Here is a 55,929-nt window from a genome sequence, read left to right as displayed (position 1 = left end):
GATATCTTGATTCGACCACTTTAGCTGGTAATTTCTTTTTAAAAAATCACCTTATTGCCCTGCTGTAGATATCTGTTGTCTAACCCAGGTACGGAAAGCACGAGTTGCTGTTATTTGTCCAACTTTCTTGCTTTCTTGAATAAATCGGGGAATCTCCGTCACCAGAACAGGCGCAAAAGTTGGACTGCGATCGCTTTGCGAGTATTGTCCACTGTTAAGGGCGTAGATTTTCAAGACATTTCCGTTATACCGCCAGAATTCTGGGACTCCCATTGAAGCATAAAGGCTTAACTTGTCTATCTTGGGTCTGGAATATTCCACTTCCAGTACTATGTCTGGAGGTGGGTCTGTATTCAGGTCAATATTTTCTTTGTTGCGAACTAACAATTCATTTTGGATATAGTAACTACTGTCCGGCTCGCCTCCTTGCTCCAAGTCATCCCGCGTCATAGTCAACGAGCCAGCGCTTTTAACTTCTAAACCAAATTCTTCACACAACACAATAACAAAACCTTCGATGAGACGGTTTGAGTTCTCGTGTGGCATTAACGGAGTCATAATTTCTACTATTCCGTTGTCATAAGCTAGCCTTTTATTTCGCTCACATCCCATATCTGCCAGCATAGCTTTGAATGTTTGCCAGCTGATGTTTTGCAGCACATCCCTAGTTTCTGCGAATTTTGCTGTCGTAACCATATTTCAGTTTTCCTATGGATGTGTTACCTAACGGCATTAGGATTTACATAAGATAGACACAGATAAATTTATCTGTGCCTATCTCTAGTTTTATTATCTTAAACTTTTCGGCTTACGAAAGATTCTGGAAGTAAGTCTCTAGCGCTTCAGTAACTAACTGAGTCATGGGTTTACCTTGACTTTCTGCTACTTCTTTCAACTTGCCATAAACCTCTTCTTTCAAATTGACCCGATGACGCGATTTGTTTGCACCATTAGCTGTTTGCGGTTCGTAGCTAGCAGCAAATTCGCGGATGGCATCAAAACCAACGCGATCGCAAAAATCACCAAACTTTTCCTTCGATTTCCGAGATTTCTTAAAGTAAACAAAAATCGGCTCTAAGAAGGTTTCCAAGTCATTATGGTGCAGCTTTTCTATGTAAGGTTGTGCCAGTCGAGTCTGATTTGCCGAACCCCCTAACCATAATTGGTAAGATTCTGGAGCGCTACCGACAAAACCCAATTCTGCTAAGTAGGGACGAGCGCAACCGTTGGGACATCCTGTCATCCTTACTACAAAATGTTCTTTTTGTAAACCAACTTTATTCAAAAGGGCGCGAACTCTTTCCAAAATACCCGGTATTGCCCGTTCTGATTCCGTGATTGCCAAGCCGCAAGTGGGCAAAGCCGGACAAGCCATTGCATACCGCACTAAAGGTTCGATTTTACTGGGGTCGTCTCCGACACCGTGACGGCTGAGAATGTCTTGAATAGCTTGCTTGCTATCTGGTTCGATATCGTAAAAAATCAGGTTGTGGTTGGCTGTCAGACGGATGGGTAAGTTGAACTGCTCGACAATTTCCCGCAAGGCGGTTTTCAGTTGAAACGAACCTTCATCCTTGATTCGACCATTATCAATGGAAATTCCTAAAAATAGCTTGCCATCACCTTGTTCATTCCAACCGAGGAAGTCGTAATATTTAAACTCTGGCAGTGGTTTGAAGGCTTCAATTGATTTACCGAAATATTCTTCAACTTGGGTGCGGAATTTTTCTAGACCCCAATCGTTAATTAAATATTTTAATCTGGCATGACGACGGTCGGTGCGATCGCCATAATCTCTTTGGGTAGCAACAATCGCTTTCACTATGTCGTAAACGTCATCCTTCGCCACATAACCGATGGGGTCTGCTAACCTAGCGAAAGTTTCTTCTTTACCGTGGGTTCTACCTAAACCACCACCAGCAAAAATATTAAATCCTTCTAATTGCTTCTTCTTATTGGTAATCACTACCAACGTTAGGTCTTGAGAATACAAATCAATCGAATTATCCCCTGGCACCGTCACGCAAATTTTAAACTTGCGGGGCATATAGTAAGTGCCATAAATCGGTTCTTCGTTGTCATGGATGATTGTGCCATTCCCATTGCGTTGTCGCGCCGCCTTCACCTCTGGCGCTTCTTCAGCACTAATTGCCTTTTCCCCATCTAACCAAATTTCGTAATAAGCGCCTGTCTGCGCTGTCAGTAAGTCAGCAATATTCTGGGCATACTCCCAAGCATACTGATACTCTGGGCGATTCTTAAAGGGGGCTGGTGGTGCCATCACGTTGCGGTTAATGTCGCCGCAAGCTCCCAAAGTCGAACCCAGGTTCTTGACAATGGTGGCAATTGCTGATTTCAGATTCTTCTTTAAAATTCCGTGCAGTTGGAAACCTTGACGGGTAGTTGCTCGTAACGTGTGGTTGCCATACTCATCAGCGATTTTATCTAAAGCCAGATACAGCTGCGGCGGTACTAAACCACCCGGATTTTTTGTCCGCAGCATAAACTGGTAATCTTTTTCCTGTCCCTTGGTGCGGTTATCGCGGTTATCCTGCTGATAAGAACCGTGATACTTCAAAAGCTGCACCGCATTTTCAGTAAAATGGGTAGTATCTTGAAGGATCTCAGTTGCTACAGGTTCGCGCAAAAAATTACTATTTTCCTTGATCCCTTCTACTTTGGAAGGCTTACGGCTAGCGATGGGGGAAGGAGCAGATTTAACCATTAGACTTGTATAGTATTCTCAATAAAGCATTAGTAGACGCCGAATCAGCACCCTTCGACTACTTGATCCCCGGTAATCTGGTCGGAATAATGAGGAATATTTTAATTTTATCACGGCAAAAGCTGGCTTTGTCAGTGATGTAATACTTAACAAAACCAGCTTTTTGGAGTAGTAAGTGAAGAAGTGCTGAGTCCTAAGTACTAAGTAAAGTATAAACTGACTGAGGACTCAATAATCTTTTATTTGAAGCGATAGCCAAGACCACCGTTGATGGTAACAGCAGAAGCATCACTATTTTGGTAAGCACCAAGTCCTACTTTGGCGTTAGTGTAGACGAGGAAGTTATTAGCAACTTCTGATTCAACACCAGCACCTACCACTACTGAATCTTTGTTACCTATAGGAGTTGGTGAACCATCTTTCTCTACAAAAGAATAACCACCAGTTAAATAGGCATTAGTTCTATTAGCGATAGGCACATCCACAGAAACTTCTGGGATAATGGCACTTGTTTTATCACTCCAGAGGACATTACCGCGTGCAGAAAATGGCGTAGTTCCTAATTTCACGCGACCTGTAACATTACCACCAAATGTGGCATCATCGTTGATACCTTGTCCGCCACTGGTAACGCCAGCTGCAACACCAGCACCAACATAGCTAGCATCAGTACCCTTTTTAGTTTCAGCAGAAGCTTGACCAGCTGATAGAACAAAAGGAGCAACTATTAAAGAAGATAATGCAGAAATTGTCACGAAAGACTTGAGTAAGCGTTTCATAATTTTTACCCAATTTTGTATTTTTTACTTGTATATTCCAGGTCGAAAATAAAGTGATAATGTTCCAAATGATTTCCAACTTTTATAAAAAAATTGTTGTTGTTAATCTATAACGCTTACCGAATAACTATCCCTTAAATTGATAAATAAGCTGTTATAATTACATCTCAATGTCTTTTGATTCTGGCTGTTTGTTCCCTCAACAGCCGCTTTGAAAACTGTCACAATATTTGGAACTAAAACTAAGTCGGGATATGGTAAAGAAAATACCCGATTAATAATTTTTGCCGAGCTTTTCACAGATGATGAAAAAGTAGGCTGTAACATTTGTTGCAACAAGCTATAGAGGGAATCTATAAAGTTAATTTTGAGCAATTTTCGTGGAGATTGAATAATGCTAACCGCTACAAAAACGTTGTCTGGTTTGATGGGTTTATGTGTCGGTGATGCGTTGGGTGTACCAGTGGAGTTTACTAGCCGTGCTGAACGAGTAAAATCTCCAGTGACAACGATGTTGGGTTATGGCACATGGAATCAACCACCAGGAACTTGGTCAGATGACAGTTCCTTAAGCTTTTGCTTGGCTGAATGCCTTTGTAGAGGGTATTCTTTGGATGCGATAGCCAATTCCTTCTGGCGCTGGTACAAGGAGGCTTACTGGACTCCCCGTGGCGATGTCTTTGACATTGGTCAAACTACCCACACAGCAATTATGCGCCTGAAGCAGGGAGTTATTCCCCATCAAGCGGGCGGTAAGGTTGAAAATAGTAATGGCAATGGTTCGTTGATGAGAATCTTGCCGATGGCTTATTGTCACAGAAGTTTAACTTTAGGCGAATTGCTGGCGCGGGTGCATGATGTTTCGGCGATTACCCATGCTCATGCGCGATCGCAAATGGCCTGCGGCATTTATATTAGTATTGCAGTGGCACTCTTAGAAGGGGCTGACCCTCACAGAGCTTATCTACAAGGATTGCAAGATATTCAAACAATTTATTCTGTCCGAGAATTTTTGTTAGAGAAACCGCATTTTGGCAGAGTTTTCAGTGGTGAGATTGCCAAGATACCAGTGGAAGAGATTAATTCTGGTGGCTACGTGATTGATACCTTAGAATCATCCCTGTGGTGTTTGTTAAATAGCTCGTCTTATTCTGAAGCAGTACTGAAAGCTGTCAACTTAGGCGGAGATACCGATACTACTGCTGCTGTCACTGGTGGGTTAGCCGGAATTTACTACGGCGTGGAAAATATTCCCAAACAATGGATAAATCAAATTGCTCGTAGACAGGACATTATTTACTTGGCAGAACGTTTTGCAAGGGCTGTTTACAGCTAGTTTGGAATTAAAAATTATACCAAGCATTTGATAAGCGACTTTTCGCAAGTAAAATCAGTGGTAGAAAAGTTGCGTGCTAGTTGAACAATGCTAACCTCTGCAAAAACGTTGTCTGGTTTGATGGGTTTATGTATTGGTGATGCATTGGGTGTGCCAGTGGAGTTCACCAGTCGCGCTGAACGAGTAAAATCTCCAGTCACAACGATGCAGGGTTATGGAACTTGGGATGTTCCTGCTGGTACGTGGTCAGATGACAGTTCGCTGACCTTTTGCTTGGCAGAATGTCTTTGTGAGGGATTTTCACTGGATGCGATTGCTAATTCCTTCTGGCGCTGGTATCACGAAAGTTACTGGACTGCTCAAGGCGAAGTATTTGATATTGGTAACACTACATTTTTAGCAATTGTGAACTAGAAACAAGGAACTCCACCCTTGAAAGCTGGTGGTAGTAGTGAGAATAGTAATGGCAATGGTTCTTTGATGAGAATTTTGCCAATGGCTTATTGTCACAAAAGTTTAACTTTGGATGAATTGATTGTACGGGTACATCAAGTTTCTTGCATTACCCATGCTCATCTCCGTTCTCAAATGGCCTGCGGCATTTATATTAGTATTGCAGTGGCGCTCTTAGAAGGGGCTGACCTGCAAACCGCTTATTTACAAGGACTGCAAGATATCCAAACAATTTATTCTGTGCGGGAATTTTTGTTAGAGAAGCCCCATTTTGGCAGAGTTTTCAGTGGTGAGATTGCCAAGATACCAGTGGAAGAGATTAATTCTGGTGGCTACGTGATTGATACCTTAGAATCATCCCTGTGGTGTTTGTTAAATAGCTCGTCTTATTCTGAAGCAGTACTGAAAGCTGTCAACTTAGGCGGAGATACCGATACTACTGCTGCTGTCACTGGTGGGTTAGCCGGAATTTACTACGGCGTGGAAAATATTCCCAAACAATGGATAAATCAAATTGCTCGTAGACAGGACATTATTTACTTGGCAGAGCGTTTTGCAAGGGCTGTTTACGCTTAGTGTTAGGAGTTAAAAGTTAAGAGTTAAGAATTATGAAACTCCTAACTCCTAACTTCTAACTCCTAAACCGTAGACAAAGAATAGACCTGACCATCAATCAGCAGTCGTGTGATGCCCTTAGCTTGCAGATGAGTCCGAGCCTTATGGAGCATTTTACTATCAGGAACTTTAATCACGCGATCGCGTTTAGTAGAAAAACGCTTGGCGACGCGATGGTTATCAAACACCGGCAGAGTTCTTTGCTGGGTTTCCAGGCTGGGAATTTGTCCCAAATCACCAAAGTCCTTCAGAGGTCGCGTAATTAATTCTGAGGAACGGTCAATTACCAAATAGCAAGTTTTGGGCAAATTGGCTATCGACAGTGGTAAAACTTCAACTGATGCTTCACCTGGTCTTCTTCTTGTAACTAAAGGTCTTTGCTCATCCAGGTCATCATCATCAAAGTCTTCTTCCTCAAAGTCGTCATCCTCTAAATCATCATCATCTAAATCATCCAAATCTTCGGATTCGTCGAGCAAATCTTCGCCCAGCATGTGCGCGATAACAGCCGCTCCTGGATGTTCATTCTTTAGCGGTGGGATGGGGATGCTGACTATTTCCGGCGGCTTTGGCTCTGGAGTTTCTAATTTATCTGCTGTGACTCGGAGTTTCGGTTTCTCCGCAGCCGAAGGGCGTCGCCGCACTCTTCTACTAGCAGCAATTGACTCCGCCGTTTCCTCTGAGTAAAGTTGCTCCTCTACACGAATTATCTTACGTGGCTGTGGCTCAACCTTTGGCAATTCCAAGGGTTGGCTTTCAGTGGGTGGAACTTCTATCTCCGGCTCTGGTTCTGGTTGACTCAGCAGTGGTAACTGCTCGTAGCTTACCTGTGCCCTTCCTTCAGGAGTTCTCGCAGCCCGCTTTAAGGAGACTAAGTATTCATACTCATCTTCTGGCAAAGTGCTTTTGAGCAGGCGACTAATTGTCGAATTACTCACACCATAGCGGTCTGCCAAAGTTGAGGTTGTTTCAGCAGTCTCTCGATATAACTTCAGAATTTCTTGCTTGTCAGAGTCTGTTAGTTTTCTCACGGTAGATACCAAAAATCCTTACTAAGCTCGTTTACGTCCGCTGGTACGCCGCGTTCGTCTTAGTGATGCGTCATATTCTAAGGCAGCGCCCATACCAAATAACACTCCACTAAACACCCAAAACACTTCTAATATTTCTCCACTTTGATAATTGGGGCCTTGGGCATATTTAAACCACATATCTGCAATGTAGAGCGAAAAGGCCGCCGCTGCAATCATTCGCCAAGACTGGGAAACTCTTCCCCCCCAAAAGGCTAGTAGCAGAGTGGTAGCAATAATTAACAAAACTACATCGCTAACTACGTAAAACCAATTCAAAATAGCGACTAGCAGTTCTGAGGGTGTTTCTTGTTGCATAGAAATCCACCATGCCAACAAACTACCGAACACTGCAATTGCTAATACAATTAACCACTGCCATTTTTCCAGATTGATTCGCCTGGAAGCCACAGCTAAAATCATGCCTGCGCCAAGTAATAGATAAGTCAGTACAAAAAATATATCGCCCACAGACACATCCGGTTCATCTTTTAAAACTATTTCGGTATAGCCGAAAATTATCCCTCCAACGAAATAAGAAAGCATACCTAGCCCAATTAAGAGCCAAACATTCCGGCCACTGACGATTTGCGGACTCAGCCAGTTCTTCAAGCATAAGATACTGGCACCCAAATAAGCTAAAGCTTCAAAAATATTTGTGCCAATCACATACCACTCGGCTCGGCTTTCTATGCCATCGGCTCCAGGAACTTTGGCACTAAATAACAAAAAGTATAGCAGTGCCAGTACGGCCCAGCCAATATTAGCTAAGACAATGTTCTGAGTAGTGAAAATTGATTTAGAAAGGAACGAATTCTCGTAAGAGTTACTCATAGGACTTGACTATGTAGATGCACTCTGGCAGTATTTTGAGTTAAAGGACTGTATATCTAGCAGTGTGTCTATCAGGTAATACACAATCGGACACCAAAAGCAAGTGCCAGTGGCAGGAATTTTGTGAAAAAATTTCCCTGCTACTGCCATAGTTTACCCAGTGGCGATTGATTTAGCCAAGTGATAAACAGCGATCGCTCGGCTTCTGGCATATCTTCTAGCTTATAAATTACTTGTTTGGTAAAATTAGCATTGCCAAAATAGGTCTTTCCTAATCGATGCAGTTCTTGTAACAGGATAACTACATGATTTTCTTGCCAATCAGGTATTTTGGCTGTTGGCAAAGGATTAGTAGATACCAGATATTTCACTGCTTCTAGGGATGATGCTTGGGGAAATTGTTTTTGCTTGAACACCTCCGCAATATCTTTTTCAAATAATGCAGCTTGTCTAGCACCTAAAAACTCTTCAATGTCGATAGAAACACCCTGCAACAGCAAAATACCGGCTTGGATTAAAATCGCCGTTTTGCCATGATTACCTGTGTCACTATCTAGTTGCTCTAAACGGATTTTACCCCAAACACTAAAGCGTTCCGGTTCCTCCAGCAAAACACAGGCTTTACCTCGGTTATCCGTTAATTCTCTCCATAAGGCTCTAGCTTCTTCCTCTTGACTAGCTTTGAATACGCTAATCAAGCGAAAAGCCTGCCCTTGATAACTAAGAATCGGCACCTGCTGATCCTTTTTTGGGTGCTGAATGCTTGATATTTCAACATCCTGCCGTTTGAGAATAAACATGGCACTAGCAAATAACTCCTCACAAGGGCACTCTTAATATGGAATATATAATGGCATTTGGCAGCATCGCCAAGGCTGAAATTACCTAGCATACTGTAGGAATGAGCCTCGCGATCGCCAGATTCTTCCCGAAGGTAGCCGCCCAGAGGACGTTAGCGCTAACGGGCAAATAACCCCTTGACAACACAATATATCTAAACCAATACCCCATCTGTTTCGTTTTCGGTGTAGATTGCACTAACTAGCGACTAGCATCTTAGCCTTGCTAGTGGTAAATCTGCAATTTTCCATTGCTTCTTGTTACGTCGAAACGATATAATAGTTAAGATGACTCTTTTAGGAGCCATAATTTTGTTTTGGGCGCGTAGCTCAGTGGATAGAGCAATTGCCTTCTAAGCAATCGGCCGCAGGTTCGAACCCTGCCGCGCTCGTTTTTACTCAATATGAACCTTCAAGTACCGTGAAGTGATATGATGATTTCCGAGTTTGAGGTTCGTTATTGTTGCATCATACCAAGAACAAAGGCGATATTGCTGCTACGAAAGCGATCGCTGATTTAACCCTAAAAGGGTATTTAGTCCTCACTCCAGTAGTTTGTGAGCATCTACCTTTTGATTTTGTTGCCTACAAAGACGATAAATTTTACAAAATACAAGCTAAATACACAGGAGATAATAGAGTAGTCAATAAAACTATTTGGGTAGATAAAAATGGTACTCACCAAAAGAAGTACAAAGTAAATGACTTTGACTTTTATGCTGTTTATCTGCCTGATATAGATAAAGTTGTTTATCCATCAATTAACTTTAATGGTTGCTACATAACTACCCAGATACCTAATTCAGCTACACCGTTTTACTGGTGGGAGGATTTTACAGATTTAACTGAAGCAGCATCTAAGCGAACCTACAAAGACTTTGGCGTTGATTTAACAACCAGAAAGGTTAACCCAGACTCTAGAATTCATACCAGAAAAGTAGAAAGACCATCGAAAGAAGAACTAGAAAAACTAGTTTGGGAAAAGCCAACTGCACAAATTGGCAGAGATTTTGGCGTGTCTGATAAGGCTGTAGAAAAGTGGTGTAAGGCTTATGGAATAGAAAAGCCACCTAGAGGGTATTGGGTGAAGAAAGCTTATGAAAAAGTGGAAGGACAGTTAACAATGCATGACGAAGATTGAACTCATGGTGAGTTTCTGAACATAGTCAAAAAACAAGCTGATACCCAAAATTATGTCCTGATAGCCAAATCATAGTCAAAATAGTAAAAAACTTAGCTTTTTAACATCTAAATTCCTTTAAAAAGCTAAAACCCCTGATTTTACGTTGATTATTTTGTTAATTCTAGAAAGCCCGTGACGAGGATTGAACTCGTGACCTCACCCTTACCAAGGGTGTGCTCTACCACTGAGCCACACGGGCAAAATATAACTTTGATTTTTCAGTTTTAAGTTACAATGCTGGGAGCTTTGCTCTTAACCCAGTCATTATAACTTATAACTTCGTAAGTGGTGGGCCGGGCTGGATTTGAACCAGCGTAGGCGCTAGCCAACGGATTTACAGTCCGTCTCCATTAACCACTCGGACACCGACCCGATTTGTCTCACGATTTAAAATCTTAGCACCACCTTTTATAAATTGCAAGTAATTAGAAAAAACAACTTGCGGGTAGAGATCGCAACAAAACTGCGTCTCTACCGTCTCTACCATTTGTATAAAAAATACTGGTTACACGCTCATCTCCAGCATTCGTTGCATTGGTCGCAGTGCAGCAAGGCGAATATCTTCTGACATGGTAATTTCGGGAGTGCGATTTTTCATTGCCCAGTAAAGCTTTTCTAGGGTGTTTAACCGCATAAACGGACATTCGTTACAAGCACAGTTATTCATCGGCGGTGCAGGAATAAAATGCTTGTCAGGAGCTAATTTTTGCATTTGGTGAATGATTCCCGGCTCTGTAGCAACGATGAATTCTTTCGTGGGACTGTTTTGACAATACTTGAGTAAGGCGGCTGTGGAGCCAATAAAACTAGCGTGGCGCAATACACTACTTTCACATTCTGGATGTGCGATCGCCTCTGCTTCTGGGTGGGCAATTTTTAACTGAACAATTTTCTTTTCCGAGAAGGTTTCATGGACAACACAGCTACCTTGCCATAGCACCAAATCTCGTCCAGTCTGTTCCATGACGTACCGCCCCAAATTCCGATCTGGGGCAAAAATAATCGGCTGTTCCTTCGGTATCTGCTGCACAATTTTCACAGCGTTGGAACTGGTGCAAATAATATCACTCATCGCCTTGATATCAGCAGAGCAGTTGATGTAAGATACCACCAGATGATCTGGATGCGCTGCTTTAAAAGCTGCAAACGCCTCTGGTGGACAACTGTCTGCTAAAGAACAACCAGCATCCAAATCTGGTAAAAGTACTAATTTATCGGGATTAAGTATCTTTGCTGTTTCTGCCATGAAGTGAACGCCAGCAAAGACAATCGCATCCGCATTGGTTTTTTCGGCGGCTCTTGCTAGTTGTAATGAATCCCCAATAAAGTCTGCAATATCCTGAATATCTGGCTCTTGATAATAATGCGCCAGGATAACGGCGTTGAGTTCTTTTTTGAGACTCTGAATCGCGGCAAACAAATCTAGTGGTAGTTCACCCAGTTGGGTGTTTTCGCGTTGAGCTAGTGCAGTAGTAAACACAGTTTAGGGGTGCTTTATGTTGCAAATGTATGTCCTGTGGATTCAATTATAGTAGTTTTTACCAAAAATAGTGGACGGTTGATATTTTGGGGTTGTGTCCAAATCGGGCTGAGTTTCATATCCTGGAGATAGACGGCAAGGAAAGTGGCATGACCAGTCAGAAAACTCAATCGATAAACCTCAAAATTGCTGTAGTTGGAGATATTCACGACCAATGGGAAGTGGAAGATGGCGTTGCACTCAAGCATTTGGGTGTTGACTTAGTGCTGTTTGTCGGGGATTTTGGCAATGAATCGGTGGAAGTGGTCAGAGCGATCGCATCTCTCGATATTCCCAAAGCAGCCGTAATGGGCAACCACGATGCCTGGTATACCGCCACCGAATGGGGACGCAAAAAGGCTCCTTATGACCGCTCTAAGGAAGACTGGGTACAAGAACAACTCGATTTATTAGGCTCGTCCCATGTCGGTTACGGTAAGTTGGATTTTCCCGCTTGGAATTTAACTGTAGTGGGGGGTCGTCCCTTTACCTGGGGTGGCCCGGAGTGGAAATTCGCGGAAATCTGTAAAGAACGTTATGGTGTGACGAGTTTAGAAGAATCCGCCGATCGCATCGTGAAAGCTGTTAAAAGCGCCGCTTACGAGACAATTATATTTTTGGGTCACAACGGGCCTAGTGGGTTAGGCGATCGCCCCGAAGACCCCTGCGGCAAAGACTGGCACCCAATTGGCGGCGATTTTGGCGATCCAGATTTGGGCGAGGCGATTTCTCAAGCCTTGACTGCTGGTAAAACCATTCCTCTGGTGACATTTGGTCACATGCACCGAGATTTACGCCATACCAAGAAGGTGCAGCGCAAACCCATCTTTAGAAGTCCAGAGGGGACAATTTACTTAAATGCGGCTAGTGTCCCCAGGATTGTGGAAAATGATGGCGAGAAGTTGCGTAATTTTTCCATTGTCACCCTAGAGGCAGGTGTGGTTTCGCAAGTTTCCCTAGTTTGGGTAGGGAATGACTTTCAGGTGGCTAAGGGGGAAATTTTGTACGAGCGATCGCGTATTGTGTCATAGACATTCGCATCCAGTTTCCCTAGTTTGGGTAGGGAATGACTTTCAGGTGGCTAAGGGGGAAATTTTGTACGAGCGATCGCGTATTGTGTCATAGACATTCGCATCCAGTAGTGCAATCTGCGTAGAGAATAGGGTATAGTATGATCTGTCAAGTTTAGTGCTAACCAGCAAAAGCGCCTGAATAGCGTCTGAAACTAGGATCGGCACAAGTTTGACAGATTTACTGGAGAGGTGGCAGAGTGGTCGATTGCGTCCGACTTGAAATCGGATGAGGCTAAAACCTCCGGGAGTTCGAATCTCCCCCTCTCCGTTGGATAAAATTTACGTTTAGTAATGGTTCATAAATGAATTAAGCCATTACGCAGATGCTCTGAAAATGGCTTAACTTTAACTATATTTGGTAGCTTGAATGTCTTTCTTATTATGGAGTAATAATAGAAAGTGCTATCTGAAAAACTATAGTTTATCGAGATGCTTCAATAGATTTATTAGCTTCCTTGTAGAGTGCATTTAAGTAATCACGCTGACGTACACCTTGAATATTAGTGCGCTGTTCTAACAATCGATAAAACACTAACCGAGCATCATTTTCACGTAATAGTACATCATTTCCAGCTTGCAATTTTTGATCTTGTACAGATTTTCTTGCTTCACTTTTGGCAGATTCTAGGTAGAATTGGAATAATTTTACAGCTTCTTCATCATTTCTTATGGGGGAAAGAGGAACTTCATTAGCAAGACGACCTCTAATGGCTGGAAGCATTTCACGGTAACGATTAAGGGCATCTGTAGTTAGAGCAACCATTAAGAACAGATATTTAGGGAGTGCATCAATTAAAGCTCGCAGAGCCGATAAATATCTTAAAACTATAGTTTTTGATAAGCTGAAATCTTGCTTTTCTAATTCATCTAGAAGAATAAAAATACCTTCTAGAGTTTTCATTTGTGAACCTAAATATACAATATCTCTTAATGCTCTGGTTTTTGCTTCTACAGTATCTAGACGAAAATTTACTCCGAGTTCAGTATGATGAGTTTTCCTTACAGGTAATCCTAAAAGCCATTGATATGCTAAAGATATACGCTCGTTTCGTTTTTCTTCTGACTTAACCTCTAATAAAGCCTTAAGCATTGTTTTAATTTCACTCATTCGCACAAATTCTAATAATTTATCAATATCTCCTATCTTTTGTTTTTCCTTAGCAAGTGCATCAATTGAACGACGTAAATATTCTTCTCCTAAATTTTCAAATATAGATCTAATCAGTGGATCAAAAAATGGTTCTGGATCTGGAACGTATCTAATAACGAAAAAACCATGCGGAGAAAGTTTTTCACGCAAAGCATTTTCATACGCATTCAGAAGGTTAGTCTTTCCAATTCCCTGACTAGCAGTTATTGAAATTACATGAGACTTGCGATCTGAATAAAATGTCTTGACCGCAGCATCAACTTGTTTATCTGCTTCTGTTGACATATGCGGATGACCACTGGTTTGTCCAGCACTGGGAAAAGGGTTACTCAATACACCAAACTTTTTGTAGAGCAATTTGGGTTGCTCTTCTGGTGCGTTAGCAGTAGCCTCATCTGTAAATAAATTTTCAAGAGGCATTTTTAACTCCTTCTAGCTTGATACGTACAGCAGATGTACCAGGTATAAGAAAATCTCCATGATACAGATAAACTTTTTCTAACTGGGGAAGTCTGTCACTTGTCTTAATTATCCACAAATCGTGCTGTTCAAAACGAGTATCTGGAGTAGACCCTTCAGCATAGACATTCACTAAGTTTTGTTCTTGCGCTTCTTTCACCAATTTTCTAGCCAATATGGGATGAACAGCATATCTAATAGCTAGTTCTTCTAACCAGCGACCAGTAAGTATCCATTCTGTGTCTTCCTGTGAACGAATTAATTTATAAATATCTACTGCTAAATTAGCAAAATCTAGTGAATTAGGTATGTTATCAGTGGCAACAATTTTTTGATTTTGTATATTCAACCAAGCACAGGCTGCTTCACCAAGCTTGATGTAGGTTGGTTTAGCTTTATTTGAAATTGGTAATGTGCTATATTCAACACTTCTGTTCTGATTTACATAGTTACATATTGCGTCAAATGATGGTATTTTCTTCAAAGAAGATAAAACTTTTATATGATTTTCGTTCAAGATACTTTCCCATAGAAACTTTAGTAATTCTGTACATATAATTTTATTATCATTAAGCTCAACCAATTTTCCACTATGCAGAAAATTTTTATACAAACTATAGCGAGATTGATGTGTTAAACCCAATTTTTCTTGAGCCTCTTGATTAGTTAGTTCTCCTTTGTCTACTAACAATTTCATTAGTAAGAACATCTGATCTGGACTAAATGCATATGCCTTAGCTATTGCTTCTATATTTTGGCTAGAAATTGCATCAGTCTGATCTTGGCTTTCTATGTCAGTTGATAGCGCAATAGAGGTATTATCTGTTGTTGCAGAGGATGTTCCAGAGTTAAAATTTCCCCAAAGAAGATCATCTTTGACGTGAAGTGGTTGCCAAGTATATTCCCCAGGTATGCCCCATAGCTCTAATGACTCGTTAGTGTTGTAATTTTGCAAGCGCAGGCAACCAAAAGATACAGCTAATTCCCAAAGGACATCTGTTAGTGGTACTGTATATATTTTTTGACTGAAAGGATGAAAAAGAGAGCCAGTGAGTTTTCTACCATCAAATTTAGGAAAAGAACGAGATTCAAAAAAGAACACATCCATTCCTTCAGCCATCGTCATTCTGGCTAGACCCTGATCGCTAGTTAGAAGAGCTAGGGCATGATCCGGGCGAACTTGAGTTTGAAAGCGTCGTGCAGTTTCTAAAATCAGACGATCAGCAAAACTCCTAACAATCTCTTGTAGTTTAAGATTACCATCTTCAGGATCGCTACTCGGTGTCACAATACCCCGCAGGGGATCTGCACCTAAGTCACCACGTTCTATTTCTGCATCTGAAAATTCTAGACGAAGTAAAGTTCGTTGACCACCCTGGCTGAGAATATGTTCTCGAAGTGCCGCAGCAACAGGTTTGTTCTTTTTTTGACTGTCTCTGCGAGTTGCAAAGTACCTATCTACCTGATTAATTATTTCCATGTGAACAATAGCTGGTACTTTTATTCTTGCCCAAGGACTAAGAAACCGACATATAAAATCAAGTCCCCCTTGGTGAATAGCTGATGTATCTGTAACAATAGTTATCGGTTTTTGCAAAGGTATTTTGCCAATAGTTTCAACATCAAAAATAGGTAAAAGTAATAATGTCCTCCGTAGTACGTCCTGCAATCCTTCTCTGAAAGCCTTTTTAACTCTATCTTTATCTTTTTGAACTCTGTCTTTATTCTCTACATTATCAAGAGCTTTAGTAATATTCTCATTGAGTTTTTCTAAGGATAGTACTTGCCATTCAAACCCACCAAATTTAGCCGCACAATACTCATCATATCTAGTTTCATTTTCAATATATTGCCCTCCTGGTTGTAATGTAATAGTTCCAACATTGACCCATTTGTCACGTCCAAAACAAATATCTTCACCAAGAAATATTTCAAATGGCTCTCCATTCTTACCTATTTGGGCGATACATTTTAGTGCATCTTCTTTACTAAACAATTTTAATTTCATAAAGTTATTATTTTAATGAAGGGATACATTGACATCTGGAACATTAACAAACGTATCACACACCCACTGAATATGCTGGCGTAATGCCAAAAGTTGATGTTGACGAAGGTTGACACTATCACTATTAGATAAGCGTCCAAGCTCTTCTAAATCACTCCAAGATGATTCGTCATTAGACAATATCTCGTCTATTACTTGGATGACTTGCTTAAACTGTTCTATTCCACGCTTTTCAGGTTTTATTACTAGTGTAAATTTTTCAATTAACTCTTCTCTTAGTCGCTGAGTTTGCTCACTGCTAGTCACTGAGCCAAAGGGATCTCCAAAGGGTTCCCAAGAATAAATTTCTTCTTGATAAAATGTCGGTTCAACTAAAGCATTTGTATTGGTATCTAAGTATTTTTTACCCCAACGACAAGGTTGCCAAAGAACAACCTTTAATGGACTTGAACTATTGCTGCTCACAAGAATTAATTCTCCAAAGTAATTATTTATGAATATCTAGATTAAATGTAACTGTCAAATTACTTTTTATTTATGAATCATAGGTTTTGAGGGTCAAGTCACAAATGAACTGATTTTTTTGGGTATTATAATCATAATTTGAACTTAGTTAAACTTTATCAAAAGCGAGATACGATCGCACTCCCTTATGCTTGCATTATGCTATCATTTTGGTAAATTCTACTTTGAGGTAAAGCGATGGCTACCCTTTATGTAAGAAATTTACCCGATGATTTATATGCCAAGCTGCAAGAGTTAGCGGCATCTGAACACCGTTCTATTAACGCCCAAGTTATAACTCTGTTAGAGCAAGCTTTGAAGACTGAAGCACAGCAAGCAGAAGACCAGAAACGACAGAATGTACTTAAAGTCCTAGAAGAAAGTCGCCAACGTCGCCGTGTGAATCCAGCAGACTTCGCATTGCCTGATAGTACTGAAATGATTCGAGAAGACCGCAACAGATGAGCATTCCTCTTAAATGCGTGGTGGATACCAGTGTGTGCATCAAATATTTTATCTCTGATCCACTAACCCCCAAAGTTAACCAACTTTTTGATCACCTTGCCAATCCACAGACAGAAATGTTTGTTCCAGACCTTTTTTACATTGAGTGTGCTAACGCCTTATGGAAGTATGTCCGTGCAAGGATGTACACTGGTGCTGAGGTTCAGGCAGATTTAGCTACTCTCAAAGCTTTTCCCTTGCGTGTTGTCTCAACGGCTGATTTGATGGCGGATGCAGTTACGATCGCCTTAAATTATGGCATCTCTGCCTACGATGGCTCTTATGTCACACTTTCACAGGAGGTAGGTGCTACTTTGCTGACTCTCGACGGTAAGCTGGTAAAAGCTTTAAACGCTTCGTCTTACAATGTTTGCTCGTTTAATGACTTCGAGGTTCCGCCGTTGGAGTTGATGTAGAAGCGATCGCCTTTCCTCACCCTAAAGCATTAGATAAGACTAAACATCTTGATACAAACTCAGAATTGGGGAAATTAAATTTTTATCACCGACTTACTTAGTTGCAATAAAATTAGTTTGTAAAGCAGGGGATAAACCTGCTGTTTTTTAATATTCAATTGTCAAAAATGCCTTTTACTTATAACCGCACGGTTCGCTTTCAAGATACTGATGCTGCTGGGGTAGTTTATTTTGCTAATGTTTTGGGTATTTGCCATGAAGCTTATGAAGAATCTTTAGAAGCATCAAGTATTAATCTCAAAGATTTTTTTACTAATCCGTCTGTGGGGTTTCCCATTGTTCATACTAGTGTCGATTTTTTGCGCCCTATGTTTGTCGGGGATAAGTTACTAATTAGTTTAATTCCCCAAAAGATCGGTGTTGAGAAGTTTGAAATTACTTATGAAATTACTGTGGCTGAGGTGGTAGTTGCTAAGGCTATTACTCGCCATGTTTGTATTGATGCAAGTACTAGGAGGAAACAGGAATTACCTGATGAGATAGTTCAGTGGTTGGAGACGAACCGCAAAGACGCAGAGGACGCAGAGAGAAGAAGGTCGAGAGAGATTATGTAATGGGGTTTTGGAGGAATTCTGCGGCTATTTGTTGTAATTGTTGGCGGTTAATTTTACCTTGGGAGTTACGGGGTAAGTTTTGCTGGGGAATCCAATATTTTGGAATTTTAAATTTGCTGAGTTTGTCTTTGAGTAGGGTTTGGATTTTTAAGGCAGAGATATCTGAGTTTTTGGGAATGTAAATCGCTGTTAAAGCTTGTCCCCAGTGTTTATCTGGGATACCGATGACACAAATATCGGCAACCATTTGAGTTGATTGTATAGCTGATTCAATCTCTGCTGGGTAAATATTTTCGCCACCTGTAATAATTTTGTCGCTGTTACGTCCGACTATATTTAAATGTCCTTGTTCGTCTAAAAAACCTAAATCATCTACTTGGAAATCATTTTGATTTTCTCTAGTTTTAGGATAGTAACCAAGGGCTAAAGATTGAGCATGAATGGTGATATTTCCTATTTGATTGGAATCTAAAATTTCGCCTTGCTGATTGCGAATAGTTACTTTTGCATGGGGAAGAATTTGACCACTGCTAATTTTACCTCCAAGAAAATCATCTGGTTTGAGGGTAGCAATTTGAGAGGCGGTTTCTGTCATCCCATAAGTAGGTGCTAACCGAATGCGGTGAAATCGGGCTTTTTCTAGTAGTTCATTCCATGCTGGCGCACCTCCTAAAAGTACAGTATTAAATTGAGATAACCAATCAGTTAATTCTGGATTTTGCAGGAGGCGTTGTAACTGTGTTGGTACTAAAGATATGAAAAATTCTGATTGTTTAATGTTGAATATCTGACCTGTTTCTACTGCTTTGAAGGGTAGAATAGCTAGTTTCCCTCCAGTAGTGAAGGAGCGCATAAATTGCATTAAACCGCTCACGTGGTATAGCGGTAATAGGCAAAATGAATTGACTTGCTTTAGTTGAAAGTATTCTGTAAATCCTTGTACTGATGCTGTGAGAGTTTCCCAAGTATGGATGGCAAATTTAATTTCTCCTGATGAACCACCTGTAGGAATCATGATCGTTGGGCATGGGGCATTGGGAATTGGGCATTGGTAATTATTCCCATTCCCTATTCCCCATTCCCTATTCCCCATTCCCAAAATAATATTTGGCTGTACTAAATCAAAAACTTGTCGCCATTCTTGTGTTACCCAGTCGGGGTTACAAAGAAAAACTGGACAATTAGCTGCACTAGCGGCAATAAAACTTGCTAAAAATCGTAATGGTTCGCGTTCAGCTAAGATGATTTTTGGTGGTGTTCCACATTCTAATAGTTGTGTTAGTTCTAAATATAATTCTTGAGCTATTTGATTAAATTCATGGCGATCATAACCGATTAGCCAATCATTTTGAGCTAGCTTATTCAGACACTCTAAAGGTCGTTCCATAAAGTTTGAAAGCACGTATCTTCTTGTTCAAAAAAATGGTCGATGCCAAAACCAATCGCTCTGTTGTTTTGGGATAATTCGGCTGCTAGCTTGAGTGCTGCAAGTCTAGCGATCGCAGTTTCAAATACTGATGAAAATACAGTATCAATTTGATGCTGGTGGCAAAACTTTCTCAGACGAGATGGCGATCCAACTATCCCAGGTTTAATCACAAAAACCCCTCGCCAACCTTGTTGATGACAGGCGGCGAGTTGTCCAAGTGTGGCGACAGATTCATCTAAAGCGATCGCAGTTTCATAATTTGTACTCAATTCCAACATCTGCTGAAATTGTTCGACGGGGAGCGGTTGTTCGATAAATTCAATTTCTAGGGGTAGTTCTGAATTTGCCTTGAGATTATCGCAAGTCCGCAGCCATAAGTTAGCTTCTTCATAGGTGAGTCCACCGTTGGCATCTAATCGCAGTTTCGTAGAGGCTGGTAAAGTTTGTATCAGTGACTCAAAAATTTTTAGTTCATCTGCGATCGCATCCACACCAATTTTCCACTTAAACGTGCGATATCCCTGCTGCCACAACGTTTCCCATTGATTTAAAGCCGCTTTCCCAGATGATAATAAGCCGCTATAGCGCAAGGAGTGAAGCACAGAGGATGAATTTAAATTCTTCTCCCCTGCTCCCCTGCTTCCCATCTCCCACGCTGACTCAAAGCCAAATTGACAAGCTGGTAACTCATCTGGAATGGAGAAAATTATCTCGTCTGTGATTTCTTCTGAGAGTTGGCGACAAAAGTCTAAAGCTTTTTCTAGGGTTTCGGAACCAAACCAGCTAATGGGGGCAATTTCTCCCCAGCCGATTTTACCTGATTCATCGGTGAGACGGAGGATAATACCTTCACGAATATCCCATCTACCATGATTAGTAGTCAGCGATCGCAAAAATCTTCGCTCATATGGACGAAATTCAAATCTGTAGTCATTGGTCATTTTCTCTCTGTTTCAATGCCCCATGCCCTATGCCCCATTCCCCATGCCCAATGCCCTAAAACATAAATCCCAGTCCCAACAGCAAGCAAGCCCAGAAATGCACGGCTACGGCGATAAATTTACAGTTACTAACTTTGTCTGGTTGGTTGTGATTTTCTTGGACGTGGCGGCATAATTTGACAGCAAAGGGTAAACTCACCCAACTTAGTAACGTCCAAACTGGAAAAATCCCTAATAGCACAAACAGCAAGGTGAGGGGATAAATGCTACCAGTAAACCAAACTAAAAGTTGGGCCCCTTTTGCTGTTCCGAGACGGACGATAGGCGATCGCTTGCCTGCGGCTATGTCATCCTTAACTTGGTGAAAGTGTGAGCAGAACAAAATTAAGGTTGTGGCAATCCCAACAATTACTGAAGCTGCTAAACTTGTCATTGACCAAGTTTGGGTTTGGCTATAATATGCTGCCTGCACTGCTAAGGGGCCAAAGGCAAAAAAGCAAATAATCTCGCCTAAACCCTGATATCCTAAACGAAAGGGAGGCCCTTGGTACGTGTAACCTAAAGCACAGCACAGCAGTATTATACCGATAACAGTTAGGTCATGTTGCCAAAAGGCGATCGCTAGTATGCCCAGCAACCCCAAACCTAAACACAAATTTCCTATCCAAAATATCAATGGCTTATTGCCTGTTAAGTTCACCAGAGAATGGTGCTTATTTTCATCGATACCTGTTTCGGAATCAAACACATCATTACTGATATTTTCCCAGGCAAGAATTAAGATTGCCGCGGCTACAAAAGTAGAAAATACTACACCATTGAAAATTTTCGTTTCGGCAGATGCTACTGCTGTTCCCACCCAAATGGGCATAATGGCAACACTATACATTGGTGGTTTAATCGCTGCCATCCATAACTTAGTGTTGGGATATAAAATTTGCTTGGTAGTCATCAGTTGTGATTAATTAAATTACTAGAATATTACTCACACTTGAGATTTTATAATTTCAAGAGACGTTAGATATCGGTCATATACAAACAACTGTCACTTTTACTATGGCTTCTTAACTTTGTGTTGTTAACACTCACTTTCACGTTGCAGTCTCAGGCTGAAACTGTCTTATCATAGTCTGAGAACACCACAAATAAAGCAAACTCTACGCTGGTGAAATAGTAACTTAATATGTTACCTGTAAAAATACGACCACGATTAATTACACTTTAGGAAGTGAACTTAAAAAAAATTTACTATCGTTAAATCCATGACAGTTTTACCATGTCGTAGCAACTTCTTTGTAAAGCACAAAGATTTATATCAATTTCTGGTAGCAGTGCAAGAAAAGTGCGTCAAAAATAATTGCAGACAAATTGTCAATGTCTCCCAAGAAATTGATTTAGTTGACCCTTTACTTGTATTGGATAAACTTACACAAGCAAATGAAATAAATTTTTACTTTGAGGATAGAGGTAAAGGAGAAGCGATCGCGGCAATTGATGCTGTAGCAAAATTACAGATCGATGGCTCAGACCGTTTTATTCAAACAGAATATTTTATCAAATCTTGTCTAAAAAATATAATTAATTTTGGTAACGCAAACCAACCTTTTTCTGGGCCTCACTTTTTTTGCTATTTCAGCTTTTTTGATAACAATGCCCAAGTAGATTATCCATTTCCATCCGCTACCATTTTTCTTCCACGTTGGCAAGTAGCCGTAAAAAATCAGCGTTGCATATTAGTAACAAATATAATTATCAATCCAAATGTAAATATTGAAAGATTATTGGAGAAAATTCAAAATAAAATTGAATTTATCCAATCTTTAGAAAATTACTCTGCTAATATTGATTATTTTCCTAAAAACTTATATAAAAAATCTGTTACAAATTCTGCCCAATTTAAACGTTCAGTAGTATCTGTTTTGGAAAAAATTCGGTCTACCCATTTAAGTAAGATTGTCTTAGCAGATATATTAGATGTCAAATCAAGCAATCACTTTAGCTTAGTTAAATCATTAACTAATCTTAGACAAAATCATCCTAATTGCTATATTTTTTCTACAAGTAATGGCAAAGGACAAAATTTTATTGGTGCAAGTCCAGAAAGATTAATTAGTATTAATAATCAACAGTTAATCACTGATGCTTTAGCTGGTTCTGCACCACGAGGTAAAACCCCTGCTGAAGATGCAGCTAATGCCAATAGCTTACTAAATAGCGAAAAAGAAAAGCACGAACATTCACTAGTGCTTGATTTCATAACTCAACGTCTATTTCAGTTAGGTTTATCACCTCAAATATTAGCACCCCGCCTACGACAATTATCGAATATCCAGCATTTATGGACACCAATCAGCGCTACAGTTCCGATTAATATACATCCATTAAAAATTGTTGGACAACTGCATCCTACACCAGCCGTTGCAGGTGCAGCACGAGATGTTGCTTGTGCCGAAATTCGTCGTTATGAAAGCTTCGAGAGAGGTTTATACGCTGCACCTCTGGGTTGGATAGATTCTCAGGGTAACTGCGAGTTTATTGTGGGAATTCGTTCAGCATTGATTGATGGCGATCGCGCCAGATTGTATGCTGGTGCTGGTATCGTGGCTGGTTCTGATCCTGACAAGGAGTTTGCAGAGGTGCAGCTGAAACTTCAAGCTTTACTGAAAGCCTTAGTTTAAAGTTAATTACTAATCTTGTATGCCAGCTAAGGATGTTTACCACAATTCTGTTAGAAACGCTCTTGAAAAAGAGAGTTGGCATATTACCAACGATCCATTTATCTTAAGATGGGGTGCAAGAGATTTATATATTGATTTAGGTGCTCAAAAGCTAATAGCAGCAGAAAAAAGCGGACATAAAATAGCAGTAGAAATTAAAAGCTTTGTTGGTGCTTCTCCAGTAACCGATTTAGAAAAGGCTCTGGGACAATATATTTTATACTACGATATTCTCAATCGTTTAGAACCAGACCGCCGCTTGTATCTTGCTATTCGTCAACAAACATACTCAGAATTGTTCCAAGAACCAATTGGTAAGATATTGATAGAAAATCAGCGTCTTTGTTTACTCGTCTTCGATTCAGAACTAGAGGTGATTCTACAATGGATACCTTAGATAATTATCGCAAAATAATTGAAGAAATATTAGCCGAATATGCCCAACTTCCCTACGCTCATGGGGAATTAGAAAGACAGCTAATTATTGATGAAAATGCAAACCATTATCTGCTACTCACACTTGGCTGGGAAAACAAACAACGGGTACATGGATGCCTTATCCACATTGATATTATCAACGATAAAATTTGGATTCAAAGAGATGGAACCGAAGATGGTATCGCTAATGAACTCGTCAGTGCCAGTATTCCTAAAGATCATATCGTTCTAGCCTTTCAACCTACTGAGGTAAGAAAGTATACTGATTTTGCTGTTACATAAATTTTAAATCTAGCGATCGCGCACTAAACATACTTACCAAACTTGATATAAATCTTTCTGAGGAGGGACGGACTTACTCAAACCTCACGAGAATATGGAAAAAGTGAGTTTGCTTTTAATAACCAATAAAATCTGTAGTCTGGAGTTAATAATACAATGGCCGATGTGACAAATATAGCGACTAAGCTTGCCGATCTAAAGCTTTTTCAGAATGTTCTGTTGGAAAGTGAGCAAAAGTTAATAGAACAGACGGACGACAATACGATTTGCGAGCGGCTCGAAAAAATGATAAGCACCGATCGCGAAAATCTCGGCATCATCGAAGCAGTTGTTTCTAAATACGACAACGCAGCAGAACCTCGCGACATTACTCAACAACATGCCCAGAAGGTAAGCCAAATGATGAGCGGCTCTGAGCTAACTCTGTATGACAAGTACCTACAGCTTGAGTTGCTAAAGCATCAACAGACAATGACTGGGCTGGTTCTACACAAGGTTGCCCAGTCCTTGAACGATGATCTTCAAAATTTGATGGAACCGCTCAACCGAGTTAATTTTGAAAATCGCGCTCACCAAGAGATTCTTAAAGGCGTTCTTTACTTCGTCGGAACGCGAGAGATAGCTGGTAAGGAACCTGATATGGGTCTGTGGGCTAGCATTGAACAGGGAATTGCAGCCCTTAAGGGTGTTGTAAGCAGCGCCGTAAGCTAGTAACAATGAGTGGCAGAGGGCGCGTCATTCATGAAACGTAATAGATTCAGATGATTTATGCTACATTGAAGCATATTTTTCAGAAGAACAAAGCGATCGCCTCAACCTCGAACGCTTTGTAGAGAGGGCATTTTTTGAGGCAGGTAAAGCATTGGCTCAATTGCGCGTTCGTCCTTGACGTTGCCGGGGATTAGGAAAAGTATTCAGCTTTTAGCAGTTCCTAATCCTTAGTCTCTAATCCCTTGCCATAGAATAAATTGCAAGGCTTAAGCTCGACTTTATCCATTTTTGATTTACTCAGGCAGCGTAAACAGCAATATCCCTCAAACGCTCAAATAAAAGACGAGGGACTTTTATTTGAGTGGTTTCGGAAGATGTGGAAAAAGTGCTGCGAGCAAAAAATCACCTAACTAAAGCCAATGCATCGGAAAAAGTAGGCAAAGCTTTGGAGTACCAAATTGTTTGATTGTGCAAGAAAAATTATACTTGCTCACAACGGAGGTTAAGAATCAACGAAAAATCAGCATTTATCGTTTGATTTATTTTCACAGCTTCAAAGCGATGTCTATGACGGGCTATGCCTAAATTTTTGTCAATAAGCATCGACTAATGCGACTTTTTTTGAGTTTGTTCAGAATTAGAGGGTCTTGTTGAGATAATGCGTTTGTCCTGATTTGATACTGAGTAAACTGCTAGACCCCTAATTAGTTGCTGGAATACTTATGTGCTTATATTTTGTTAAATTTTAAAAACAGTATTTCTTCAGCTGTAAATAATGGGTCACATCAGATTTACACAAAAGATTTTAGGCAAAGAAGCTGCTATCTGCTTCCACGTCAAGCCAGCATCATTCGAGAGGAAGATTTGACCATCACAAGTTCCGAAAGCAGCTATATTCCTGAAAGTGGCAAGGGTTCCTGTGTTGATATTATCTTTTAACCACTCTGGTAGCCCTGGCTCACACTTCTCAAATGTGCCTGGCTCATCAAGTAGACGGCGATAGATGGCTGCTTTGTTACCTGATGGGCCCATAGAAACAGTCATCAAAATTGTCTCACCACATACTGCCACGGCTCGTGAGTAGTTAGCATGTATATTTGTGCGATCAAAGCTCCAAGAGTTCCCTCTATCTTGACTAATCGCTAGCCCCTCAGCCGTAGCCGCCAAAACCAAATCCCGACGAGCCGGAATGGTTCGTATCTCGTGAACATCTGCATGAAGGTCAATGGTGGGTTGCCATGACTGTCCCTGGTCGTCAGAGCGCAGAATGCCTCCGACATGCACATTTACATAAAGTTCGCCGGATTCACCTACTGCCATCGAACGAACATCTGGAGGTCCTCCCCACGGTGTATACCATTGGGAACGTCCTTCAGCCGCTTCAAAGCAATTGATCCGATTCGTGCTTCCATCATTAGTAATGCGGAGGAGATGAGCTTGCGACGTTCCTACCAGAACCGCACCCTCAATCGGCATGATGCAGTTCAATCGCAAATCATTTATCACAGTGACTTGATGCCACTTGCCGTTAAGGTCGCGATGCCATATTGAATTGCGATCGGCGATCGCCCACAGTCCATCTTGGCTCAAGGCAAGAGCAGTGATGGAATAACCTTCAAGTTCTACATACTGTTTGGAGTCAATAAACAGCAACCCATCAGATGTTCCTGCTATTACTAGAGGTTTAGGCATCGCCTGCTCGGCATTGGCAAAGTCTGTATTTGTTTGCTTGTGCTCAATCGGCTTCACGATTTGCTGCTCTGTCTTGTTCATAATCTAAATCTACCTTAAGTACTGTCATTATTGGTTAACATCAGTCCTACAGCACTTGTTCTTATGTCAACGAACACTGTCTGATTGACGAGTTTCTTTATTGATGCAAAGCTTTAGATTTGCATAAGTAAGTCGGTGCAATAAAACCAAACTATGTGAAGAAAAGTTAACTAAGCTAAAATTTTCTTCACTCCTGCCTCCTGCCTCCTGCCTTCTCTCAACGATAAATTTTCCCACCCTAGCTACTTAGTCCGTCTAGCTAGAGATACCTAAGTTTCATGTTATTAAGGGCTTTACATGTGTTCATCTTTCTTGAGAAGTAACCTATATAGAGCTTTTGCAGGATTTAAAGCCGTAGTCACATAGGTTAGGACATAAGTATGGGGTGAATGCTAAAGTTAGCAACAGTTATTACCTCCACCAAGAACTGCCCTCTGCCTCCTGCTATAAAACCTCGTTTCCAGCCTCTGAGTGAAAATGCTTCTCATTGGGCTGCTTGCCGCAAGTCAAGAGGCAGCAGCTCACCATCAGGCATTCCCAGTCTGCAACTGGGAACAAGACAATGGCGATCGCGCCAGATTGTATGCTGGTGCTGGTATCGTGGCTGGCTCCGATCCTGACAAAGAGTTTGCAGAGGTGCAGCTTAAACTTCAAGCTTTACTAAAAGCGTTAGTTTGACATTCAAAAAAGGAAGTTTTTAAACAGACTATTTAAGTTGATTTTAATTATCCAAAGAATTGTAGGCTTCATGCAGTTTGGCGGCTGACTCTTCTAATAAGCGTTGTTCATGAGCATTTCTTGGTAACACCAGTTGGCGCTCAATACCTTGGGAGCTAATGATACATGGAAGTCCAAGAACAACTTCACTACCAACTCCATAGTTAGAATCTGCTCTGGCCGATACTGGAAATATCTGCTTTTCATCTCGCAGGATGGTCTCAACTAACTGACAAACTACTATTGATATGCCATAGCTAGTATTTCCTTTACGTTTAGAAATGTTATAACCTCGCTTACGGGTTAACTCTGCGTACTCTTGCTGAATTTCTTCCAGCGTTGCTCCTTGTGGTATGGGAAATTCAGCTAACGGAATTCCCCCAATAAATGCACTAGACCAAACGACAAACTCACTGTCTCCATGCTCTCCAATCACATAAACACGAACATCTTGTTTACTAACGTTCAGTCGCTTACCAAGTTGATATCTCACTCTAGCAGTATCAAGAACGGTTCCTGAACCAAAAATTAGGTTTTCTGCTCTAGTGGAACTGGCGATCGCAATCCGCGTTAGTACATCCACTGGATTGCTAACAATAAGTATGATCGAATTCGGTGCAACTCGATCCAATTCTTTTATTGTTGAACGCACGATCTCTGCATTATCGCTCAATATATCTAATCGGCTTTGTCCTTCTTTTTGCTGCACCCCAATAGTCACAACAATAATATCAGAATCCGCTAAATCTTCATACTGATTTGATGGTATAATCTCCATGTCTTTAAGTAGGGGAATGGTGTCTTCAATATCCCATGCTTGCCCCTCAGCTTTTGATAAAGTTCGGTCAAAAAGGACAACTGTTACACATTTACCAAGTAGCACTAAATCATTTGCTATATTTGCACCCACATTACCCGCACCAATAATACCGACCTTGGATATTTTGCTACTCATGCCAAATCTATTTTTTTGTAACTGACCCGATAGGTTAATGTTAACTCCGAACTAACCTTTTAGAGTCAAGATTCTTGAAGCGATCGCTTTGTCTCAAAGAAGAGATTATCTTTACCTAGATCCCCTAGATCCCCGAATTTTCAAATAAGTCGGGGATCTAACTTTTCACGACTGATTTAGAATTGCTATATGTGAGAATATTTTACACTAAATCCTGATGAGTAAAAGCTTTAGCATTCGCTCCGGTGTAAGTAGCCACAATATGACCATCGCCAGTCATTTGATATTTGTATGTCACCAATCCTTCTAAACCAACGGGGCCGCGAGGAGGCATTTGTTGCGTACTAATTCCCACTTCTGCGCCGAAACCATAGCGGAAACCATCAGCAAATCGGGTAGAACAATTGTGGAATATATTGGCTGAATTTACTAGTCCAAAGAAAGTTTCCACAGATGCCGAATCTTCAGTAATAATGGCATCGGTATGACGAGAACCATATTCGTTAATATGAGCGATCGCATCTTCTATAGAGTCTACAATCTTTATCGATAAAATAAAATCGCTATATTCTGTTTCCCAGTCTATCTCTGTTGCAGGTACGATGTTAGGTAAAATTTGCAAGGTGCCTCGATCGCCTCTTAATTCTACATGGCGTTCTTCCAAAGCCTTAGCAACTTTTGGTAAAAATTCTGTAGCAATTGATTGGTGAACTAGCAAAGTTTCAATTGCATTACAAACAGCAGGATATTGTGCTTTAGCATCGACGGTAATCGCAACTGCTTTAGAAATATCGGCGGCTTTGTCTATATAAAGATGACAAATACCATCGGCGTGACCTAGTACCGGAATACGAGTATTCTCCTGCACAAATCTAACAAAAGAATTAGAACCTCTAGGAATAATTAAATCTACATATTTATCTAACTTCAAAAGTTCTAGAGTTTCTTCTCTAGTTGTGAGCAACTGTACCGCCTCTGGATTAACAGCAGTTTGCGATAATCCTTGCTTAATTGCTTTAACTATCGCTTCACAAGAACGTACTGCTTCCTTTCCGCATTTAAGGATTACACCATTTCCCGATTTGATTGCTAAAGAAACAATTTGAATCGCTGCTTCTGGACGTGCTTCAAAAATAATCCCCAAAACACCTAAAGGACAAGTAATTCGTTTGAGAATTAAGCTAGTGTCAAGTTCACGGTGAATCTGCACTTTACCAATTGGATCGGCTAGCTTACCAACATCTCGTACTCCAGCGATCGCATCTCTTAATTTATGTTCATCCAACTGCAAGCGCTTATAAAGTGGTTGAGGAATTCCTTCGGCGCTAGCTGCTTTACAATCAGCAACATTTGCTTGTAAAATTTCATCTCTAGCTAATTCTAAAGCTTGGGCGATCGCCACAAGTGCCTGATTTTTTGCCTCCGTGGAGAGAATCGCTAGCTTACTTGCAGCTTGGCGAGTTTGTCCGGCGATCGCAGTTAGGGGAGAAGCAATATCAAAAATAGTCATAGTACAAATCTTTACTTTTTCCTCATCTTATCAATCTCAGGTTATGTTCATCATTCGTCTTCCTCCAATCGGGTGAACCATTTGGGTAATCAATAATTACTCTGATTGGGTGAAGCAAGACTGGGTTGAAAATATTTATTCTCTAAATATCAAACACGGGCAAAGAGGTAGCAAGTTTACCGCAGCAAAAATATTATAAGTATTATTACAGCTTTTATTGGAAAGTCTTAAACATGATTTATGCGTTCCCCAGGCTAGAGAGACATAGTAATATATGTTTCTCTAGTCTTTTACTTAAGTAGATATTTTATACTGTTATTAATTAAATTTTTACGAAATTGCAGTGACATCGCTGGATCTATTGAGTATTGATAGATCAAATACCACTCCTTTGGTAGGGAGATCCTATGTCATTGCAATCTGCGTTAAATGCCTTAAACCAAAAACGTTATCAAGAAGCGGCTGAATTACTCGAACAATTCTGCCGCGATTGCGCTGAACACAATTCCTCAGATTATCTTTCAGCACAGATGTGGCTGATGAAAGCTTATCAAGCCATAGGCGAAACCGAAAAAGCCAAGGCCTTGTGTCAAAAGTTAATCATGAGTGAAAATCCCCAGGTTCGCAGTTGGGCAGAACAAGCCAATCAATCCTTGGGCCAAACACCATCTAACGTTAGCCGAAAAGCTGGTCGCGCTGCTACGACTGGGATGAAATTAGCGATGGGGGGAGTGGGTGGTAGTTTGGCGTTAGCTTCTGGTGTCACCATGACCTTGCTGTTTGGCATGGTGTTAGCTTTAGGTTTGAGCTTAGTATTTATTTTGGGTAGCGATAATCCACTCCAAGGATTAGCGATCGCTATTGGTATTACTCTAGTTTTTAATATTGCCGCCTTTTTCATATCTCCATTCATCATGGACTTAACCCAAGGCTGGCTTTACCAAACTCGCTGGGTAGAGTTGGCAGAAGTTGAAACCCTCAGTCCAGAGACAGCTAAAGTTATTCGCCAAGTCTGTCAGCAAAAAAAGCTGAAAACGCCGCGTTTGGGAATTATTAACGACCAAAACCCCACGGCTTTTACTTATGGTTCATTGCCGAACAGCGCCCGTCTAGTCGTCAGTCAAGGACTTTTCACATACCTCGATGACGATGAAATTGCTACCGTTTACGCTCACGAACTGGGGCACATCGTCCACTGGGACTTTGCAGTGATGACAGTAGCTTCTACCTTAGTGCAAATTTGTTACTTGATTTACAGCACAGCCAGAAGATTTGGGCGCGGTGGTGGTGATAGCAAAATTAAAGATGCAATGCAAACTGCTGCCCTAGTTGCTTACGTGTTTTATGTCATCGGTACTTATCTAGTGCTGTACCTCTCCCGCACACGAGAATATTTTGCTGACCACTTTGCAGCCGAAAGTACGGGTAATCCCAATGGATTGTCCCGTGCTTTAGTGAAGATTGCCTACGGAATTTTAGAAGAAGGTTCGCGCACACAAGAACCCAGCCGTTTAATTGAAGGGACTCGCGCTTTGGGCATCTATGACCATAAAGCCGCCGCTTCCACAGGAACCGCTTACCGTATTGCATCCGATACTCAAAAAATTGGTCGCGTCTTTCTGTGGGATATGTTTAACCCTTGGGGCTGGTGGATGGAGTTAAATTCTACTCATCCCTTGACAGGTAAACGAGTTCGTGCATTGAGCAACTATGCCGAACAATTGGGTCTACCGACTGAGTTTGATATGGGGCGAGTTATTGGAGAAGGTAAAAGTCTTAATAAAAGTAGACTTTACGGCAACTTCTTTTTAGATGTTGTACTCTACGGTGCTGAAACAATTGGTTTCTTCGCTGGCTTGGTAATAGGCGTGATTTTGTTGTCAAGTTCGCCAAACACAGGTTTAGTATTGGGTGCGCCAGTAATTGGGTTAGGCATCGGAATTCTCATCAAAGCCTTGGTGATGTTCCCCGACTACAAGCAAGCACCGGAAACCGATATTCTTACCCTGATGTCAGACCCTTATGCCAGTCCGTTACGCGGACAACCTGCAAAACTGGAAGGTCAACTTATTGGTCGTGGCGACGCTGGTTATAAATTTGGTTCCGATTTAAAAATTCAGGATCGTAGCGGAATGCTTTATCTGCATTATGCCTCACGCTTTGGCCCTATCGGCAATTTCCTGTTTGGGATGAAGCGAGTCCAAAGCTTGATAGGCGAACAAGTTGGGGCTGTGGGTTGGTTCCGTCGAGGTGTTGCGCCTTGGATGGATTTAATTCAACTCCAGAGCAAAAATGGCACTATCGTCAACAGTTACCATCGCTTCTGGTCATTCATCCTTGGCGGTGGATCGATTATCCTGGGAGTGGTCTTGATTATGTTTTTGAGCCGCAGCTAGCTGAGTTTCTAGCCTGCTGTCGAAGCATTTCTCAGTCCATCCAAGCTTTAATTTGTCAGGAGGTGGTTAGTAACTGCCTCCTTTTTTTAAGGCTACTTATAAATTCAATTCACGAAAACCCTGATATATATAGATTTACCGTAGGGGAATGGCATTGCCCATACGTGTCAACTTATTGGCGCGTATTGAGAGGGCCAAAGTTACCCCCAACAGATACCCAAATACCGTAGCGTGGTGCTGACATTCTTGCCTCCAAATTAAATGGGGACTGGGAAGATACACCTTGTTTTTTATCCTCACCTATGCAAATCTCATAATATACTACTATAAATTTACCGATTTACAGTATATTAGTTCTAGGTGGAAAAATAGATGGCAGGAGCCACAAACTCTATCGAGATGATTGCAAATATTAAGCCATTACTGTTTCATCCCGACGTGTTAACAATCAATTACGCAACTTCCTAGAGGGTATTAAAAAAGGTTCTTCAGTACCTGTTATGCCAAATATTAGTTAAATATCAAAAATAATCTTGAAAACAAAGGTAAAAAGGCAAAATCAGTGCCAAAATCCTAACCTGAAACACATCGACTTCATCAATTTAAAAGAAAAGCCAGGGGAGTATTACAGCATTAAAGATATCATTAAGCATCTCAAAAATATCTTAAGGAGTTAGACAATTACACTATTGTTAGAGCCTTAGACGATCTAGATTTAGCTGTGACATCTGCATCCTTCCTTGTGCAAGCAAAGGTATCTCAAAACCCCATTGTGTTAGACGAGATTGGCATAGCTAACAAAAATTATGCGGTGGGTTTAGCAACTGTACAATCAAAAGCAAATGATTCCAACATCCAAAAATTAAATCAATTGGTTGTCGATCCCAAATTGAAAGACTATATCAATAACTATCTTAAAGGGGCGATCGCCCCTGCATTCTAAACATGATACGGAGGGATAATGAGCAGAACAAAGCAATTAAAATTAGGTGCATTCATGCGCCCGGTAAGCATACACACAGGTGCTTGGCGTTATCCTGGGGCTATACCTGATGGTAATTTCAACTTCCCAGCACTAAAAAAATTCATCCAGAAACTAGAGCAAGGCAAGTTTGACGCATTTTTTATGGCGGATCACTTAGCAGTGCTGAATATGCCAATCAACGCCCTGAAACGCAGCCATACTATCACTTCCTTTGAACCTTTTACCCTGCTTTCTGCCCTCGCTACCGTCACCGAACACATCGGTTTAGTAGCCACTGCTTCCACAACTTATGACGCGCCTTACCACATCGCTCGCCGCTTCGCGTCTCTCGACCATATTAGTGGCGGTCGCGCTGGCTGGAACATCGTCACCACATCCAATCCAGACGCAGCGCTCAACTTTGGATTAGAAGAAGAGATAGAGCATGACGAACGCTATCGGCGGGCTAGAGAATTTTATGATGTCGTCACGGGTCTTTGGGATTCCTTTGCTGACGATGCCTTTATTAAGGATGTGGAAGCAGGGATTTATTTCGACCCCGCAAAGCTTCACGTTCTGGATCATCAGGGAAAATATCTCTCGGTGCGGGGACCATTGAACATCGCTAGACCTGTCCAAGGCTGGCCGGTAATCGTTCAAGCAGGGGCATCCGAAGCCGGACGGCAATTAGCTGCCGAAACCGCCGAGGCTGTGTTTGCACCTGCCGGTAATCTGGAAGCTGGCAAAGCTTTATTTGCAGACATTAAGGGACGGGCGCAGGCAATTGGACGTGACCCAAACAGTATAAAAATTCTTCCCGGTGCTTTAGTTATAGTGGGAGAAACCGTTGCCGAGGCACAGGCAAAGCGTGTTTATTTGGATAGCCTGGTACATTATGACAGTGGAATTTCCAGCTTAAATAGTGCGCTTGGCTACGACGTTTCGGGTTTTGATCCAGACGGTCCCTTGCCAGAAATCCCACCGACTAACGCTGGTCACTCTTCACGAGAAAGAGTAATAGCCTTAGCGCAACGTGAGAACTTGACTATTCGACAATTAGCTCAACGCGTTGGCAGTTATGGCGGGTTGGCTTTTGTTGGTACACCCCAAACCATTGCCGATGAAATGGAAAAATGGCTGTTTGAGGAAGGCTCTGACGGCTTCAACATCATGTTCCCTTATCTTCCTGAAGGGTTGAACGATTTCGTTGACAAGGTTGTGCCAGAACTCCAACGGCGTGGGATTTTCCGCAAAGAGTATGAGGGTACAACGCTGCGTGAAAATCTCGGTCTGGCGCGCCCTGCTAATCGCTTCTTCCAAACCAGTCTGGTGTGAGATGCGATCGCCCAATTAATTAATACCAAGTTCAATGGTCAAATTACTAAAGGTTACTTAACTACTTTATACGTAGCCCACCGATTGTAATCTTATCTAAATCATTTTGCAGATAACAGTTACGTTTTGTCAGGGGGACTCTTCGCCCAACACAAACACCTGTTGTATATGAGATTTTAAACCCCTTCAAGTAGGATATTCAGTTTTCGGCTCCTGTCACAGCTAACTCGTCGGAATTGCCAACTCTGTTCGATTTCATTGCTATAGGCGCATCCTGCTTTCAGCAATGCCCACAAAATTAATAAATAGAAGTCAACAGTTTATCGATTGCAGCGCGAAACGCCGTTGCTGCACCAGCACTCATATCACGAGGAGCGCAGATGCGATTTCTCAAATATGCGAAAGTAATAGCACCCACAGCAGCAAAGATGGGATCAACGCTGCTATTTTTACCACCAGTCCTTCCACCTGATAAAGTTGCACCATTGCCATGAATGAGATAATCAGCTAGTTGTCGCAGGTGAAAATCAACAGCGTCCTTAACTGTGGTAAAATCACCGTCTGCGGCTATTGCTTGGACTCCAGAATTTTTGATAATATCTGCGATCGCAACTTCCCGATTATCGCTGAGTCTTTCAGCCGCTTCGGCTCGATATTGAATTTTCTCACTATCTGCTACATCCAGAGGTAAAGGATTTCCAATCGGTTCTACACCCCATCTACGACGCAACAGTAAATTGTTGGTGATATTATCTGACTTCACTCTATGATAAGCAGGACGCTGATTAAGTGCGTCAAACCAAGCATTAATTCGAGGAAAGCGAGGATTTCCTTTGAGGTGATATCCCCGATACACAGGTAAATTAGCCGCCAATCTATCCAAATGGGGGCTATAGAGAATGTCTACTAAGCTAAATGTACTGACAAAGTAGGGGCCGGGGTATTTAGCCAAAGCTTGCTCAAGTTCATCTAACTTCGCCTCAAATGCTGCTTGTAAGTTTGCCAATTCATCAGCATCTACAGGTGCTTCTCTCAGAAATTTATACGCAATCTCTCTAAAACCGTTAGTCTCGGCTTCTTCAACCAACTGCCTAGTAACAGCGTTTTCCTCTGAATTCTCAGGCAATAATGCTGGATGTGGAAACCTTTCTTCTAAAGCTAAGAGAATATCTTTAGATTCATAAACTAATTTACCCTCAATTTTGGCTGCTGGGACAAGGGTTGTGGGAACTAGGTCAGTGTACCATTTAGGTTTATTACTTAAATCAATAAACTCCGTTGCAAAGGGAATTTCCTTTTCTTCCAGAGCAAACCAAACTCTCTCGCAGAAAGGACACCAGGAATTAGTATCTCGATAAAGCAAGACTGGCAGTTCTGCATTTGGAGGAAGTTTATGTAAACTGCTGGGTATTGGTGCAGTAGAAGGAGATTGTCCTGTCCTCTTTATCCTACGCGCAGAGGTATTTTTTCTAGCAGTTTCTAAAACTTCTTCCCAAGTTGACACTGTGTTTTGAATTGACATTTTTTACCTCGCTTTACTAGGAATGCCGGAAAACACAAATAACTGTTGCTCTTTTGGTGCAGCCAAGTTTTCACCAAGGTATCGATGAAGACCAACACCCATATCTCCTGTAGCCGTAAGCTTGAAGTTTACTTCCTCAAATCCAGATGCACTTAAAATTTTCCGCACATTGTCAGAGTAGTTAATACCGTTGGAGTGTCCGCGAGTCCAAATGACAAAAGCACCCGGTTTACTCAAAAAACTCAAGTTATCTAGTAAGCGATTGAGTTCAGCTTCCTCAAGATTGCCAAAGACACCACACACAATCACAATATCTGCTGGTACTGCTCCTACATAGTTAGTGGCAAGAGTTGCATCACCATTGATAATCTCAATTTGCTTGGCTAAACCCAAAGACTCTATAGTTGCTCGTCCACGCTCAACTAGATTTGAATTTATTTCAACCAGTCGTGCAGAAACATCCTTCGCACGGGGATGATTTTTTAAAGTTCCTAATAAATCTCGTCCGTCACCCGCGCAAACACTCACTATTCGGATAGCGCCATCTGGTGAGGCATTCAAACTATAAGCAATATATTCTCGCACGATTTCTAGACGCTGCTGCAATTTTGGCTCAGTGTCGTATAGGTCGTGCCATTCATACCAATCTTTTGGCATAAAAAGTGATTCCCGTTTGATGCACACTGCGTAGTTTTAAACTACGGTTATTGCATCAGTTAACTGTAGTTTTTATATAAAAGCAGAGTATCACAGACATTCAGATAAAATCAAGTCTTATTTCCTATAACCACTTTTGATGGGATGATTATACGAAAATCTTCCGTATAATAAATAGTTAGCCTGCGGTGATTACAGGCTGTGATGGTAATTTGACCCTATCTATTATCTATATTTAAGATGCCTGTAGATTATCAATCAGTCAGTGAATGTAGGGCACTATTGATTAGTCAGGTCTAGCTCGATTAAATTACGAGGGCGGCGGTTGTGCAGGAATTACTAGAACAACTCGACAACATCTTTGAAGTTCTTGAAAAAGAGTACATTGCACCGCCAATCTCAGATGAAAAATTTCGGCGGCTTGCAGGTAGGCTTCCGTTCAAAATTCCAAGTATTATTGAAAATCTCTATAGATGGCACGATGGAATAGAGCAATTTATTCCTGGCTATGATCTTTTGCCTCTATCCGATGCAATTACTGAATATGAGAAATTGATTGCCTTAGGAGAGGAGTTTCAAGATGAAGACTTTTTTGACAAGAGTTTCTTCCCCATACTTTATGCTGATAAGTCATATTTCATAGTCGATTGCGATCCAAATTATGTAGAAAGTATTTACTATCTAGTTTTTGAAGTCAGAGATATGCAAGAAAGGTATGAAAATCTTGAGCAGATGCTTCGGATTGTCGTTGATGCATATCTGAGTAGAGCTTATTATATGGAAGAGGGATCATTCGTAGAAAATCTAGTTCTTCTGCGAAAAATTGAAAGTAAGTATCTTTCCCCACAGCAGCAGAATGAAAGAGAAGCTGAATGGAATAAACTCTGTGATGAGGTACACGAATTGAAGCACCGCTATCACTCTCAAGAGCAATCGAACCAAGATACGCCGTGGGAAGAATTAGATGTCGGCATATTAAGTCATTCTTCAAGGGATTTACAGAAAAGCATACTTATTAGTCGGCTTTACGATACTTATGATGAACGAGCAATCAGCTATTTGACAGAATTTTTGAGTGATAATAATCCGGAGATTATTGGTAAAGCAGCATTTGGATTAGGTCAATTGAGAGCGCGAGAAAAATTACCTGAACTTCTGAAACTGCTTAATCATTCCGCTCAAGTTGTACGTAATTTAGCGGCTTGTGCAATCAGGGATATTGCCTCTCCAGAAGATGAACTTTTGATACAACCTCTCCTGACTTTACTGGCTGATGAAGCCCATATTGTTCAGCTTTCTGCTGCTGAGGCACTTGGTCGATTAAGAAATCCAAAAGCTGTTTCAAAACTGATCGATTTGTTCATTAGTTCCTTGTCAGATGAAAAATCGAGAGTTAGGTATCACGCCATAAGTGCGCTTAGAGGGATTGGAGATTTTGGGATTGGAGATTTTGGGGTAGTTGAAAGATTGAAGCAACAAAAAAGTAAAGTTTCACCTAGTCAAGCGCGACTCATTGATGAAGCCATAAGGTCGATATAGAAGGATAGTTGTTAGTCTAGTGCGTTGCCCTTTTCCCAGAGATTAATTGTACCGATTCTGTTAATAAGTTGTATCACATCACCAACCTATCATGTAGCCATAACCCTTGTTCTGGCAGTGCAGAGATACCGCAGTCAACTTTCCTATTTCGGCAATTTTTTGACCCTGCAACTAATAGTTATACTTACTTAATTGGCGATCGCCAGACAGGAGATGCTGTGCTAGTCGATGCTATGTATATTTAGAGCAGAGTGAAAATCAAAATTTTTCTACCCAAGGTCGCAATTCCACTTCCCAAGTCCAAGCATTGCGAGGTTGGCGAAAAATGTTCAGGTAAGTTTGAGCGATCGCATCTGGATCGAGTAAACTATCTGGTCGATCGTCTGGTTCTATTCGGGTAGCAGAACGAATTGCTCCATCAATCACAAAATGCGCCACATGGATATTCTGAGGAGCCAATTCACGGGCAATGCTTTGAGCCAAACCCCGTAAAGCAAATTTACCCATTGCAAACGGTGCAGACTGAGGATAACCCTTAACACTGGCGGAAGCACCTGTAAAAAATATCGCTCCTCCACCCGCAGCTAACTGACGTTTTGCCGCCGCTTGTGCTACTAAAAAGCCACCATAGGCAGTAATTTCTAGTGTTTTGGCAACATCGGCTGGGTCAAGTTCCACAAATGAACCCCGAACGCGCCAGCTAGGATTATACACAACCAATGTTGGTACTCCCAGTTTTTGTTCGACATCTGTAAATAGTTGTTCAACTTCATTTAGTTGAGAAGCATCAGCAGTAAAACTGACGGCTCCAATTTCATCAGATAATGCTTTGAGCTTATCAATTTGCCTTGCTGCTAAAGCAATAGTAAAGCCTTCTTTTGCCAATAAACGGGCTAGTGAAGCACTGAGTCCACTACCAGCCCCAACAATTAATGCAATATTTGCCATATCCTCAAGTTCTCCCTTGTGATTCGAACCAGATGACTAAACAATCGCGAAATACTTCAAAAGCAGTTAGGACATTCCCCCTTTTCGAGGGTACATACAGAAAAACCAGTAAAGACATCAAGAATTGCAATTTGTATATCTAATATATAATACGGTAAATCTATTGATTTAGAGTATTTGATAAGCACAGTTCTTAGGGAGAGTGTAGAGAGACAAATTATTTGATCAAAACGACGGATTTTTTGTCAACAATCCAAATTCTTCTTGCTTGTTCAAGCAATTTCTATAGCTTTAGATTAGAAACGCACTCAAATCAGATTCTTTTAGAGCAAAGCTTACAAGCTTAAAGAACTTGATAAGTTATTTGTCGCTGTGGTCAAATAATTCGTCGCTGTAAAACGAAACGCGAAAAATACAGTATGCGCTCCTTGAGCGCTATGTCCTGCAAAATAAAATCAGCCTTAAGTACGAGAAAGATTGTATAAAAAAAATGCATTACGAAAACACTATTTTTTTATAGGGGATGGTGCTAGTAATCCTGATAAAGCACCCAAAGAACCGGTTCCAAGAGCGGTTAGAAGTTCAGGAATTTGTTTGCTGCCCTTTGCTTGTAGACCAATTGCACCTATAAGGCAAATTAATACTGAAGAGGTAAGTGTACCAACAATCATGCGGTAAATCCAGGGATCTGTTTGTATATAGTTTTGTGGCAGATTAAAAGTATTATTTACTGCCTCAGCATTTTGTTGTACACCTTGCTGACCTTTTGAATCATTAAGAGTTGATGGTTGTTTACTTTCCTCAACTAAAGACTGTGTTTCGACTAAAGAGTTTTTTCCATTCTCTGTACTCATAGTTAGTGCATCCTTTTTATTTAATAAAAATAAGCATTGGAAGTTTTCTATAATGGTAATCACATTACGATTCCTCTTTTTCGGAAAAGTAGGAACAATTAGCAAAGTTTTTTTGGCACTCAAGTGAGATCGTCCCTCTGTCCCTTGTGCCTCGATCGCTGTAGAGGATTGTGGAGTGTGTAGTAGGAGCGATCGCGCCCAAACCCAATGTCTCACTTTAAGATAAGTAATAAGCCATCTGAGTAATGGTAGCAGTCGGTTTGATCGATACAGTGGTCGAAAGCGTGATTTCAGTTTACCACCGCCAGTCAATCGCACACCTTATCATTGTTAACGCAGATTTACACTTGCCTAGATACTCTCACCATCAGCAATGCCGACAGTTCTGCTGATGTACGGGCTTCTTCCTGATGAAAGAGAATCTAGCCATCAACGTTTTCTAAAATGGGTTAGATTTTTGTAGCTAAAATAACATTGATTTTCTAGTTATTTTACTTACAGTACGGGGTCTGTGGTTTGCTACTTCAGCCTCATATAATGCCAGTTGCTCTGTGTCCAAACCTTGAGAGTGAGCTTTTACACTTGTTTTGTGTGGTGTTAAAGATAAATCTTTAACCAGACACTAGATGATAGATTAATGGTGCTGACCTACTCAAACTGATTTGAGTTAAGCCGCAAATACACGTAGGCGGCTAGATTAAAATTAGATTAGTATATAACCGAAATATTACTGTAATTTTTGAAGGTTTTTATATATGTAAATGGTTGATTTCAGAGGATATACGGTAACGATAACCAAAGCGATCGCGGTACTTTAATTTTAATAAATCTTATATTATTCAGATTAAAAAACTCAGAAAAGATGACGAAAACAGAATTTAGAAGCTCAAGCTGATAATCAATTCTAGTCTAAAACTAGTACGGTAAAACTCTGACAAATACCAAATGTAGTTCTCCTTGAGAATATGAGACCCATTCTCTAGGTGTATACGTATCTACAAAAGGTCTGAGGCTAAAAACCTCTTCTTTCGCACTTCAGGCTTTGGTAAAGACTTGTGCAATGTGTAGGTTTTTATGATGGAATTTTTAAATAATTTTTTCTCTACTAGCCAGTTTATTCCCCACGGACATTGCTATCTCTGGAAACCAGGATTAGTGTGGTTGCATCTGATTTCAGATGTGTTAACTGGATTTGCTTATTATTCAATTCCAGTGATGTTGGTTTATTTTGTTCGTAAACGGCGAGATATGCCTTTCGGCTGGATATTCCTAATGTTTGGCACATTCATCGTTGCTTGTGGCACAACTCATTTAATGGATGTATGGACGCTTTGGTACCCTACCTATTGGCTATCAGGGTTAGTCAAAGCTATCACCGCTTTTGTTTCCGTATTAACCGCTATAGAGCTTGTGTCATTAATGCCGCAGTTGCTAGCTCTACCGAGTCCTGCCCAACTAGAGGCTGCAAACTACCAACTAGCAAAAGAAATTGCTGAACGCATACGGACTGAGGAAGTGTTGAGGGAAAACGAACAACGCTGGCAATTAGCTTTGCGAGGCAATAATGATGGAATTTGGGACTGGAATGTTAAAACCAATGAAGTTTTCTTCTCGGCTCGCTGGAAAGAAATGCTCGGTTACGAAAACCACGAAATTTCTAACCATTTAGATGAATGCGTCACACGAGTGCATCCGAACGATATTAAGCGGGTGAAACAAGCAGTTCAAGCTCACTTTGCTCAGAAAACACCGTTTTACATTAGCGAGTATCGAGCTTTATGTAAAGACGGCACCTATAAATGGATTTTAGATCGAGGGCAAGCACAGTGGGATGAAAATGGTAATGTAGTACGAATGGCAGGCTCACATACTGACATTACCGATCGCAAGCAAGCAGAGGAGACACTAAATAGCTTACTTAACCAATTAGAAAGCAAGGTTGAGGAAAGGACAGCAGAGTTAACAAAAATCAACGAATCGCTACAGACAGAAATTACTGAACGCCAGCGAATAGAAGAAGCATTACGAGAGAGCGAACAGCGATTTCGGGCTGCATTCCATCAAGCTGCTGTTGGCATTGCCCATGTCGCAATCGATGGAAGCTGGTTGTTAGTGAATCAGAAGCTTTGCGATATTCTCGGTTACACACTCGAAGAACTACAGTTGTTAACTTTCCAAGATATTACTCACCCGGACGATCTTAACACTAACCTGAAATATGTTGAGCAAATTTTAGCAGATAATATTCAAACTTACTCGATGGAAAAGCGCTATTTTCGCAAAGATAATTCCTTAGTTTGGGTTAATCTCACTGTGTCTTTGATGCGCGAATCTAGTGGGGAGCCAAAATATTTTATTTCTGTAGTGGAAGACATTAACGAACGGAAAGCCGCGCAGCGCGAACGCAAGCAGTGGGAGGAGCAAATACAAGCATCACTATTAGAAAAAGAGGTGTTATTAAAAGAAATTTACCATCGGGTCAAAAACAATTTACAGGTGATTTCCAGTCTGTTAAACCTACAATCTGCTTATATCAAAGACAAAGACGATTTGGTAATATTTCAACAAAGCCAGCAGCGGATTGCATCAATGGCTCTGGTTCACGAAAAATTGTATCAATCTCAAGACTTAGCAAGGATTAATTTTGGTGAATATATTCGAGATTTGGTAACAAGTTTATTTACTGCTTATGAAGTCAATGAAGATGCGATCGCTTTGACAATAAATACCGAGGATTATATTTTTCTCGGTTTAGATACAGCAATTCCTTGTAGCTTAATTATCCATGAGCTTGTATCTAATTCTTTAAAATACGCATTTAATCAAGGTAGTAATGGTACTATCAATATTGAAATCAAGAAAATAATTAATCATAATTTAAGGCTAATAGTTCGTGATGACGGGATTGGCTTACCACAAAACTTTGATTTTAAGAAAATCGCATCATTAGGATGGGAATTGGTGGATGCCTTAACCCATCAACTAGCAGGAAATATCAAGATTACAGGTTCTACTGGAGTAGAGTTTCAGGTGACATTTCCTTTACCATAAATACACAATTAATCAAAGATGACAAAGGCAAAAATTTTAGTTGTGGAAGATGAAGCTATTGTTGCTAAAGACTTACAATATCGGCTGAATAAATTTGGTTATCTAGTACCTGCTATTGCTTCTTCAGGAGAAGAAGCGATTAATATAGCAAGAGAAATATCTCCAGATTTAGTACTGATGGATATCAAGCTTAAAGGCTCAATGGACGGGATAGAAGCTGCTGAAGAAATCTATAAGCGTTTGGATATTCCAGTAATTTATTTGACTGCTTATGCAGATGAGAACACATTGGAACGAGCTAAGATAACTGAGCCGTTTGCCTACCTCCTGAAACCTTTTAAAGAAAGAGAACTACAAACAAATATTGAAATAACTTTGATTAAGCATGGTTTAGAAAAGCAATTAAAAGTTAATAAAAAATGGCTAGATGCACTTTTAAAAAGTATCAGCGATGGTGTAATTGCTAGCGATTTACAAGATTCAATCACTTTTATGAATCCGGTTGCGGAAAATTTGACTGGATGGAAACAAGAAGAAGCTTGTGGCAGAAATTCTTCAGAGATATTTAATATTGCTAATGGCGAAACTCATAACTCTATTGAAAGTCCGACTATAAAAGTTCTTCAAGATGGTATTATCGTTAATCTTCCCGCAGAAACAATTCTGATTAATAAAAATGGTGCGGAAATACCAATTGATGACAGCGCTGCACCAATTAAAGATGACAAAGATAATATTACAGGCGCTGTATTAGTGTTTCGAGATATTACTGAGCGCAAACGAGCGATTGAGGCGCGTCAAAAGCAAATTGAGCAAGAGCAACTTGTGGTGCAATGGGAGGAGATAAATCAACTTAAAAATGACTTTTTGAATTTAGTTTCTCACGAACTGCGATCGCCTCTGAGTAATATCAAGATGATGATTCAAATGATACAACTATCTAATAATACTGAGGATGCTCAACGCTATCTAAAATTAATGGAAAGCGAGTGCGATCGCGAACTAGAATTAGTTAACGATCTACTAGACTTACAACGGCTAGAAAGCTCATCCTATCCAGTTATTACACCTGATGCGTTGCTCTTACAACAGTGGTTACTTTGGGTTATCGAACCGTTTCAAATTCGTGTTCAACAACATCAGCAAACTCTACAGGCGAATCTCCCCGCAAATCTTCCGCCGCTATTGTCAGATGGCATTAGCTTGGAACGCATTATAGTAGAATTGCTTAATAATGCCTGTAAATACACACCTGCTGGTGGTGAAATTGTCTTAAGTGTAAGTCACAATTCCTCGGAAACACCTGCAAAAACAATTATTACTGTCAGGAATTCAGCAGAAATTCCGGTAATAGAGTTACCACGGATATTTGATAAATTTTATCGTCTACCCAATGCAGATATCTGGAATCAAGGTGGTTCGGGTTTAGGTTTATCTATAGTCCAGAAATTAGTGGAACAATTGCAAGGAAACATTCAAGTAGAAAGTGGCAATGGATGGACTACATTCACTCTTACATTAATTGATTTATAGTACTCAATAATCCAGAAATTGCTATAGCATTCCTAAATGAGATTGTGAAAATTTTTGTTATGGTTGTCATTTATCCTTTGCGATCGCAAAGGATAAATGACAAATGACTGAACTTGATATGAGATAATTAAACCAAATTATTAAATATCGAAAAATGTCATTAACTATATCTTCTACACCTCAAGGTTTTAGTGCATTCATCACTAATTTGGGAATACGAGATACCACTGATGATTTTGTATTGATTAAATCATCAGTTCCTTGTGTTGCAGATGGAGTCTTCACTCAAAGTCTTTTTGCTGGGCCAAGTGTTACTATTAGCCGCGATAATTTAAAAGATTCACAAGCACAAGCAATTGTCGTTATATCTAAGAATGCAAATGTAGCTAATGGTTCGGTTGGCATCGCTGATGCTCAAGAAGTTCTGCAATTAGTTGCAACTGAAACTGGAATTGCTGCACATAATATTGCGATCGCTTCTACAGGTGTAATTGGCAGACGTTACCCCATTGAAAAAATCCGGACTGGTTTATTAGGATTGGGCAAAAAATTGACTGATGCTGATTTTCATGCCGCTGCTCGTGGTATTATGACCACCGATACAGTAGCGAAACTAGCTACACGGCAAATAGGAAATGCCAAGCTAGTAGGAATTGCCAAAGGTGTTGGCATGATTGAGCCGAATATGGCTACCCTTTTAACTTTCTTTTTTACTGATGCTGCAATTTCTGCAAATAGCCTTCGTTCTATTTTTCGCTCTACTATAGATAAAACTTTTAATTGCTTGAGCGTAGATACGGATACTTCTACTAGTGACTCTGCCGTGATTCTTGCTAATGGAATAGCCGGTGAAGTTTCAGAAGCAGATTTTGCTAAGGCATTGCAAGAAGTTGCACAGGAATTAGTGCTGAAAATTGCACGAGATGCAGAAGGTGCTACTAAAATAATTGAGGTAACTGTAGATTCAGCGATTAACTATACACAAGCTAAAACAGTAGCGAAGGCAATTGTAAATTCACCATTAGTAAAAACTGCTGTTTATGGAGCAGATCCGAATTGGGGAAGAGTTGCTATGGCTATAGGCAAATGTGAAAACGAACAGCAAATAAATCAAGATAAAGTTGTTATTAGTTTTGATAATGTAAAAGTTTATCCTAGTAGCTTAACTGAGGAAAATCTAGAACAGTTACGGCAAATTATGTCTCAAGATAAAGTAGATATTCATGTTAGCCTTAATATTGGCGATGCCTCTGCAACTGTATGGGGTTGCGATCTTTCAGAGGGTTATATAGAAATTAATGGTAAATACTCAACTTGATTAGACTTCTTGCACAACTGCAAAATTTGCCCTTATCCCCCAACTCCTTCTCCCAATTTTGGGAGAAGGGGAGCGAATTTCAAAATCCTTCTCCCAAGCTTGGGAGAGGAATTTAGGGTTAAAGCTCATTGATTCATTGCGCTCGGCGTTGAAGAAAGAACGTAGCGTTTTGTAGATAAGGGTCAATTATTATCCTTTAGGTTAAGTTAACTTTCTGGCTCGAATTTTGTCAAAGATTGTACCTTAATCAAAGAATTTTGCCTGAATCTCGTCCCATCCTCATTTTGTATTGGTTGTATGTACCACTGTTTTATGAACTGCAAAGGTTTAACAATACAAGTGGAAACTAATTGAGTTAAATATCTCCTGAGTTGAGGAGTAGGTTGTCACTGGTTCATCAAATTTTTCCTTTGAATCTGTAGTATTTTAAACGAGATACTGTATGTAAAAAACTATTATAAAACGGTGGTTAAAGAAAAATATTTTTGATAAACTTAATATTAATAATAAATATTGAAATGTTTATCAGAAATATTGCAATATTCATGGCAAACATTGTAATATTCCTGGCAAACATTGCGACATTCCTGGCAAACATTGCGACATTCCTGACAAACATTGCAATATTCCTGACAAACATTGCAATATTCATGGCAAACATTGCAACATTCATGGCAAACATTGCAACATAAATAATTATGCGGACATGATATTACAGCTATTTTCAGCTAAATAGACCACGTGGTAGGGGCGCAAGGGCTTGCGTCCCTACAACAGATGTGGTTCAAATAGATGATTTCTGCTGTAATTACAAACCGATTCGCTCACAACAACTTATCTGGCGTAATTGGCAAATCGCGAATCCGCTTACCTGTGGCATGATAAACTGCATTAGATATGGCAGCCGCTACCCCAACAATCGGAAGTTCCCCCAAGCTTTTGGTTCCTAGTGCATTCACATAAGGATCGCGTTCGTCAATAAATTGCACTTCCATATTGGGGATATCTGCATGAACGGGAATTAGGTAATCGGAAAGGTTAGCACCAACTATTCTGCCCTGATTAGGATCTATTACAGTTTTCTCCATCAGCGCCATACCAATTCCCCAGGTAATTCCGCCGATAACTTGACTGCGTGCTGTCTTGAAGTTAAGAATTCGCCCAGCATCATAAACGCCTACGCAACGTCTAACTTTAATTTCTCCTAACAATTCATCAACTGCAACTTCGACAAATATCGCCCCAAATGAGTGTTTGGCATATTGTTGGCTCTCTGGATTGAGTGAGGATTCCTCTGTAACTTCTAAACTTTCTAATCCGTGACGGTGCAGAATATCGCTGTAGCTGTCTCGCTTTGATGGGTCTTGTTTTGAAAATATTTGCCCTGAGTCAACGGCAATATCTTCTGCTTGCAAGCCGTAAAGCAAAGAATTTGCATCCGCGATCGCCATTTTAATTATCTTATCCCGTGCGGTGATCGCAGTTTGATGCACCGCCTGCGAAACACTCGCAACTGTAACTGAGTTCCCTGTAATCGGGGCTTTGGGAAGATTAGTATCACCTAATTCAAACTGCACTGGTAATCCCAATACTTCAGCAGCTACCTGCGTCATCACTGTATAAGTACCAGTACCGATGTCTTGAGTACCACTTTGTACTTTTACTTCTCCAGTGGCAAAAATTTCTACCTTGACTGATGCAGTTCTAGCATTGGTGGGAAATGTCGCACTTGCCATTCCCCAACCAATCAGGAAATGATTGTCTCGCATGGAACGGGGAATTGGATTGCGTTGTGTCCATCCAAAAATTTCTGCCCCTTTTTGATAACATTCTTTCAGGGATTTACTTGACCAAGGTAATCCTTTGTGCGGATCGATATCTGCATGATTTTTCAGTCTTAGTTCAATTGGATCGATATTTAAGGTGTATGCCAATTCATCCATTGCCGATTCTAAGGCAAACATTCCCGGCGCTTCTCCTGGCCCCCGCATAAAGGTTGGTGTGCCGGCATTGATCCGTCCCAAACGGTATTTAATTTCCAAATTGGCACAAGCGTACATCATGATTGTTGCTGCACCCACTGGTTCGGCAAAGTCATCAAATACGGAAGTTAAAGATGTCCCAATTTGCTCAATGATAGTTAGTTTACCTTCTTTGGTTGCACCTAATGTTAGCTGCTGCTGAGTTTCAGAACGGTGGCCGCAAGCAGTGTACATTTGCGATCGCGTTAGTACAACTTTTACAGGGCGTTTTACTTGCCGAGCTGCGATCGCTGCTAAAATCGTATGCGATCGCAGCAGTGCTTTACAACCAAATCCGCCGCCTAAATATTTGGAGATGACGCGGACATTTTCTTCGGGAATATTCAGAATAGATGAAATTTGGCTTTGGGTTGCAGAAACGCCTTGAGTGGTTTCATATAATGTCAAATTATCGCCTTCCCAGATCGCGATCGTTGCAGAAGGTTCTAGGGGATTATGATGTTCTACTGGCGTAGTATAAACTTGCTCTACTAAGACATCTGCCTGTGCTTTCCCCGATTCAACATCCCCTCTGATGATTTTAGCTGGCATCATCCCAAAAAATATCGATTCGGGTTCAAATATCTCTGTATGTGCCATTGTGACTGTCGGAATGGCTTCTTCGTAGATAATTTTTATCTTACAGGCGGCAGTTTCGGCTTCTTCTAAAGTTTGGGCAATTACAACCCCCAGATGTTGACCATCGTAGTAGATATTATGGTCTTTTTCAGTTGACTGAGGTTGTGGAGGCCCAAAGAAAGGTATTTTTACCAGAGATGGGGTTTGTTGGTAAGTAACGACATCTAGCACACCAGGAGAGACTGCGGCTGCGGATGTGTCTATTTGGATAACTTTACCGCTAGCGATCGCGCTTTGAAAAATCACTCCATAAGTTAACTTCTCGATTGGCACATCGGCTGTGTAAGGTGCTTCTCCCGTTACTTTCAGCTTACCATCAACGCGATCGAGTGGTTTCCCAATAATTTTATTCATAATTTTTCTGTCACAACTGAAAGTGCGCGTACCAAAGCGCGTTTGACTAATTCAATTTTGAATTGATTGTGCGTTTGCGGTTTTGCTTCTTTGACGGCGGCGGCGGCTGCGGCTGTAAAGATATCTTCGTTAATTTCTTTTTCTTTGAGAAATTCCTCAGCTTCCCTTGCACGCCAAGGTTTGGGTGCTACTCCTCCAAAAGCGATGCGTGCTGATTTTATCGTGTTTTGTTCTATATCTAAAGCAACTGCTACAGAAACGAGAGCAAATTCGTAAGCAGCTCGATCCCTTACTTTTAAATAATGGGACTTATAGGCAAAATCTGGAACTTCAATCGCAACAATTAATTCTCCAGGCTCTAATAGAGTTTCTTTTGCTGGTGTCTCCTCTGGTAAGAGATAAAAATCATCAATTGAAATTCGCCGTGATGTTTCTATTCCTTGGATGCAAATCACTGCATCTAATGCCGTCAAAGCTACAGCTAAATCGGAAGGATGAACGGCAATACAATGTTCGCTAGCTCCGAAAATGGAATGCATTCGATTGTAACCTGTAATTGCCGAACAACCTATACCGGGAGTGCGTTTATTACAAGGAAAAACCGGATCACGAAAATAACCACAGCGGACTCGTTGCAGTAAATTCCCACCCACTGTTGCCATATTTCGCAGTTGCGGTGAAGCGCTTTGTAATAAAGCTTGGCTAATTACCGGATAACATTCCTGAATTTGGGGATGAAAAGCCACATCACTCATTCGAGAAATCGCACCAATGCGGATTCCATTCGGTTGAGATTCAATATCTGCTAAGGGCAAACTATTAATATCAATTAATATATTCGCTGTTTGAACTCCATCCTTCATTAACCCCAGTAAATCTGTGCCACCAGCAATAAATGCAGCAGTTTTATCTTGCTCAACTGTGGCGATCGCTACTTCTTCTGAGGTAACTTTAGCATAACTAAATGGCTGCATCTTGCTTTTCCTCTAGCACATCTCGAATCGCCGCAATAATATTTGGATATGCTCCACAACGGCAAAGGTTTCCACTCATGTTTTCTCGAATTTCTGCTTCAGATTTTGGCGATTCTTCCAATATCATCCCTACGGCTGAGATAATTTGACCTGATGTACAGTAGCCACATTGAAAAGCATCATGGGTAATAAAGGCTGTTTGCATAGGATGGAGTTTTCCATCTTGTGCTAATCCCTCAATTGTGGTAATTTCAGCATTGATGTGCATGATTGCCAAAGTCATACAAGAGTTAATTCGCCGATTATTAACTAATACAGTACACGCACCACATTCACCGCGATCGCAAGCTTTTTTAGTGCCTATCAAACCCAGCTTTTCTCGAAGTGCATCTAGTAATGTCACACGAGGTTCTATCTTCAAGGTGTAAGATGTATTATTAACATTCAGTGATAATTCTACTTCCTCTGAAGCGAATATTTTCACTTCCTGAGTAAGTAAGTCTGAAGTTCTTGAAGCTAAAGAATTTTCTGCCATATCTCATGTAGATAATAATTACATCATTTACTATAGTAGCGATAAAAGTCTGCGGTTATTCTAGCGTTACTTCCTGACATTGAGAATCCCAGGTAACGGCAATAATAACGAATGGCAAAAGGAAGGCATAAAGAGCTAACCTTTCAAGCGATCGCTTGTGGGTAATTTACAATAAGCGGCAATGAACTCACTTAAACCAATACATACAGAAGCTGCTTTAAATCTCATCCAAACTCGCGATCGCAATTTTTTTGAATATGAAAAGAGGTAAAAAACATAATTCCTAATGAGTAGCGATGTCTGCGACAAGCCGCTAAGGTGTCTACCCACTACTTATCTGGCTGTTTCTCAAAGCTATATCTCTTTTTGTCAAAATATATACCCATTATTTATACTTTATAAGTAATCAAAGTGGGAAAAGTGCGAAAAGTAGGAAAAGTAGGAAAAGTAGGAAAAGTAATATATTTGACAAAATGTATTGTTAATCAAGTTGTTATACTGTAAATTATTAATATAACTGGTCAATAACAGGCAAATTGCTGATTAAACAAAATTTCTAACATTTTGAACACAGTAAGTGGTGTAGCTATGTCTTCTAGTGGAAATCAAAATTACTATAGTAATCCCGGATCATTCGTAATAAAAAAGTGTTTATTGAAGTGGTCTATATACTATTAAAGATTTCAGGTTGATAAGCTCCATGAATGTGGTATTTTGTCATGAATTATTCAAGATTGCTATCTGTCAATAATTGTAGATAGTAATTCGTATATCAGATAAATTACTACTATTAATAAAAATTCTTTAGTTGGATGTACATTTACTAACTCATCTACATGAAATTCAAGAGCGTTAAGAAAAACCCGCTCGCTCTCGTACAAAGATTATTACATCATTGATGCTTGCTTAGTAATGAAACTAGCTACCTCGGTGGATTAACTTGCAGATTACATACTCGCTGTTTTGAAAAACTTGTGCTGCGATCGCCTACTACTTAATCTGCATATTAGGATTTTTAAATATTGTTAATTTGATTGCGAGAACTTAGATACAATTCTTAGCCAGGTTGAAGAGTAAATACTATGAATGTTGAATCTATTGCGATTATTGGGATGGGATGTCGTTTTCCAGGTGCTATCAATCCTGAAGCTTTTTGGCATCTGCTCTGTAATCAGGTAGATGCGATCGCACCCATTCCTTCCGAACGCGAAAATCTGCATTCTTACTTTATCCCTGACTCTACTTTACAGCAGTCGCAACCCGTTCAAGGTGGTTTTCTAGAGCAGATCGATAAATTTGACCCACAATTCTTTGGTATCACTCCCCAAGAAGCTGCTAGCATAGATCCTCAACAACGGTTGTTACTAGAAATCACTTGGGAAGCTCTCGAAGATGCCGGATTAATCCCACAAAAACTTTCAGGAAGCTCAACAGGAGTTTTTGTCGGTATTGCTGGCTCTGATTACTATGAAATGATGGCAACAGAGCGCACAACAAATGGCTATGCAGTTGCTGGCAATCTCAGCAGTGTTGTTGCTAACCGTATTTCCTACGTGCTTAACTTGACTGGGCCGAGTTTATCAATTAACACAGCTTGTTCTTCCTCTTTAGTAGCAGTTCATCTTGCCTGTCAAAGTTTGCATAAAAAAGAATCTAGTTTAGCAATAGCCGCAGGCGTGAATGTCATGCTGTTACCGGAGTTGACAGCAAGCCTAGCAAATGCAGGAATGATATCGGCTACAGGACGTTGCAAAGCATTTGATGCTCAAGCCGATGGCTTCGTGCGGAGTGAAGGAGTTGGTGTTGTAGTTTTGAAGCTTCTGTCTCAAGCATTGGCAGACTCTGACTCTATCTATGCAGTTATCCAAGGTAGTGCAGTCAACCAAGATGGACGTAGTAATGGGCTGGCTGCTCCCAATCTGCAAGCACAACAAGCACTACTGCGGCAAGCTTATCAAAATGCTGAAATTTCACCAAGTTCTGTACAGTATGTTGAAGCGCAAGGAACTGGAAGTTTGTTGGCGGATGCGATTGAACTTAAAGCATTGGCAAGCGTTTTAGGAGAAAATCGTCCTCTAGGAGATAAATGTCGTGTTGGTTCCGTCAAAACCAATATCGGACATTCAGAAGCTGCTAGTGGAATTGCCGGATTGATTAAAGTGGCGTTGTCTCTCAAATATGGAAAGATTCCGCCAAATATACATTTTCAGCAGCTAAATCCGAATGTCCCGCAAGATAAACTACCTCTGCAAGTACAGCAAGTATTAGAGCCTTGGCCAAGCGATCGCCCTCGCATTGCAGGCGTGAGTACCTTTGGCTTTGGCGGCACAAACGCTCATATAGTGATGGAAGCTTCCCCTGATTTGGTTGCGGAGTCTTCTAATATTGATCGCCCCCTACATTTGCTGACTTTATCAGCCAAAACAGAAACGGCATTGCGATCGCTAGCCCACCTTTATCACGAGTTTTTAGTTAATCATCCTGATGTGTCAATTGCCGATGTTTGTTTTAGTGCCAATACTGGTAGAACCACATTTAACCATCGGCTGGCTGTGACTGGGAAATCTACAGTACAAATTGCAGAACGTTTGGAGGCGTTTGCATTATGTCAAGAGTCCGTCGGGTTAGTGAGTGGTTTGGTGAAGCCAAAGAAAGTTCCAAAGATTGGATTTTTGTTCACTGGCATGATTAACGAGACACTAGAACTGGATCGTCAACTGTACGAACAAATGCCCATCTTTCGCCAAGTTGTCGCTCGCTGTAATGCGATCGCCCAGCCGTTACTCGGAAAGTCCCTTCTCGACTTTTTTCTCTATCCCGCCACTGTTGGAGAAACTCCTACCGATGAGATGGGCTACTGCACGGCATTATTTACACTGCAAATAGCACTTTGCGAGTTATGGAAATCTTGGGGGATTGAACCGTCGGTTGTGATGGGAACAAGCTTGGGAGAGTATGCTGCTGCCTGCGTTGCCGGGATTTTGAGTTTAGAAGATGCAATTAAGCTCTTAATCTCCGGGCAGCAGTATATCCAATCGCGCCTCCCAAAAGGAGGGATGGTCACCGTGTTTGCAGACGAAGAGCGAGTGGCCGCTGCAATTAAACCCTACGCTGACAAAGTTGTTATTAGTGTCTTTGCCAGCCCGCTGGTTTTAATTTCTGGCGAGCAACAGGCAGTCGATGCAGTTATGGCTGTGATGCAAGCACAAGGAGTCACAACGTTTTGGTGGAATACATCCTACGCCTTTCACTATCCTTTTATAGAATTGCCAGAGGAGAATTTTGCTCAGTATGAGTCAAATTACACTTTCTGTCCTCCCCAAATCCCCATAATTTCCGGTGTCACAGGGCAACTGTCCGATAATGCAATGAGCATCATGGAGTATTGGAAGAATATGCTCCAGGAACCCGTGAGGTTTTCAACAGGGATGCAAACCATGTATCAGCAAGGAGTCACGGTATTTGTCGAGATTGGGCCAAATGCGGATCTATTGTCAATGGGCATTCGTTGTCTGCCTGAAGAAACAGGGGTTTGGCTTCCCAGCTTGCGTTCGGGACAATCCAACTGGCAGCAATTGTTGTCCAGTTTAGCAGAGCTTTCTGTTTTAGGAGTACCTGTTAATTGGTTAGAGTTCGATCGCAACTATCACCGCGATCGCTTACAATTACCAACTTATCCTTTTGAGCGACAAAGCTATTGGCTAAATAGCGATCTAGTTAGCAATCACCAGGAAACTGCATTCTCAACCTCTAAACATCAATCTTCTTTGACCAGTCAAGCCAGAGGTTTAGATGTACTCATCCCTGAATTGACTATTTCCCTAATGCGAGAACAACTAACGGCATACCCAGAAAAACAGCAGCAACTGTTGGAAGAATATTTAACAAAACAGATTGCCAAAGTGTCAGGACTGCCTCCATTTCATCTAGATACTGAGCAACCAATTAATACTTTGGGTTTGGACTCCTTGATGTCAATTCAAATAATAAACAGCTTTAAAAAAGACTTTGATTTAGAGTTGCCACTAGAGATGATGTTTAAAGACATCAGTTTAATCGATTTGGTTCGCCAATTACAAAATCAATTGATTTCCTGTTTTTAATTATTTCAAGTACAAAAAAGTCATGTATCACGATTTGTTTTCAGCAAACTCTCCAAAAGAAGCGACTTTAGTTAACCTGTTACGCTATAGAACGCTACAACAACCAAACCAAGTGCCATATACGTTTTTGATAGATGGAGAAACAGAAAAACTTAGCTTCACTTATGAACAATTAGACCAAAAAGCACGCGCTATTGCGGCATTGCTTCAAAGTATGAAGGCTTTTAAAGAAAGAGTACTGCTGCTCTATCCGCCTGGGCTAGAATTTATAGCTGCTTTTTTTGGCGGTTTATATGCAGGTGTAACTGTTGTACCTGTGTATCCACCACGAGGTAAACAGCGGATGACAAGGTTGCAAGCTATTGCCAAAGATGCACAAGCAACTTTAGCACTTACCACCTCATCTGTAATGACTAAATTAGGAGAAAGATTTAAAGAAGAACCAGAATTAGCAGCTTTGCAATGTATAGCGACTGATGAAATTGCTAATGATTTGGCAGATGATTGGATTTTTCCTGAGATTACTAACAAATCATTGGCACTTCTCCAGTACACATCTGGTACGACAGGCAATCCGAAAGGGGTGATGGTAAATCATGACAATCTACTTTATAACTCCGCTTTAATTTATCAGGCTTTTGAGCATACATCTCAGAGTAGAGGTGTGATTTGGCTGCCTCCTTACCACGATATGGGACTGATTGGCGGAGTGTTACAACCCGTATATGGCAATTGCTCAGTTACCTTGATGTCGCCAGAGTCTTTCCTACAAAAACCCTTTCGCTGGCTGAAAGTGATTTCCGACTATCAAGCGACTACTAGCGGCGGCCCTAATTTTGCTTATGACTTGTGTGTTGACAAGATTACTCCCGAACAACGCCAACAGATTGATTTGAGTAGCTGGGAAGTGGCTTTCAATGGTGCTGAACCTGTACGGGCAGAAACTATAGAAAAATTTTCAGAAACCTTTGCAGATTGTGGTTTTAGAAGAAGTGCTTTTTACCCCTGCTATGGCATGGCAGAAACAACTTTGATTGTGTCAGGAGGTATGAAAAAAGAGCCACCAGTGATACGTTTTGTGCAAGAGCAAGCTTTGAAACAGAATCGGATGGCGATCGCTACTAGCGAGGAAGATAGTAGAGCAATTGTTGGTGTAGGTCATAGCAGTTTAGAGCAAAAAATTGCGATCGCCAACCCAGAGTCGTTAACTCCCTGCTCAAATGGAGAAGTCGGAGAAATTTGGGTTGCAGGGTCGAGTGTTGCTGGCGGCTACTGGAATAAACCCCAAGAAACTCAACAGACTTTTAATACCCAACTGCGAGACACAAAAGAAGGGCTATTTTTACGCACTGGAGATTTAGGATTTTTGCTTGATGGCGAACTATTCATCACAGGTCGCCTCAAAGACATAATAATTATTCGAGGGCAAAATCATTATCCCCAGGATATTGAATTCACAGTCGAGAATAACCATCCAGCACTACGACCTAATTGTGGGGCAGCATTTTCTGTAGAGATAGAAGGTGTTGAACAACTAGTTATTATCCAAGAAGTAGAGCGTACATACTTACGGCAGTTATAGGACTAGTATTTGATTTCTGAAAAAACTCCGTACATCTGGAGAGATAGAAA

Annotated in this window: 42 protein-coding genes, 4 tRNA genes and 3 pseudogenes; 24 read left to right on the top strand and 25 right to left on the bottom strand. The window is 40.8% G+C overall.

The genetic code is table 11. The features are described 5' to 3' along the window. Positions 1-51: 51 nt before the first annotated feature. The 3 genes from RM368_RS23975 to RM368_RS23965 all read right to left on the bottom strand — a co-directional run bounded on the left by RM368_RS23975 (position 52) and on the right by RM368_RS23965 (position 3,504). On the bottom strand, positions 52-696 hold the full coding sequence (locus RM368_RS23975; RefSeq protein ID WP_322696354.1) for a Uma2 family endonuclease: 645 nt from the start codon (positions 694-696) through the stop codon (positions 52-54). A gap of 112 nt (positions 697-808) precedes the next feature. Next, positions 809-2,725 (bottom strand): sulfite reductase, ferredoxin dependent, encoded by a 1,917-nt coding sequence (sir, locus tag RM368_RS23970; RefSeq protein WP_322696353.1) that lies wholly within the window; start codon positions 2,723-2,725, stop codon positions 809-811. Positions 2,726-2,964: 239 nt separating this feature from the next. Then, positions 2,965-3,504, bottom strand: coding sequence for an outer membrane beta-barrel protein (locus RM368_RS23965; protein ID WP_322669656.1), 540 nt, complete (start codon positions 3,502-3,504; stop codon positions 2,965-2,967). A gap of 394 nt (positions 3,505-3,898) precedes the next feature. Between RM368_RS23965 and RM368_RS23960 the strand changes: the two genes are divergently transcribed. Next, positions 3,899-4,840, top strand: coding sequence for an ADP-ribosylglycohydrolase family protein (locus RM368_RS23960; protein ID WP_322696352.1), 942 nt, complete (start codon positions 3,899-3,901; stop codon positions 4,838-4,840). 87 nt (positions 4,841-4,927) lie between these two features. Then, positions 4,928-5,869, top strand: a pseudogene (locus tag RM368_RS23955) (ADP-ribosylglycohydrolase family protein). 62 nt (positions 5,870-5,931) lie between these two features. On the opposite strand, the gene RM368_RS23950 reads toward RM368_RS23955, so the two are convergent. From RM368_RS23950 to RM368_RS23940, 3 genes are all read right to left on the bottom strand, one after another. After that, on the bottom strand, positions 5,932-6,939 hold the full coding sequence (locus RM368_RS23950) for a transposase (protein WP_322696351.1): 1,008 nt from the start codon (positions 6,937-6,939) through the stop codon (positions 5,932-5,934). 21 nt (positions 6,940-6,960) lie between these two features. Continuing rightward, positions 6,961-7,812: a hypothetical protein gene (locus RM368_RS23945; RefSeq protein ID WP_322696350.1), complete on the bottom strand. Its 852-nt coding sequence runs from the start codon at positions 7,810-7,812 to the stop codon at positions 6,961-6,963. 140 nt (positions 7,813-7,952) lie between these two features. Continuing rightward, positions 7,953-8,612 carry an Npun_F0813 family protein gene (locus RM368_RS23940; RefSeq protein WP_322696349.1) on the bottom strand — a complete coding sequence of 220 codons (660 nt, stop codon included), beginning with the start codon at positions 8,610-8,612 and terminating at the stop codon, positions 7,953-7,955. Positions 8,613-8,970: 358 nt separating this feature from the next. Between RM368_RS23940 and RM368_RS23935 the strand changes: the two genes are divergently transcribed. Both RM368_RS23935 and RM368_RS23930 read left to right on the top strand, forming a co-directional pair. Further along, positions 8,971-9,043, top strand: a tRNA-Arg gene (locus RM368_RS23935). A 68-nt stretch (positions 9,044-9,111) separates the two neighbouring features. Then, positions 9,112-9,792, top strand: coding sequence for a group I intron-associated PD-(D/E)XK endonuclease (locus RM368_RS23930; protein ID WP_322696348.1), 681 nt, complete (start codon positions 9,112-9,114; stop codon positions 9,790-9,792). Between the two features lie 169 nt (positions 9,793-9,961). On the opposite strand, the gene RM368_RS23925 is transcribed toward RM368_RS23930, so the two are convergent. The 3 genes from RM368_RS23925 to nadA form a co-directional block, all read right to left on the bottom strand. Next, a tRNA-Thr gene (locus RM368_RS23925) sits at positions 9,962-10,033 on the bottom strand. 87 nt (positions 10,034-10,120) lie between these two features. Then, positions 10,121-10,206, bottom strand: a tRNA-Tyr gene (locus RM368_RS23920). 133 nt (positions 10,207-10,339) lie between these two features. Next, complete coding sequence (nadA, locus tag RM368_RS23915) at positions 10,340-11,314, bottom strand: quinolinate synthase NadA (RefSeq protein ID WP_194041420.1); 975 nt, start codon at positions 11,312-11,314, stop codon at positions 10,340-10,342. 149 nt (positions 11,315-11,463) lie between these two features. Between nadA and RM368_RS23910 the strand changes: the two genes are divergently transcribed. Together RM368_RS23910 and RM368_RS23905 are read left to right on the top strand one after the other, a co-directional pair. After that, positions 11,464-12,384 carry a TIGR04168 family protein gene (locus RM368_RS23910; protein ID WP_322696347.1) on the top strand — a complete coding sequence of 307 codons (921 nt, stop codon included), beginning with the start codon at positions 11,464-11,466 and terminating at the stop codon, positions 12,382-12,384. Positions 12,385-12,609: 225 nt separating this feature from the next. After that, a tRNA-Ser gene (locus RM368_RS23905) sits at positions 12,610-12,694 on the top strand. Between the two features lie 153 nt (positions 12,695-12,847). Here the strand turns inward: RM368_RS23905 and RM368_RS23900 are convergent. The 3 genes from RM368_RS23900 to RM368_RS23890 are packed head-to-tail and all read right to left on the bottom strand — an operon-like array spanning position 12,848 to position 16,508. Next, complete coding sequence (locus tag RM368_RS23900; RefSeq protein WP_322696346.1) at positions 12,848-13,996, bottom strand: P-loop NTPase fold protein; 1,149 nt, start codon at positions 13,994-13,996, stop codon at positions 12,848-12,850. Beyond that, entirely contained in the window at positions 13,986-16,043 is a 2,058-nt protein-coding gene (locus tag RM368_RS23895) for a hypothetical protein (protein ID WP_322696345.1), read from the bottom strand. The genes RM368_RS23900 and RM368_RS23895 overlap by 11 nt, the downstream gene beginning before the upstream one ends. Positions 16,044-16,055: 12 nt before the next feature. Continuing rightward, positions 16,056-16,508 carry a hypothetical protein gene (locus tag RM368_RS23890; protein ID WP_322669646.1) on the bottom strand — a complete coding sequence of 151 codons (453 nt, stop codon included), beginning with the start codon at positions 16,506-16,508 and terminating at the stop codon, positions 16,056-16,058. 237 nt (positions 16,509-16,745) lie between these two features. Here RM368_RS23890 and RM368_RS23885 point away from each other — a divergent pair, with 237 nt between their 5' ends. The 3 genes from RM368_RS23885 to RM368_RS23875 all read left to right on the top strand — a co-directional run bounded on the left by RM368_RS23885 (position 16,746) and on the right by RM368_RS23875 (position 18,081). Then, positions 16,746-17,012 carry a FitA-like ribbon-helix-helix domain-containing protein gene (locus RM368_RS23885; RefSeq protein WP_190730269.1) on the top strand — a complete coding sequence of 89 codons (267 nt, stop codon included), beginning with the start codon at positions 16,746-16,748 and terminating at the stop codon, positions 17,010-17,012. Then, positions 17,009-17,467, top strand: a complete 459-nt coding sequence (locus tag RM368_RS23880) for a type II toxin-antitoxin system VapC family toxin (RefSeq protein ID WP_322696344.1) — start codon at positions 17,009-17,011, stop codon at positions 17,465-17,467. Before RM368_RS23885 ends, RM368_RS23880 begins: the two co-directional genes overlap by 4 nt. Positions 17,468-17,634: 167 nt before the next feature. Beyond that, on the top strand, positions 17,635-18,081 hold the full coding sequence (locus RM368_RS23875; protein WP_322696343.1) for a thioesterase family protein: 447 nt from the start codon (positions 17,635-17,637) through the stop codon (positions 18,079-18,081). Here RM368_RS23875 and RM368_RS23870 read toward each other — a convergent pair. From RM368_RS23870 to menA, 3 genes are read right to left on the bottom strand one after another with little or no spacing between them, the layout of a single operon-like run. Beyond that, positions 18,074-19,468, bottom strand: a complete 1,395-nt coding sequence (locus RM368_RS23870; RefSeq protein ID WP_322696342.1) for a 2-succinylbenzoate--CoA ligase — start codon at positions 19,466-19,468, stop codon at positions 18,074-18,076. The genes RM368_RS23875 and RM368_RS23870 overlap by 8 nt on opposite strands. Further along, on the bottom strand, positions 19,453-20,451 hold the full coding sequence (locus tag RM368_RS23865; RefSeq protein ID WP_322696341.1) for an o-succinylbenzoate synthase: 999 nt from the start codon (positions 20,449-20,451) through the stop codon (positions 19,453-19,455). The genes RM368_RS23870 and RM368_RS23865 overlap by 16 nt, the downstream gene beginning before the upstream one ends. Before the next feature lie 55 nt (positions 20,452-20,506). Further along, a complete protein-coding gene (gene menA, locus RM368_RS23860; protein ID WP_322696340.1) occupies positions 20,507-21,403 on the bottom strand; it encodes a 2-carboxy-1,4-naphthoquinone phytyltransferase in 897 nt (298 codons plus the stop codon). A 310-nt stretch (positions 21,404-21,713) separates the two neighbouring features. On the opposite strand from menA, the gene RM368_RS23855 reads away from it, so the two are divergent. The 4 genes from RM368_RS23855 to RM368_RS23840 all read left to right on the top strand — a co-directional run bounded on the left by RM368_RS23855 (position 21,714) and on the right by RM368_RS23840 (position 24,599). Beyond that, entirely contained in the window at positions 21,714-23,129 is a 1,416-nt protein-coding gene (locus tag RM368_RS23855; RefSeq protein WP_322696339.1) for an isochorismate synthase, read from the top strand. Between the two features lie 19 nt (positions 23,130-23,148). After that, entirely contained in the window at positions 23,149-23,565 is a 417-nt protein-coding gene (locus RM368_RS23850; protein ID WP_322696338.1) for an element excision factor XisH family protein, read from the top strand. Continuing rightward, positions 23,553-23,888 (top strand): XisI protein, encoded by a 336-nt coding sequence (locus RM368_RS23845; RefSeq protein ID WP_322696337.1) that lies wholly within the window; start codon positions 23,553-23,555, stop codon positions 23,886-23,888. The genes RM368_RS23850 and RM368_RS23845 overlap by 13 nt, the downstream gene beginning before the upstream one ends. A gap of 285 nt (positions 23,889-24,173) precedes the next feature. Next, on the top strand, positions 24,174-24,599 hold the full coding sequence (locus RM368_RS23840; RefSeq protein WP_322649015.1) for a hemerythrin HHE cation-binding protein: 426 nt from the start codon (positions 24,174-24,176) through the stop codon (positions 24,597-24,599). Positions 24,600-25,379: 780 nt separating this feature from the next. On the opposite strand, the gene RM368_RS23835 is transcribed toward RM368_RS23840, so the two are convergent. Next, positions 25,380-26,372 carry a hypothetical protein gene (locus RM368_RS23835; RefSeq protein WP_322696336.1) on the bottom strand — a complete coding sequence of 331 codons (993 nt, stop codon included), beginning with the start codon at positions 26,370-26,372 and terminating at the stop codon, positions 25,380-25,382. A 561-nt stretch (positions 26,373-26,933) separates the two neighbouring features. Here RM368_RS23835 and RM368_RS38855 point away from each other — a divergent pair. Further along, positions 26,934-27,050: pseudogene (locus RM368_RS38855) on the top strand (chorismate-binding protein); the annotation flags it as partial. A gap of 43 nt (positions 27,051-27,093) precedes the next feature. Here the strand turns inward: RM368_RS38855 and RM368_RS23825 are convergent. Both RM368_RS23825 and RM368_RS23820 read right to left on the bottom strand, forming a co-directional pair. After that, positions 27,094-28,044 (bottom strand): L-lactate dehydrogenase, encoded by a 951-nt coding sequence (locus RM368_RS23825; protein WP_322696334.1) that lies wholly within the window; start codon positions 28,042-28,044, stop codon positions 27,094-27,096. Positions 28,045-28,246: 202 nt separating this feature from the next. Then, positions 28,247-29,554, bottom strand: coding sequence for a glutamate-5-semialdehyde dehydrogenase (locus RM368_RS23820; protein WP_322696333.1), 1,308 nt, complete (start codon positions 29,552-29,554; stop codon positions 28,247-28,249). Positions 29,555-29,961: 407 nt separating this feature from the next. Between RM368_RS23820 and RM368_RS23815 the strand changes: the two genes are divergently transcribed. The 3 genes and pseudogenes from RM368_RS23815 to RM368_RS23805 all read left to right on the top strand — a co-directional run bounded on the left by RM368_RS23815 (position 29,962) and on the right by RM368_RS23805 (position 34,249). Then, positions 29,962-31,950, top strand: coding sequence for a zinc metalloprotease HtpX (locus RM368_RS23815; RefSeq protein ID WP_322696332.1), 1,989 nt, complete (start codon positions 29,962-29,964; stop codon positions 31,948-31,950). Positions 31,951-32,626: 676 nt separating this feature from the next. Then, a pseudogene (locus RM368_RS23810) lies at positions 32,627-32,893 on the top strand (MetQ/NlpA family ABC transporter substrate-binding protein); the annotation flags it as partial. Between the two features lie 18 nt (positions 32,894-32,911). After that, a complete protein-coding gene (locus RM368_RS23805; protein WP_322696331.1) occupies positions 32,912-34,249 on the top strand; it encodes an LLM class flavin-dependent oxidoreductase in 1,338 nt (445 codons plus the stop codon). A 298-nt stretch (positions 34,250-34,547) separates the two neighbouring features. On the opposite strand, the gene RM368_RS23800 is transcribed toward RM368_RS23805, so the two are convergent. Together RM368_RS23800 and RM368_RS23795 are read right to left on the bottom strand one after the other, a co-directional pair. Continuing rightward, on the bottom strand, positions 34,548-35,771 hold the full coding sequence (locus RM368_RS23800) for a glutathione S-transferase family protein (RefSeq protein ID WP_322696330.1): 1,224 nt from the start codon (positions 35,769-35,771) through the stop codon (positions 34,548-34,550). A gap of 3 nt (positions 35,772-35,774) precedes the next feature. After that, positions 35,775-36,428 (bottom strand): class I SAM-dependent methyltransferase family protein, encoded by a 654-nt coding sequence (locus RM368_RS23795; RefSeq protein ID WP_322696329.1) that lies wholly within the window; start codon positions 36,426-36,428, stop codon positions 35,775-35,777. Between the two features lie 327 nt (positions 36,429-36,755). Here RM368_RS23795 and RM368_RS23790 point away from each other — a divergent pair, with 327 nt between their 5' ends. Then, positions 36,756-37,967 (top strand): HEAT repeat domain-containing protein, encoded by a 1,212-nt coding sequence (locus tag RM368_RS23790; RefSeq protein ID WP_322696328.1) that lies wholly within the window; start codon positions 36,756-36,758, stop codon positions 37,965-37,967. A 258-nt stretch (positions 37,968-38,225) separates the two neighbouring features. On the opposite strand, the gene RM368_RS23785 is transcribed toward RM368_RS23790, so the two are convergent. Then, positions 38,226-38,915 (bottom strand): SDR family NAD(P)-dependent oxidoreductase, encoded by a 690-nt coding sequence (locus RM368_RS23785; protein WP_322696327.1) that lies wholly within the window; start codon positions 38,913-38,915, stop codon positions 38,226-38,228. Positions 38,916-39,421: 506 nt separating this feature from the next. After that, positions 39,422-39,892: a hypothetical protein gene (locus RM368_RS23780; protein WP_322696326.1), complete on the bottom strand. Its 471-nt coding sequence runs from the start codon at positions 39,890-39,892 to the stop codon at positions 39,422-39,424. 951 nt (positions 39,893-40,843) lie between these two features. Between RM368_RS23780 and RM368_RS38850 the strand changes: the two genes are divergently transcribed. The 4 genes from RM368_RS38850 (at position 40,844) to RM368_RS23755 (ending at position 46,363) form a co-directional block, all read left to right on the top strand. After that, entirely contained in the window at positions 40,844-42,820 is a 1,977-nt protein-coding gene (locus RM368_RS38850; protein ID WP_416212254.1) for a PAS domain S-box protein, read from the top strand. Positions 42,821-42,838: 18 nt separating this feature from the next. Beyond that, positions 42,839-44,353 carry a response regulator gene (locus RM368_RS23765; protein ID WP_322696325.1) on the top strand — a complete coding sequence of 505 codons (1,515 nt, stop codon included), beginning with the start codon at positions 42,839-42,841 and terminating at the stop codon, positions 44,351-44,353. A 154-nt stretch (positions 44,354-44,507) separates the two neighbouring features. Beyond that, entirely contained in the window at positions 44,508-45,671 is a 1,164-nt protein-coding gene (gene argJ, locus RM368_RS23760; protein ID WP_322696324.1) for a bifunctional glutamate N-acetyltransferase/amino-acid acetyltransferase ArgJ, read from the top strand. 545 nt (positions 45,672-46,216) lie between these two features. After that, a complete protein-coding gene (locus RM368_RS23755; protein ID WP_322696323.1) occupies positions 46,217-46,363 on the top strand; it encodes a hypothetical protein in 147 nt (48 codons plus the stop codon). Positions 46,364-46,495: 132 nt separating this feature from the next. Here the strand turns inward: RM368_RS23755 and RM368_RS23750 are convergent, their stop codons facing one another. From RM368_RS23750 to RM368_RS23740, 3 genes are read right to left on the bottom strand one after another with little or no spacing between them, the layout of a single operon-like run. Then, positions 46,496-48,685, bottom strand: coding sequence for a xanthine dehydrogenase family protein molybdopterin-binding subunit (locus tag RM368_RS23750; RefSeq protein WP_322696322.1), 2,190 nt, complete (start codon positions 48,683-48,685; stop codon positions 46,496-46,498). Beyond that, positions 48,682-49,659 carry a xanthine dehydrogenase family protein subunit M gene (locus tag RM368_RS23745; RefSeq protein WP_322696321.1) on the bottom strand — a complete coding sequence of 326 codons (978 nt, stop codon included), beginning with the start codon at positions 49,657-49,659 and terminating at the stop codon, positions 48,682-48,684. Before RM368_RS23745 ends, RM368_RS23750 begins: the two co-directional genes overlap by 4 nt. Next, the gene (locus RM368_RS23740; protein WP_322696320.1) at positions 49,646-50,194 is read right to left on the bottom strand and encodes a (2Fe-2S)-binding protein; all 549 of its coding nucleotides are present in this window, start codon (positions 50,192-50,194) and stop codon (positions 49,646-49,648) included. The genes RM368_RS23745 and RM368_RS23740 overlap by 14 nt, the downstream gene beginning before the upstream one ends. Positions 50,195-51,276: 1,082 nt before the next feature. Between RM368_RS23740 and RM368_RS23735 the strand changes: the two genes are divergently transcribed. Both RM368_RS23735 and RM368_RS23730 read left to right on the top strand, forming a co-directional pair. Beyond that, positions 51,277-54,297, top strand: coding sequence for a beta-ketoacyl synthase N-terminal-like domain-containing protein (locus RM368_RS23735; protein ID WP_322696319.1), 3,021 nt, complete (start codon positions 51,277-51,279; stop codon positions 54,295-54,297). A gap of 22 nt (positions 54,298-54,319) precedes the next feature. Further along, positions 54,320-55,879 carry a fatty acyl-AMP ligase gene (locus tag RM368_RS23730; RefSeq protein ID WP_322696318.1) on the top strand — a complete coding sequence of 520 codons (1,560 nt, stop codon included), beginning with the start codon at positions 54,320-54,322 and terminating at the stop codon, positions 55,877-55,879. Positions 55,880-55,929: the final 50 nt, after the last annotated feature.

It is taken from the genome of Nostoc sp. DedSLP03, from assembly GCF_034530815.1.
Classification (GTDB): domain Bacteria; phylum Cyanobacteriota; class Cyanobacteriia; order Cyanobacteriales; family Nostocaceae; genus Nostoc.
The sequence above is the reverse complement of the archived record's forward strand: the minus strand, read 5'-3'. Positions and strand labels throughout refer to the sequence as shown.

Bases quoted from the DNA above. Each gene is read 5' to 3' on its own strand.
- RM368_RS23975 (WP_322696354.1), bottom strand. From the start codon at position 696: ATGGTTACGACAGCAAAATTCGCAGAAACTAGGGATGTGCTGCAAAAC.
- sir (WP_322696353.1), bottom strand. From the start codon at position 2,725: ATGGTTAAATCTGCTCCTTCCCCCATCGCTAGCCGTAAGCCTTCCAAA.
- RM368_RS23965 (WP_322669656.1), bottom strand. From the start codon at position 3,504: ATGAAACGCTTACTCAAGTCTTTCGTGACAATTTCTGCATTATCTTCT.
- RM368_RS23960 (WP_322696352.1), top strand. From the start codon at position 3,899: ATGCTAACCGCTACAAAAACGTTGTCTGGTTTGATGGGTTTATGTGTC.
- RM368_RS23945 (WP_322696350.1), bottom strand. From the start codon at position 7,812: ATGAGTAACTCTTACGAGAATTCGTTCCTTTCTAAATCAATTTTCACT.
- RM368_RS23940 (WP_322696349.1), bottom strand. From the start codon at position 8,612: ATGTTTATTCTCAAACGGCAGGATGTTGAAATATCAAGCATTCAGCAC.
- RM368_RS23910 (WP_322696347.1), top strand. From the start codon at position 11,464: ATGACCAGTCAGAAAACTCAATCGATAAACCTCAAAATTGCTGTAGTT.
- RM368_RS23900 (WP_322696346.1), bottom strand. From the start codon at position 13,996: ATGCCTCTTGAAAATTTATTTACAGATGAGGCTACTGCTAACGCACCA.
- RM368_RS23895 (WP_322696345.1), bottom strand. From the start codon at position 16,043: ATGAAATTAAAATTGTTTAGTAAAGAAGATGCACTAAAATGTATCGCC.
- RM368_RS23885 (WP_190730269.1), top strand. From the start codon at position 16,746: ATGGCTACCCTTTATGTAAGAAATTTACCCGATGATTTATATGCCAAG.
- RM368_RS23880 (WP_322696344.1), top strand. From the start codon at position 17,009: ATGAGCATTCCTCTTAAATGCGTGGTGGATACCAGTGTGTGCATCAAA.
- RM368_RS23875 (WP_322696343.1), top strand. From the start codon at position 17,635: ATGCCTTTTACTTATAACCGCACGGTTCGCTTTCAAGATACTGATGCT.
- RM368_RS23870 (WP_322696342.1), bottom strand. From the start codon at position 19,468: ATGGAACGACCTTTAGAGTGTCTGAATAAGCTAGCTCAAAATGATTGG.
- RM368_RS23865 (WP_322696341.1), bottom strand. From the start codon at position 20,451: ATGACCAATGACTACAGATTTGAATTTCGTCCATATGAGCGAAGATTT.
- menA (WP_322696340.1), bottom strand. From the start codon at position 21,403: ATGACTACCAAGCAAATTTTATATCCCAACACTAAGTTATGGATGGCA.
- RM368_RS23855 (WP_322696339.1), top strand. From the start codon at position 21,714: ATGACAGTTTTACCATGTCGTAGCAACTTCTTTGTAAAGCACAAAGAT.
- RM368_RS23850 (WP_322696338.1), top strand. From the start codon at position 23,149: ATGCCAGCTAAGGATGTTTACCACAATTCTGTTAGAAACGCTCTTGAA.
- RM368_RS23845 (WP_322696337.1), top strand. From the start codon at position 23,553: ATGGATACCTTAGATAATTATCGCAAAATAATTGAAGAAATATTAGCC.
- RM368_RS23840 (WP_322649015.1), top strand. From the start codon at position 24,174: ATGATAAGCACCGATCGCGAAAATCTCGGCATCATCGAAGCAGTTGTT.
- RM368_RS23835 (WP_322696336.1), bottom strand. From the start codon at position 26,372: ATGAACAAGACAGAGCAGCAAATCGTGAAGCCGATTGAGCACAAGCAA.
- RM368_RS23825 (WP_322696334.1), bottom strand. From the start codon at position 28,044: ATGAGTAGCAAAATATCCAAGGTCGGTATTATTGGTGCGGGTAATGTG.
- RM368_RS23820 (WP_322696333.1), bottom strand. From the start codon at position 29,554: ATGACTATTTTTGATATTGCTTCTCCCCTAACTGCGATCGCCGGACAA.
- RM368_RS23815 (WP_322696332.1), top strand. From the start codon at position 29,962: ATGTCATTGCAATCTGCGTTAAATGCCTTAAACCAAAAACGTTATCAA.
- RM368_RS23805 (WP_322696331.1), top strand. From the start codon at position 32,912: ATGAGCAGAACAAAGCAATTAAAATTAGGTGCATTCATGCGCCCGGTA.
- RM368_RS23800 (WP_322696330.1), bottom strand. From the start codon at position 35,771: ATGTCAATTCAAAACACAGTGTCAACTTGGGAAGAAGTTTTAGAAACT.
- RM368_RS23795 (WP_322696329.1), bottom strand. From the start codon at position 36,428: ATGCCAAAAGATTGGTATGAATGGCACGACCTATACGACACTGAGCCA.
- RM368_RS23785 (WP_322696327.1), bottom strand. From the start codon at position 38,915: ATGGCAAATATTGCATTAATTGTTGGGGCTGGTAGTGGACTCAGTGCT.
- RM368_RS38850 (WP_416212254.1), top strand. From the start codon at position 40,844: ATGATGGAATTTTTAAATAATTTTTTCTCTACTAGCCAGTTTATTCCC.
- RM368_RS23765 (WP_322696325.1), top strand. From the start codon at position 42,839: ATGACAAAGGCAAAAATTTTAGTTGTGGAAGATGAAGCTATTGTTGCT.
- argJ (WP_322696324.1), top strand. From the start codon at position 44,508: ATGTCATTAACTATATCTTCTACACCTCAAGGTTTTAGTGCATTCATC.
- RM368_RS23755 (WP_322696323.1), top strand. From the start codon at position 46,217: ATGGCAAACATTGTAATATTCCTGGCAAACATTGCGACATTCCTGGCA.
- RM368_RS23750 (WP_322696322.1), bottom strand. From the start codon at position 48,685: ATGAATAAAATTATTGGGAAACCACTCGATCGCGTTGATGGTAAGCTG.
- RM368_RS23745 (WP_322696321.1), bottom strand. From the start codon at position 49,659: ATGCAGCCATTTAGTTATGCTAAAGTTACCTCAGAAGAAGTAGCGATC.
- RM368_RS23740 (WP_322696320.1), bottom strand. From the start codon at position 50,194: ATGGCAGAAAATTCTTTAGCTTCAAGAACTTCAGACTTACTTACTCAG.
- RM368_RS23735 (WP_322696319.1), top strand. From the start codon at position 51,277: ATGAATGTTGAATCTATTGCGATTATTGGGATGGGATGTCGTTTTCCA.
- RM368_RS23730 (WP_322696318.1), top strand. From the start codon at position 54,320: ATGTATCACGATTTGTTTTCAGCAAACTCTCCAAAAGAAGCGACTTTA.